This window comes from Dysgonomonas termitidis (assembly GCF_042654545.1).
Classification (GTDB): Bacteria; Bacteroidota; Bacteroidia; order Bacteroidales; family Dysgonomonadaceae; genus Dysgonomonas; species Dysgonomonas termitidis.
In genome coordinates this window covers 1-48,885 of the sequence record NZ_JBHSGN010000068.1, presented here as the reverse complement: position 1 = coordinate 48,885, position 48,885 = coordinate 1, and the positions used below count along the sequence as shown (strand labels likewise).

At 40.2% G+C, this 48,885-nt stretch carries 36 protein-coding genes; 27 read left to right on the top strand and 9 right to left on the bottom strand.

Annotated elements, in window-relative coordinates:
• Positions 1 to 589 precede the first annotated feature (589 nt).
• On the top strand, positions 590 to 1,609 hold the full coding sequence (gene pheS / locus ACFO6W_RS10845) for a phenylalanine--tRNA ligase subunit alpha (protein ID WP_379996255.1): 1,020 nt from the start codon (positions 590 to 592) through the stop codon (positions 1,607 to 1,609).
• A 64-nt stretch (positions 1,610 to 1,673) separates the two neighbouring features.
• Here the strand turns inward: pheS and ACFO6W_RS10840 are convergent, their stop codons facing one another.
• Entirely contained in the window at positions 1,674 to 3,572 is a 1,899-nt protein-coding gene (locus ACFO6W_RS10840) for a DUF4139 domain-containing protein (protein ID WP_379996253.1), read from the bottom strand.
• 1,109 nt (positions 3,573 to 4,681) lie between these two features.
• On the opposite strand from ACFO6W_RS10840, the gene nadA reads away from it, so the two are divergent.
• The 3 genes from nadA (at position 4,682) to nadC (ending at position 8,212) form a co-directional block, all read left to right on the top strand.
• Positions 4,682 to 5,686, top strand: coding sequence for a quinolinate synthase NadA (nadA, locus tag ACFO6W_RS10835; RefSeq protein WP_379996251.1), 1,005 nt, complete (start codon positions 4,682 to 4,684; stop codon positions 5,684 to 5,686).
• A gap of 88 nt (positions 5,687 to 5,774) precedes the next feature.
• Complete coding sequence (gene nadB, locus ACFO6W_RS10830) at positions 5,775 to 7,355, top strand: L-aspartate oxidase (RefSeq protein WP_379996249.1); 1,581 nt, start codon at positions 5,775 to 5,777, stop codon at positions 7,353 to 7,355.
• Positions 7,352 to 8,212: a carboxylating nicotinate-nucleotide diphosphorylase gene (gene nadC, locus ACFO6W_RS10825; RefSeq protein WP_379996247.1), complete on the top strand. Its 861-nt coding sequence runs from the start codon at positions 7,352 to 7,354 to the stop codon at positions 8,210 to 8,212. Before nadB ends, nadC begins: the two co-directional genes overlap by 4 nt.
• A 63-nt stretch (positions 8,213 to 8,275) precedes the next feature.
• Here the strand turns inward: nadC and ACFO6W_RS10820 are convergent, their stop codons facing one another.
• Both ACFO6W_RS10820 and ACFO6W_RS10815 read right to left on the bottom strand, forming a co-directional pair.
• Complete coding sequence (locus ACFO6W_RS10820; protein WP_379996245.1) at positions 8,276 to 9,898, bottom strand: M56 family metallopeptidase; 1,623 nt, start codon at positions 9,896 to 9,898, stop codon at positions 8,276 to 8,278.
• 2 nt (positions 9,899 to 9,900) lie between these two features.
• Positions 9,901 to 10,281 carry a BlaI/MecI/CopY family transcriptional regulator gene (locus ACFO6W_RS10815; protein WP_379996243.1) on the bottom strand — a complete coding sequence of 127 codons (381 nt, stop codon included), beginning with the start codon at positions 10,279 to 10,281 and terminating at the stop codon, positions 9,901 to 9,903.
• A gap of 271 nt (positions 10,282 to 10,552) precedes the next feature.
• On the opposite strand from ACFO6W_RS10815, the gene ACFO6W_RS10810 reads away from it, so the two are divergent.
• The 13 genes from ACFO6W_RS10810 (at position 10,553) to ACFO6W_RS10750 (ending at position 27,192) form a co-directional block, all read left to right on the top strand.
• A complete protein-coding gene (locus ACFO6W_RS10810) occupies positions 10,553 to 11,074 on the top strand; it encodes a shikimate kinase (RefSeq protein WP_379996241.1) in 522 nt (173 codons plus the stop codon).
• On the top strand, positions 11,071 to 12,900 hold the full coding sequence (locus ACFO6W_RS10805) for a trypsin-like serine peptidase (RefSeq protein WP_379996239.1): 1,830 nt from the start codon (positions 11,071 to 11,073) through the stop codon (positions 12,898 to 12,900). The genes ACFO6W_RS10810 and ACFO6W_RS10805 overlap by 4 nt, the downstream gene beginning before the upstream one ends.
• Complete coding sequence (gene radA / locus ACFO6W_RS10800) at positions 12,894 to 14,261, top strand: DNA repair protein RadA (protein WP_379996236.1); 1,368 nt, start codon at positions 12,894 to 12,896, stop codon at positions 14,259 to 14,261. Before ACFO6W_RS10805 ends, radA begins: the two co-directional genes overlap by 7 nt.
• A 26-nt stretch (positions 14,262 to 14,287) precedes the next feature.
• A complete protein-coding gene (locus tag ACFO6W_RS10795; protein ID WP_379996234.1) occupies positions 14,288 to 14,665 on the top strand; it encodes a DUF6713 family protein in 378 nt (125 codons plus the stop codon).
• A gap of 269 nt (positions 14,666 to 14,934) precedes the next feature.
• Entirely contained in the window at positions 14,935 to 15,567 is a 633-nt protein-coding gene (locus tag ACFO6W_RS10790) for a CatA-like O-acetyltransferase (RefSeq protein WP_379996232.1), read from the top strand.
• A gap of 22 nt (positions 15,568 to 15,589) precedes the next feature.
• Entirely contained in the window at positions 15,590 to 16,882 is a 1,293-nt protein-coding gene (locus ACFO6W_RS10785) for a bifunctional folylpolyglutamate synthase/dihydrofolate synthase (protein ID WP_379996229.1), read from the top strand.
• Positions 16,883 to 17,316: 434 nt separating this feature from the next.
• Complete coding sequence (cobT, locus tag ACFO6W_RS10780) at positions 17,317 to 18,354, top strand: nicotinate-nucleotide--dimethylbenzimidazole phosphoribosyltransferase (RefSeq protein ID WP_379996227.1); 1,038 nt, start codon at positions 17,317 to 17,319, stop codon at positions 18,352 to 18,354.
• A gap of 121 nt (positions 18,355 to 18,475) precedes the next feature.
• A complete protein-coding gene (gene cobS / locus ACFO6W_RS10775; protein ID WP_379996225.1) occupies positions 18,476 to 19,237 on the top strand; it encodes an adenosylcobinamide-GDP ribazoletransferase in 762 nt (253 codons plus the stop codon).
• A 40-nt stretch (positions 19,238 to 19,277) separates the two neighbouring features.
• Positions 19,278 to 19,796 (top strand): alpha-ribazole phosphatase, encoded by a 519-nt coding sequence (gene cobC, locus ACFO6W_RS10770; protein ID WP_379996223.1) that lies wholly within the window; start codon positions 19,278 to 19,280, stop codon positions 19,794 to 19,796.
• 144 nt (positions 19,797 to 19,940) lie between these two features.
• Positions 19,941 to 20,840 (top strand): SPFH domain-containing protein, encoded by a 900-nt coding sequence (locus ACFO6W_RS10765; RefSeq protein WP_379996221.1) that lies wholly within the window; start codon positions 19,941 to 19,943, stop codon positions 20,838 to 20,840.
• Between the two features lie 78 nt (positions 20,841 to 20,918).
• The gene (locus ACFO6W_RS10760; protein WP_379996219.1) at positions 20,919 to 21,116 is read left to right on the top strand and encodes a type II toxin-antitoxin system antitoxin; all 198 of its coding nucleotides are present in this window, start codon (positions 20,919 to 20,921) and stop codon (positions 21,114 to 21,116) included.
• Positions 21,117 to 21,412: 296 nt separating this feature from the next.
• Positions 21,413 to 26,023, top strand: coding sequence for a translocation/assembly module TamB domain-containing protein (locus tag ACFO6W_RS10755; protein WP_459952438.1), 4,611 nt, complete (start codon positions 21,413 to 21,415; stop codon positions 26,021 to 26,023).
• On the top strand, positions 26,020 to 27,192 hold the full coding sequence (locus ACFO6W_RS10750; RefSeq protein WP_379996215.1) for a THUMP-like domain-containing protein: 1,173 nt from the start codon (positions 26,020 to 26,022) through the stop codon (positions 27,190 to 27,192). The genes ACFO6W_RS10755 and ACFO6W_RS10750 overlap by 4 nt, the downstream gene beginning before the upstream one ends.
• Before the next feature lie 61 nt (positions 27,193 to 27,253).
• On the opposite strand, the gene ACFO6W_RS10745 is transcribed toward ACFO6W_RS10750, so the two are convergent.
• The 3 genes from ACFO6W_RS10745 to ACFO6W_RS10735 all read right to left on the bottom strand — a co-directional run bounded on the left by ACFO6W_RS10745 (position 27,254) and on the right by ACFO6W_RS10735 (position 30,601).
• Complete coding sequence (locus ACFO6W_RS10745) at positions 27,254 to 28,807, bottom strand: flotillin family protein (RefSeq protein WP_379996213.1); 1,554 nt, start codon at positions 28,805 to 28,807, stop codon at positions 27,254 to 27,256.
• A 41-nt stretch (positions 28,808 to 28,848) separates the two neighbouring features.
• Complete coding sequence (locus ACFO6W_RS10740; RefSeq protein ID WP_379996211.1) at positions 28,849 to 29,424, bottom strand: NfeD family protein; 576 nt, start codon at positions 29,422 to 29,424, stop codon at positions 28,849 to 28,851.
• A 331-nt stretch (positions 29,425 to 29,755) separates the two neighbouring features.
• Positions 29,756 to 30,601, bottom strand: a complete 846-nt coding sequence (locus ACFO6W_RS10735) for a bifunctional helix-turn-helix domain-containing protein/methylated-DNA--[protein]-cysteine S-methyltransferase (RefSeq protein WP_379996208.1) — start codon at positions 30,599 to 30,601, stop codon at positions 29,756 to 29,758.
• 595 nt (positions 30,602 to 31,196) lie between these two features.
• Here ACFO6W_RS10735 and pheT point away from each other — a divergent pair.
• Positions 31,197 to 33,662: a phenylalanine--tRNA ligase subunit beta gene (gene pheT / locus ACFO6W_RS10730; protein WP_379996206.1), complete on the top strand. Its 2,466-nt coding sequence runs from the start codon at positions 31,197 to 31,199 to the stop codon at positions 33,660 to 33,662.
• Between the two features lie 74 nt (positions 33,663 to 33,736).
• Here pheT and ACFO6W_RS10725 read toward each other — a convergent pair whose 3' ends face one another.
• Positions 33,737 to 34,012 carry a heavy-metal-associated domain-containing protein gene (locus ACFO6W_RS10725; protein WP_379996204.1) on the bottom strand — a complete coding sequence of 92 codons (276 nt, stop codon included), beginning with the start codon at positions 34,010 to 34,012 and terminating at the stop codon, positions 33,737 to 33,739.
• A 330-nt stretch (positions 34,013 to 34,342) separates the two neighbouring features.
• Between ACFO6W_RS10725 and ACFO6W_RS10720 the strand changes: the two genes are divergently transcribed.
• Positions 34,343 to 35,071 (top strand): YebC/PmpR family DNA-binding transcriptional regulator, encoded by a 729-nt coding sequence (locus tag ACFO6W_RS10720; protein WP_006801617.1) that lies wholly within the window; start codon positions 34,343 to 34,345, stop codon positions 35,069 to 35,071.
• 89 nt (positions 35,072 to 35,160) lie between these two features.
• Positions 35,161 to 36,417 (top strand): type IX secretion system plug protein, encoded by a 1,257-nt coding sequence (locus ACFO6W_RS10715; RefSeq protein WP_379996202.1) that lies wholly within the window; start codon positions 35,161 to 35,163, stop codon positions 36,415 to 36,417.
• Positions 36,418 to 36,428: 11 nt separating this feature from the next.
• Here ACFO6W_RS10715 and ACFO6W_RS10710 read toward each other — a convergent pair whose 3' ends face one another.
• Positions 36,429 to 38,762 (bottom strand): glycoside hydrolase family 20 protein, encoded by a 2,334-nt coding sequence (locus tag ACFO6W_RS10710; RefSeq protein ID WP_379996200.1) that lies wholly within the window; start codon positions 38,760 to 38,762, stop codon positions 36,429 to 36,431.
• A 151-nt stretch (positions 38,763 to 38,913) separates the two neighbouring features.
• Between ACFO6W_RS10710 and ACFO6W_RS10705 the strand changes: the two genes are divergently transcribed.
• The 3 genes from ACFO6W_RS10705 (at position 38,914) to ACFO6W_RS10695 (ending at position 42,657) form a co-directional block, all read left to right on the top strand.
• The gene (locus ACFO6W_RS10705; protein ID WP_379996198.1) at positions 38,914 to 40,227 is read left to right on the top strand and encodes an aspartate kinase; all 1,314 of its coding nucleotides are present in this window, start codon (positions 38,914 to 38,916) and stop codon (positions 40,225 to 40,227) included.
• A gap of 14 nt (positions 40,228 to 40,241) precedes the next feature.
• On the top strand, positions 40,242 to 41,399 hold the full coding sequence (lysA, locus tag ACFO6W_RS10700) for a diaminopimelate decarboxylase (protein ID WP_379996196.1): 1,158 nt from the start codon (positions 40,242 to 40,244) through the stop codon (positions 41,397 to 41,399).
• Positions 41,400 to 41,481: 82 nt separating this feature from the next.
• Complete coding sequence (locus tag ACFO6W_RS10695; RefSeq protein WP_379996194.1) at positions 41,482 to 42,657, top strand: glycosyltransferase; 1,176 nt, start codon at positions 41,482 to 41,484, stop codon at positions 42,655 to 42,657.
• Positions 42,658 to 42,679: 22 nt separating this feature from the next.
• On the opposite strand, the gene ACFO6W_RS10690 is transcribed toward ACFO6W_RS10695, so the two are convergent.
• Entirely contained in the window at positions 42,680 to 43,354 is a 675-nt protein-coding gene (locus tag ACFO6W_RS10690; RefSeq protein WP_379996192.1) for an archaeosortase/exosortase family protein, read from the bottom strand.
• Positions 43,355 to 43,789: 435 nt separating this feature from the next.
• Here ACFO6W_RS10690 and ACFO6W_RS10685 point away from each other — a divergent pair, with 435 nt between their 5' ends.
• From ACFO6W_RS10685 to nth, 4 genes are all read left to right on the top strand, one after another.
• On the top strand, positions 43,790 to 45,091 hold the full coding sequence (locus ACFO6W_RS10685) for an OmpP1/FadL family transporter (RefSeq protein ID WP_379996190.1): 1,302 nt from the start codon (positions 43,790 to 43,792) through the stop codon (positions 45,089 to 45,091).
• A 70-nt stretch (positions 45,092 to 45,161) separates the two neighbouring features.
• A complete protein-coding gene (locus ACFO6W_RS10680; RefSeq protein WP_379996188.1) occupies positions 45,162 to 45,785 on the top strand; it encodes an LPS export ABC transporter periplasmic protein LptC in 624 nt (207 codons plus the stop codon).
• A gap of 107 nt (positions 45,786 to 45,892) precedes the next feature.
• On the top strand, positions 45,893 to 48,001 hold the full coding sequence (locus tag ACFO6W_RS10675) for a SurA N-terminal domain-containing protein (protein WP_379996186.1): 2,109 nt from the start codon (positions 45,893 to 45,895) through the stop codon (positions 47,999 to 48,001).
• A gap of 83 nt (positions 48,002 to 48,084) precedes the next feature.
• The gene (gene nth, locus ACFO6W_RS10670; protein ID WP_379996183.1) at positions 48,085 to 48,720 is read left to right on the top strand and encodes an endonuclease III; all 636 of its coding nucleotides are present in this window, start codon (positions 48,085 to 48,087) and stop codon (positions 48,718 to 48,720) included.
• Positions 48,721 to 48,885 lie beyond the last annotated feature (165 nt).

The window sequence follows — 48,885 nt, the reverse complement described above, 5'->3', positions numbered from 1 at the left end:
CAAAGTTAAGGGATTGACCTTTTTTATTGGATAATTCTATAAATAGCAACTTGAATTAATAAGTAAAAAGTCGACAGGAGAAAAACAAGAAAAAGTCGTTAGTTTGTGTCAGGTTTGTCAGATTTTTATGTAGTGCCCTTTGTGTAAACCTTTGTGGTAAGGAGTTTTTAATCATTAAGTACACAAAAAGAAATCACAAAGGGCACAAAGGTGGAAAAATCCGTTACGTTTGTTACTTTTTTGAAATAGTTACGAGTTTGCCTCGCCTTCGCTTCGGCGAATGTTATTTCTGCGCCCTTCGGGCAGTTACAAGTTACGGGTTGATGACTGTTTACTACTGACTGTTCACTGAAAGGTGTCAGGTTTTAACCAAATACAGTCAACGAATGTGAATACGGTGATAAATCATGAATTGGACTTTGCGCCTTTGCATTTCTGCGTGAGAATACCGTTAACTGCTAAGCATTGATGTTACCTGAAACCTTGCCGATTTTCGTGCGTTTACCTTAAAAAGGTATTGCATCTATCGGATATAAAGAAAGAAAAATGTATTTTTGTACTCGTTTCTTAGAAAATACGAAAACAAGATATGATTGACAAGATTAACCAGTTGTTGTCCGAAATAGACAACCTGAAAGCCGCTAAAGCAGAAGAAATAGAAGCTCTGCGTATTAAATATCTGAGTAAGAAAGGTGAAGTTTCAATGTTGATGAACGACTTCCGCAATGTTGCTGCTGAACAAAAGCGCGAGGTAGGTATGAGACTAAATGAGCTAAAGGAAAAGGCTCAGGAGAAAATCAACCTTTTGAAAGAATCGTTAGAAAACTCACAGACAGGTGATTTATCTATCGATCTTACCCGCACAGCTGCACCGGTAGCATTAGGCACCCGTCATCCCTTATCAATCGTTAAGAAAGAGATCTGTGATATATTCCGCCGCCTTGGTTTCTCCATTGCCGAAGGGCCGGAGATAGAAGACGACTGGCACGTATTTTCATCGCTCAACTTTGCCGAAGACCACCCGGCACGTGATATGCAGGATACATTCTTCATAGCCCGCAGTCCCGAGATAGTGCTCCGCACACATACCTCATCCGTGCAAACCCGCGTGATGGAGAAACAACAACCTCCTATCCGCATCATCTGCCCGGGACGAGTTTACCGCAACGAGGCCATATCGTATCGCGCACACTGCTTTTTCCATCAGGTAGAAGCATTATATATAGATAAAAACGTTTCATTTGCCGATCTCAAGCAGGCGCTACTCTTCTTTGCCAAGGAAATGTTCGGTGCAGACACCAAAATCCGTTTGCGTCCGTCTTACTTCCCCTTCACTGAACCAAGTGCCGAAATGGATATATCGTGTAATATCTGTGGAGGCAAAGGCTGTCCTTTCTGTAAGCACACAGGCTGGGTAGAAATACTTGGTTGCGGCATGGTAGACCCGAATGTGCTGGAGAATTGCGGCATCGACAGTAAAGTATATACAGGCTATGCCCTTGGCATGGGAATAGAACGTATCACGAATCTCAAATACAGGGTAAAAGACCTGCGGATGTTCTCAGAAAACGACAAACGTTTCCTGGAGCAATTTGAGAGTGCACATTAATTAAAAAGCGAAAAGTGAAAAATAAGGTGGTAATTATCTTATTTTTCACTTTTCCCTTCTTTTCCTATTCTATTGTCAGGTTCCGGTCTTTCGGATACTTCACCTTATATCTGAGTTCCAATTCTTTCTTTGCCGACGGGTTCAATTCCATTTTCCATTTCACCTCCCCCGTATCGGTATTCAAATCTCCTCCCGATAGGTTCTCCGCATTCACCTCTATCTCGGTGGTAGTAGATACAGGTATCTGGTCGAGTACAACAAATTTGATCGGCTGGCTTTTGTTATTCCTCACACTAATTTTCCATGCCCGTGTATCTTCTTTCTTAGACCCTAAAAATTTCTTCGTATTAAAGTCCTTTACCTTATCGCGGCTGACCAGAATATTCTTATCGCGTCCAAGGGATATGCTTAAGGTATCTGAGACATAACGTGTATCAAGTATCGTTTTACCTATATATGTATTTTCAAAGAAAATATTTGCCTCACCCTCCAGCAAATTGTACTTTTCCCAGTCGGTAATATTTGCCAGAAGGAAAGCATCTTTATTAATTTTCGGGATCGCAAAATATTCATAATCGGCAGGCAGTTCGTAACGGTCTACCTCTACAATCGTATTTTTGTTATCAGACTTGACTGTATAAGGTATTTTAATTTCGAACTCCACCGCTGTCTGGTTTTCCACCTGAACTATAGGCATTGCGATATCTTTTCTTATAAATACCGGAGCAGGAGAAGCGGGCTTAGCTTCGGCTCGGACTCCGGCCACAGCACCTGTAAGTTCTTTCTTAACAGCACCATAACCGACTACCACTACCTCATCCAGCATTTTGGAATCTTCCTGCATATATACAGTCATATTAGAACCAGTGATGGGTAGAGTCTGCGACACCATGCCCACATACGAGAACACCAAATCTTTGCCGTTTTGAGGGATTACAAGCGAAAAACGGCCGTCGAGGTCTGTAACCGTGCCTATAGTCGTACCTTTCACTACTACAGATACTCCGATAAGCGGCTCGCCGGAGTTTTCAAGCACAACACCACTTACCTGATTATTATCTATACGGGTATCGTAACGCGGAGGAGCTGTATAATAATTCAGCAAATATGTTTTAAGCTTGGGCACTACGTTTCCCTGATTCGGGTCGGCCGACGATATTTTCAATTTCACATCCTTCCATTCTTCCTGTGTATTCTGATGGATATTGGCCTTATATACCAGCTGTACCGGTTTATCTATGCTGATAGCCCGCACGTCATATGCCGGATACCAGCCTGCATTTTTCACATAATACATAAGTTCCATATTGGCCCTGGTAGCTCTTTTGCAATCCACTTCCACCACGACTTCCCCTATCGGAGTACGTTTGGTTGTGTTTCCATCTTGCCTGCCCTCGCTGAGAATTGCTTTTTTTTCGGCTTCCAAAGCTTGGATACGATTCGATATTTCGAGGTCTTTTACTTTCAGGGCCGTCATACGTTCCCTATAGTAATTTGCTGTTTCTTTTAATGTCAGGAGGCTGACGCCTGTATTAGAACCGCCAATCTTCTTGTTTTCTTCCAAAAATTTCAGTTCATCCTGGATCACTGTTTTGGATATTTGTTCCGAAGCGAGTTTGTCACTTATATCTTTTACCTGCTGGTCGGCAGTTTTTGATACCACCGGTTTTTTCAGACTATCCAGAAAGCCCGACTGATGGTTTACGGAGACGACCATCACTTCCCCATCCATTTTTACCTGTACACTTTTAGCGTCAATATAGGGGGAAAGGTTTGTAAACCTTATTTTGGTCTTGCCCGGCAGCAGATCGACAGTCTTTTTTCTTAAAACCTGTGCGCCATTGATAAAAACCGTAACTTCGGATACATCCGTTTTTAAGACCAACTCCTTTTGCTCCTGTGCAGCAAGGGGTAAAATGGATAAAAGCAGTGTAAGGATCGATAAAAGTAAATGTTTCAGCATGATATATAGATTTAAATTAGTAATCTAATATAGAAGCAAGCACAAGCGAAAATAGGAAAAGATAAAGAATTGCTAAAATTTTTCCTGACTAAAATTTCCTGGAGGAAAACCTATCACGCACTACTATGTAATATAAAAACAGGATTCGGGCTTACCAAACGAATCCTGTCCTGCTATTGATAACTAATTATGCCAATCAGTAGCTGAAATTATTATTGCCGTATAAAATTGCTGGATTTTTTTCTAACGCGCCAGCCGGCTTATATTTGGCTCTGCCGATTTACGCTTCGCTCCAATTCATTTTGCCTTGATGCAAAACGAAACAAAAAATCAAGGCTGCATCCCCCGGCGACCCAAAACCGCAGCTTCGGTGGGGCAAAATGTTTGCTACGCAACACACAGACGGGACGTCTGCGCGAGCGGGCGCTTTACGGATTGGGTACCCCGCCTGCGGGACGAGGCCGGAATCGCGATGCGGCGACAAGACAGAGACTCTTCATGCTCTGGCCATATATGCATCAGCCGACTCGTAACTTGTAACTGCCCGCAGGGCGTAGTAACCTGTAACTAAAAACAGAACGTTAAAATCCAACTATTTAATCTCTTTAATAACCCGCAGAATGATTTATAATATTTCTTTTTGTTTATCTCTATACATAGAAGCTGTATACGGGAAGGTTCTTTGAAATGATTGTACTAAAATTTTATTGTGGTGTTTTGATAACCGAGAATGTAACAAATAGAAAAGTTAGAAAAAACTGTTACATCTGTTACTTTTTAACTATATAATGAAAATAAAGGTTAATTCAATGAGGGTTTCCATTGCTTTATAGTTAAACCCTTTTTGTATATATATTGGAGATGTTACTTTTTGCGAGTAATAGTAACATGAACTAATAGATAAGCCTTTCATTTATATATACCCGATTTTCGGAAAAATCAGTTTTTATAAGTATTTTTGCTTACGGAATTTAGAAACTAAGGTCACCGGCCTGGTTGTTATTTTGTAAGTGTAACAACAATAGTTGGTTATGGCTGAATAGCTTAATGATAAATATTTTACAATACTTATTTACTAAAAAAACGAGTAATTCTATTTCACGAAAGATATGACAACATTCGATAAAGCGGTTGAATTGCTACCTGCCAAAGGTTATCTGAATATGGAGATACCAAAAGGAATCGATCTGATAGAGGAGATCAACCGTATGCGGAAAGAGAAGAATGCTATTATTCTCGCGCACTACTATCAGACTGGCGATATTCAGGATATTGCCGACTTTTTAGGCGATAGCCTGCAACTGGCGCGTGCAGCCGAAAAAACGGATGCAGACATGATTGTATTTTGCGGTGTTCATTTTATGGCAGAAACTGCGAAAATTCTTAATCCAACCAAGAAAGTCGTATTACCCGATTTACTGGCTGGCTGTTCTTTGGCCGATTCCTGTTCGGGCGAAGGCTTGAGGGAGTTGAAAAAGAAGCATCCCGGAGCAATCGTGGTAAGCTATATTAACTGCGATTCGGGAGTAAAAGCCGAAAGCGACATTATAGTAACCTCATCCAATGCCGAGCATATAATAAATTCGTTACCTGAGGAACAAAAAATAATTTTTGCTCCTGATAAAAATCTCGGACGCTACATCAACCAGGTAACGGGCCGTGACATGATACTTTGGGATGGTGCCTGTATTGTGCATGAAGCATTTTCACTGGAACGGATAGCAGAGCAAATGCTCAATCATCCGAAAGCGAAGTTGATAGCGCACCCGGAAGCTCAGAAACCGGTATTGCAGGTTGCACACTATATTGGTTCTACCGCCAACCTGTTGAACTATGTCGTAAACGATGCGGCGGAAGAATTTATAGTAGCCACAGAAGAAGGTATATTGCATGAGATGCGTAAACGGGCGCCCGGAAAGAAACTTATTCCGGCACTTACTATCGATGATAAATGTAATTGCAGTGAATGCCATTTTATGAAACTGAATACAATGGAAAAATTGTATCTGTGTATGAAGTATGAGCTTCCTGAAATCCTGATGGATGAAGAAATTCGAATTAAAGCCCTGCGTCCGATAAATAAGATGCTGGAACTTTCGAAAGCAATTAAATAGATAATAGGAAATTAAGAATTAAGAATGAAAAATGGCACAGATGCTTAGTAATTCATAATTCTTCATTTATAATTTTTTAATTTATAGAATGATATATACAGATGTTCTGGTAATCGGCTCTGGCATATCCGGACTCTCTTATGCGATGAAAATAGCGCAGCAGAAGCCCGGAGCCAAAGTTGCGGTTATAACCAAATCGGATGATGAAGAGTCGAATACAAAGTATGCCCAGGGTGGTGTAGCTGTAGTAACAGACTTCACAAAAGACAGTTTCGAAAAACATATTGAAGATACCCTGCGTGCCGGAGACGGATTATGCAAGAGAGAAGCTGTGGAAGCAGTGGTAACAGAAGGCCCTGAGCGTATCCGCGAAATAGTGGAGTGGGGGGCTAACTTCGATAAAAATGAGTTTCAGACGTACGATCTGGGACGTGAGGGCGGCCATACGGAAAACCGTGTAGTGCATTATAAAGATATTACCGGAGCGGAAATAGAGAGGGCCCTATTGAAAGCTATCGAGCGGCTGCCGAATGTGGAACTGCTTAATCACCACTATGTGATAGACCTTATTACTGAACATCATATACCCGGTGAATCATTCGATAAATATAACCTGAATTGTTATGGGGCTTACGTTCTTGACCTGAAGACGCAACGCATAAAGAAGATGTCGGCCAAGATAACACTTATGGCGACGGGCGGTTGCGGGCATGTATATAAGAATACAACCAATCCGATAATTGCTACGGGTGATGGCATAGGTCTGGCGCACAGGGCAAAGGCAAGGATCAGCAATATGCAGTTCATCCAGTTTCATCCGACTGCGTTTTACAGTCTCACCACCGGACAATTGCCCTTGATTTCGGAAGCTGTGAGAGGATTCGGGGCAAAGTTGTGTACAGCATCCGGCGAACCCTTTATGCACAAATACGATGACCGGGAAGAGCTTGCCTCACGCGATATTGTAGCCCGTGCTATCGATAGCGAAATGAAGCTGAGGGGAGATGATTATGTATGCCTCGATTGCCGCCATCTCGATCAGCGTAAGTTTATGGAACATTTCCCCAATATTTACAAGCAGTGCAAAGATGCGGGACTGGATATGTTCAGGGATCTGATCCCGGTTGTTCCAGCCAGTCATTACCTGTGCGGAGGTATTGATGTAGACTTATTCGGACAAAGTACGATTAAAAATATGTTTGCCGTGGGCGAATGTTCCAATACGGGATTGCATGGAGCGAACCGCCTGGCATCAAATTCCCTGCTTGAAGCATTGGTATTCGGTCATCGTGCAGCCGTAAAAACGCTGGAACGACTCAGTGAAGACAATTTTAACTATGAACAACTTCTTAAAATTCCGGAATGGGATCAGGAAGGAATGAAAGTAAACGAAGAAATGGTCCTGCTGAATTATCTGCGCAAGGAATTGCAGACCCTGATGAGTGATCTGGTAGGTATTGTTCGCAGTAACAGACGCCTAAAGCTGGCAAAGCAAAAAGAAGAAGAGATATATAAGTCGGTGAAAGAAATATATAACTTTTCCATTTTGTCGCCACAGTTATCAGAATTGCGGAATCTGGTCAGTGTCGCATTCCTGATTATAGCCCAGAGTATGGAACAAACAGAAAACAGAGGTACATTTTATAATAAAGATTTGGATAAAAAATGAAAAGACCGTCTTATGTAACAGATGAAAGGCTATATCATTTTATAGATGAAGCCATAAAAGAAGATATAGGCGACGGCGACCACTCCACATTGGCCAGTGTTCCTGCCGATCTGCAGCGAAGAGCCCGTCTGCTTATCAAGCATGACTGTATTCTGGCAGGGGTGGACCTTGCACAGGAAATATTCCATTATTATGATAAGAGCCTGAAAATAGAAGTATATAAGAATGACGGAGATAGCGTAAAAGAAGGCGATATTGCTTTCATCGTATCCGGCTCGGCCCGTTCCATTCTTACAATGGAGCGATTGGTGCTGAATTGCATGCAACGGATGAGCGGTATAGCTACTTATACACACGAAATGGTGGAGCTATTGGCCGATACCAATACCCGCATACTCGATACCCGCAAAACATCCCCGATTTTTCGCATGTGCGAGAAATGGGCAGTGTATATCGGCGGGGGAAAGAATCACCGTTACGGGCTTTTTGATATGGTAATGCTGAAAGACAATCATAACGATTATGCCGGAAGTATTACCAACGCCGTGCAAGCTACAGTAAAATATCTGAAAGAGATAGGAAAAGATCTGCAAATAGAAGTGGAGACCCGTAACCTGAAAGAAGTGGAAGAAGCGTTGGCAACCAAAGCCGTGGATGTGATTATGCTCGACAATATGTCCATCTTTGAAATGGCTGCCGCCGTACAACTCATCAATGGCGCTGTTAAAGTAGAAGCATCAGGCGGAATTACGAAAGAATCTGTGCATGCAATAGCTGAAACGGGCGTGGATTACATTTCATCGGGGGCAATAATATATGCTGCTCCGAATATAGATTTGAGCCTGAAAGCTTTTTGATTGAATCTTGTAAAATGAAATAAGAAAGGAGAAGTTAGACCAACCTCTCCTTTTCACATCTTCTTATTTGGTTTTGTCTTGTTTCTTTGTGGTTATCAGTATCACACCGTTTTTCGCTGCGGGACCATATATAGATACGGTCGCGTCGTCTTTAAGTACGCTGATGCTTTCTATATCGTTGGGCTTCACATCCTGAATGCTCTTTACTTTCTTTCCATCAATGAAATAGATAGGTGTATTGTCACCTGATGAAAGGTCCAGTCCCCTTATATAAACAGGGTTTTGACTTCGGTTTATACTATCCTTCTTGACTGATTTATGTAATCTTCCTATAACGGCAGGTGCAGGGTTATTATCCCAGGTGATACTATCCTTTTTGATTGATTTTGCCGATACTATCTTTATATCCTGTATCGTCTTTGCTTCCTGTTCCGGATGTTTCTTCACATATTCCTTTGTTTTGATATGGATAACTCCTTGTTTTGTGTCTTCTCCATACATCTCTGCCGCGAGAGCATCTTTAAGTACCGAAACAGACTCTACATCAGCAGGATTAATGCTTTTTATCTTTGCTTTATCCGATTTTTTGCCATCAATAAAAATTACGGGATCTGCGTCTCCTCCGGTCATGGTATATACCCCTCTGACCTCTATTTTTGTATTGCCTTTATCCGTGCTGATAGAGTCATATCTCATCTTTACAATTCCCTTCCTGGTCGTTAATGTGGCAGAGTCGGTTCGCAGGATGTTTTCTTTTTTATCCAATATACCATATCCAAGAACGAGTATGGAATCATCAGGAACAGTATTGGGCACATATGTCTGGTCGAATACATAGCGGGGCTCTGACGACGCCCACAAGAATAATCCGAAGATAGGAATGATGGCTAAAACTATAGACCTCTTCCATGGCGAACTCTTAGCTTTTTTTATCATGGATAAACGATTTAAGGGTTTGGAATAATTGAATGAATTGGAAAACGAGAATACGGGCCCCTGAAACTTCTGGTTGATTAATACAGCCTGATAAAGGGCGGGGGAAACTCCTGAGTCTATCACAGCCTTGTCTGCAAGGAACTCATGGTTTTCTTTTAATAACTTTACATATATCCAGGCCAACGGATTGAACCATTGCAACAACAGGATACATTCGCCGCAAAGGAGGTCAACCCAATGCTTTTGGCTTATATGGGTTATTTCATGTTTGAGTATAAGGTCTTTTTCTATCAGGCTCAGATTATTTGTATTGACTAATATATAGTTCAATACGGTAAAAGGAGAATTTATATCAGTGCTTTCTATCACTTTAAAACCTTTGCTACTGGATTTTACACCGCTTTTAACCAGTTTCCGGAGTTTTACATACACATACATATTCCGCCCGATCAGTACCAATGTGCCGATCAGGTACAGAACCGATAATATGATCCAGATATTGATGTCCGGGGAAGGTGTCGCAGGCACAGTTTCTAAGGTCGTTTCTATACTTTGCACAACAGAGACGGGAATAACCACCTCATAGGTATATTTAATTGCCGGAATAATCAGCGATGCCACAAAGCCGGATAACAGAAACAGCCTGTTGAAACGGAAGAATGTAGCCGGCCGCAGAAAAAGAGAGTATATAATAAGGAATATACCGAGGCATATGCCGGTTTTTGCTATATAAATGATAAATGCTTCCATGACTACCTGGTTTTATCAGTTTCCTCTTCGAGTGCTTTGCGTGTTTCATCCAGTATTTCATCCATTTGTTCGATGGAGAGGTTGGTTTCTTTGGCAAAAAATGAAACCATAGATGAGAAGGAGCCGTTAAAATAGTCCTTTACAAATCCGAATAATTGTTTCTTGGAATAATTCTCTTTCGATACCAAAGCCCTATATATGTTCACACGTCCTTCACTGCGGTGCGATACAAAATCTTTACCCTCCAGAATAGTCAGCACTGTGGCTATTGTTGTCCTTGCCGGTTTATTTCCGGTAAATCCTTTCAGTATATCCTGCACTGTGCCTTCTTCCATTGTCCACAGTATCTGCATTATTTGTTCTTCAGCTTTAGTCAGTTGCATATTGTTTTTTGTTGTTATTGGACAAATGTATGTCTATTTTTTTAGACACGCAAGGCTTTTGGACTATTTTTTTAGACATAAATGTTTCTTTACTTCGAATAGAAGTTAATAATCAAATTATTAACTGTTTTTTACTGTTCTGGAGTATTGAAGTAAAGGATTTCAGTAAAGGATATTTATAGTCGTTAAAACATAATAATATTAAGAACTGTCATCTTCGTTAACTATTTTATTTCTATTTTTGTATGATTAGATATATCGGATAGTATAAATGAAGAGAATATTCCTTGTTGGGTATATGGGTGCCGGGAAAACCACTGCCGGAAAAGAACTAGCTAAAGTTCTGGAACTTGAATTTATAGATTTAGACCACTTTATACAAGCGCGGTATCAGAAAACTGTGAGCCAGTTGTTTCAGGATATTGGCGAAAGAGAATTCCGCAAGATAGAGAGCAGTGTACTGAAAGAAGTTGGCGAATTTGAAAATGTAGTTATTTCTACAGGAGGCGGTACTCCATGTTTCTTTGATAATATGGAGTATATGAATAAGGCCGGAACTACGGTATATCTGAATGCTGCGCCTGAGGCACTCGCTGTACGGTTAAACACATGTAAGGAAAAACGCCCTCTTATAAAGGATAAGAATGAAGAGGAACTTCTCGACTTTATAGTGCAAAGCCTAGAAAAAAGGAATCCGTATTACACTCAGGCTCAAATTATATTCGAAACGGAAGAACTTGTAAATCGTGAAGATGTTAATAAATATGTTCAGCTACTAATTAATAAATTATGAAATCCAATCTATCGAGGAAGTTTTTAACAGGCGTGATAATACTTGCGTCAGTTGTTTCTGTTGTTGCTCAGGATAAGCAATACACACTGAATGAAGATAAATCGCAGGTTTCATTGATTGTAGATTCGAAGCAGACCAAATATACAGTTGCCGATATCCAATACAATAAACGGGGAACAGCCCTGTTGGAAGCAAAATTGTACACACTCGGCATCAATATGGACACTATAGGCTCCTGGTCGGGCCTGTCTGACAAAGATAAGATATGGAAGTTAAACATAAGTGTGCCTCAGGCCAAAGGGTTTTTTGTCCGTTTCGATGACCTTTATTTACCCGAAGGAGCAAAGTTATATGTCTACAATAAGAACAATACGACAGATGCAGTAGTATATAATCATGGAGATAATCCTGATGGTGGCGCATACTCGATAGAAAACCTGAAGGGAGACAATGTCGTATTGGAATATGTTGCACCGGGAAGAGTAGTGGAAACACCCCGTATACTTTTATCCGATGTAGGATATAAATATACAAATGGCAATGGAGAACATGCCGATTTTGGTGAATCCGCGTCTTGTATGATTAATGTTAATTGCCCTGATGCTGAGAATTGGCAATACCAAAAGAAAGGCGTGGTCTTGTTAAGGATGGTTAAAAGCAGTAATACCTATTTATGCTCGGGAACACTTATTAATAATACCAACAATGATAAAACGCCGTATTTGCTTACAGCAGACCATTGTTTTGAAAATATGACTGTAGCCCAAATCCAGAGTAACACATCATTCATTTTTGAATATGAATATCCTACCTGTGAGATGGGAACAGACGCGCAGCCTCCAAAATATAAGTATCACAAGGGTTCGGAAGTAATGGTACTTAATCCGATAAGCGGAGGAAGCGACGGAGCATTGCTCAGGCTTACGGGAAATATACCCGACGATTGGGATGTATATTTCAATGGCTGGGACAGAGAAAATAAAGCGAGTAGTAGCGGTGCCATAATTCACCATCCGGAGGGAGATGTGAAGAAAATATCATTTTATGAAAAGGAATTGGCCACGGGTACATGGAATGGCTCAGCAACAAATGCGCATTGGGTGGTTACTTATGCAAAAGGGGCAACCCAGCGTGGTTCGTCGGGCAGTCCTGTTTTTAATTCGTCGGGGTTGATAATAGGCACGCTGACAGGAGGTGAAAACATCTCTTGTGATTTATCAAAGCCTGACCTTTATGGAAAGATGTGGTATCATTGGGATCAATATGCAGATGTAAACAAGCATATGAGTAAGTATTTAGACCCCACAAATAAAGGAGTAACCAAGCTTGCCGGACTGAACAACAATGATGGTATAGAAAAAAATATTGTATTGGATAATAATGATCTCTCTATGATTCTGAATGCAACGACTGAAGTAACAATTCTTGATGGAAATGGTGATTATACTGTTTCATCGTCTAACAGTAATATCGTGTCGGCAGAATTAAATAGTAATAAGGTTATAATTAAGGCTCTAAATTTTGGTTCTGCAACAGTTAATGTTACGGATAAGAAAAATAAGACAGCCAGAATAACAGTTTCAGTGGTAAGTACAGTGAAATACGCTATAACCGGGACAAAAACCCTTACAGTAACCCTTAATAAAGAGGACGATTCTATTAATCGGGTACGGATAATCAATCTGAACGGCGATACGGTCATTGATAAAAAAGGCCTTGATGCAAAAGAGGAGCCAATAGATATAAGTATTTTGCCAAGGGACACATATATCATACAAACTATAACCAAAAACGGGACAAAGAAAGCAGAGAAAATAACATGGTAAAGATAAAATCGGTATATGTTTGCAGCAATTGCGGCAATGATTCACCCAAATGGCTGGGTAAATGCCCTGTTTGCGGCGAATGGAATACTTATGTGGAAGAAATAATAAGTAAGGAGAAGTCTCCGGCAAAAAGCGGCTTACATATATTCGATACCACTAAGGCTAAGCCTTTACTTCTGAAAGATGTACAGACAGGTGAAGAACCACGTATAGACTTGCGCGACGGGGAACTCAACCGTGTACTCGGGGGAGGGCTTGTTCCCGGCTCGCTGGTATTGATAGGAGGGGAGCCCGGTATCGGAAAATCGACTTTAATATTGCAGACCGTATTAGGCCTGAACGAAATAAAAACGTTATACATCTCAGGTGAAGAAAGCGCTCGTCAGTTAAAACTTAGGGCCGACCGCATCAATTCCAATAGCGAGAATTGCTTTATTGTCTGCGAAACCAATCTGGAACAGATATTCGTACATATACAGAATCTGAATCCCGATTTCGTTATTATCGATTCCATTCAGACTGTTTTTACTGACTCAGTGGAATCATCGCCGGGTAGCGTATCGCAGGTACGCGAATGTTCCGCCGCGATACTTAAGTTTGCAAAAGAAACAAATACACCTGTGGTACTGATAGGGCATATCAATAAAGAAGGCAGTATAGCCGGACCAAAGGTATTGGAACATATCGTTGATACTGTACTCCAGTTCGAAGGTGACCAACACTATATGTACCGTATCCTGCGCAGTATTAAAAACCGTTTTGGCAGCACTGCCGAACTGGGTATTTATGAGATGCGTCAAAATGGATTGCGTGAAGTAAGTAATCCGTCAGAGCTATTGCTTACACAAAATCATGAAGGACTGAGTGGTGTATCCATTTCCGCGTCTATCGAAGGCATACGTCCGTTTCTGATAGAAACACAGGCACTGGTCAGCACGGCTGCATACGGTACGCCGCAACGCTCGGCTACCGGATTTGATCTCCGCCGGATGAACATGCTTCTTGCCGTGCTGGAAAAACGGGCGGGTTTCAAACTTATCCAGAAAGATGTTTTCCTGAATATTGCGGGCGGGCTGAAAGTGAATGATCCCGGCATGGACTTGTCTGTTATCAGCGCCGTATTATCATCCAGCCTGGATATTTCCATCGAGAAACATGTGTGTATGACGGGTGAAGTTGGTCTGTCCGGAGAAATCCGTCCGGTTAACCGTATAGAACAACGCATACTGGAAGCTGAAAAACTTGGCTTTTCGAAAATTCTTGTACCACAAAATAATCTGAAAGGATTTACATCGAGAGTCAATATCGAAATCATTCAGGTGAGAAAGGTCGAAGAGGCTTTCAGGCAGCTTTTCGGATAAAAGGTTTTAAATATAAATCAAATACGATGAAAGATATAATCATAATAGTTTCGGTACTGAATGTTATATTTTTCATTATGCACGAATTTGACGCTTTCTATCATAGGGAATGGATAATGTTTAAATTCCTCCGCCATTTGAAAGAAAATACGCAATTTTTGATTTTCTTATATCTTCATATTCCCTTATTATTGCTTATAGTTTATTATTTATGGAGTGTATACAATCTTGATAATATAATATTATGGATAGTCTGGAATATTCTGATGATTGCGCATCTTGTAATTCACCTGTTTGCCTTACGATGGAAAACGACTGTATTTAATTCGGTTCACTCCTTTATACTTATAGGAGCCGCAGCATCAACTGGACTCGTAAATTTATTGTTGGTAAATTATTATTAAAAGGGATACTGACTATTTCTTTTGCAATAATAAGTTTGCTTGGAGGATTTCTTATTATGTCTTTTCCCATAATACTGCAATTAATTAAGAAAAAAATGAATAATTCCCCTAAATAGTTAATATCTTTACAATCTAAAGACTGATTTTTATTAATACTTAAGTGCATTATTTTTTATAATGGATATACAGATAATAGCATTCGATGCAGATGATACATCTATCATGTTGTCTTATAAACTGATGTACCTTCCTACTATGCAGAATGCCGGATGAAAAAAAGAATCGATTTAAATACATGGAACCGGAAAGAGCATTACAATTTTTTCAGGTCGTTCGACGATCCCTTTTTCGGTATGACGGTCGATGTTGATTTTACTCCTGTTTATAATTATAGTAAAGATAGTAAGTCTTCGTTTTTCCTTCATTCGTTACACCGGATTATGCGGGCTGCCAATGCGGTAGAAGCGTTCCGTTACAGGATCGAGGGTGAAGAACTGGTCTGCTACGATACCATTCATCCCGAATCGACGGTAGGCCGTGATGACGGTACATTCAGTTTTTCTTTTTTCGAATATTTTCCCGATATAGAAGAATTTACGAACAATGCTTTATTGGTCATAGAGCGGGTGAAGGATACGACAGGGTTGGGACTGCAAGGCCTTCCCGGCAATAATAATGTTATTCATTATTCATCAGTTCCGTGGATACGGTTTACCGATATGAAGCATGCCGTTTCGTTCGGTAATAACGGGGCCATCCCTAAAATATCGACGGGAAAACTCTTTTCAAAAGAACAAAAATTGCTATTGCCTGTTTCTATAACTGTAAATCATGCTGTAATGGATGGCTTGCATGTAGCGCAATTTCTGGATAAGTTACACGAGTGTATTCATTCGCTCTAAAATATAAAAGATAATAAGGATAATGACCTATCAGGAAACCATAGAATATTTATATAACCAATTGCCAGTATATCAGAAGACAGGAGGAAGTGCCTATAAAGAAGGATTGGACAACAGCCTTGCCCTCGATACTTACTTCGCTCATCCCCACACTAAATATAAAACAATCCATATAGCCGGAACAAACGGCAAGGGCTCGACCTCACATTTGCTTGCAGCCATATTACAGGAAGCAGGGTACAAAGTCGGATTATATACTTCTCCGCATCTGATAGACTTTCGGGAGCGTATACGTGTCAACGGGGAAAAAATATCACAGCAGTATGTTGTGGATTTTGTAGAAAAGCACCGGGAATATTTCGAACCGGTAGAGCCTTCGTTTTTTGAACTGACAATGATGATGTCGTTCCTTTACTTTGCAGATATGCATGTGGATGTAGCTATCATTGAAGTAGGACTGGGCGGGCGGCTGGATAGTACCAATATTATCACACCGGACCTGAGTGTTATCACAAACATCAGTTTCGACCATATGCAGTTTCTTGGCAATACATTGGAAAAGATTGCTTCCGAAAAGGCCGGTATTATAAAGAAAGATATACCTGTAATCATAGGAGAAGCGGAAGGTGAGGTAAAGACTGTATTTGCCGACACAGCGGAAAGGGTAGGAGCGCCTATTCTCTTTGCCGAAGATGAACACATAATACAATCGAGTTTGAGGACTGCAAGCGGCTGGCTTTTCGATACGAAATATTATCTGCACCTGAAAGGCGAGCTGTCAGGATATGCGCAAATAAAGAATGCGACCACAGTATTATGTGCAGTCAAGGAATTGCAGAAAATAGGATATACTATTCCGTCCAAGGCTGTCTACAACGGTTTTGCTTATGTAACCAAACTGACAGGATTGATGGGGCGTTGGCAGATATTACAGGAGTCGCACCCTAAAATAGTATGCGATACAGGCCATAATGCCGCGGGGATAAAATATATAGCCGGGCAACTGGTAAATGAGAAATATGATACATTGCATATTGTGCTGGGAATGGTAAATGATAAGGATATTGCCTCTGTCCTCGAAATATTGCCCCGCAAAGCCATTTATTATTTTACCAAAGCATCTGTTCCCCGCGCCATGAATGAACGGGAACTGCAAATGCAGGCCCAGAAGAAAGGTTTGATGGGATATTCATATCCGACGGTGGCGGAAGCTGTTCGGGCGGCAAAAGACTGGGCGGCATCCAATGATTTCATATTCATCGGAGGTAGTAACTTTGTTGTAGCTGATGCTCTGAATACTTTCGGGTATAAATAGGATCGTTGCGGGTGATTCCGTAGGAGCAAAAAATTGCCCTAATTAATGGGTGAATGATTTTTCGCCCCTATAGACCCGAAAACTGTTACTTTTTTAATGTCATTTTATCTATACGGTACAGATAACAAGCGTGTTGTCGATAGAAAAGTAACAGTGTGAAAAATTTCGAAAGGTTGTTACCTTTGTTACTTTTTAACAGTTACAAGTTACTTCGCCCTACGGGCAGTTACGAGTTACAAGTAGACAAGACACGAGATACGAGCTGTTAACTGATGACTGTTCACTGATAACTGTAAAGGTTGTTACCTTTGTTACTTTTTAACAAAATATATACTGGCTATGAATGGTATAAAACTTTCGGATTGCAAATCCGGGAGGACAAAAGAGACTAATATAATCTGTCTGTATTCGCTGGCAGCATAAACTAAAATATAATGCAACAATTCAACATCGAAAAACCAAACGACGAAGTCCGTTCTTATTTACAGGAAAAAATTGATAATCTTACCAAACCGAAAGGTTCATTAGGCGTACTGGAAGACCTTGCCATGCAAATCGGCTGGGTGCAACAATCCCTCAGTCCTAAACTGACGAATCCCTGCCATATCGTATTTGCAGGCGATCACGGTATCGCGACCGAAGGTGTAAGCCCCTCTCCGCAGGAAGTAACATACCAGATGATACTTAATTTCTGGGCAGGAGGTGCAGGCATCAATTTTCTGTCCCGTCAGCATGGTTTCAAGCTTAAAGTAGTGGATTCCGGTGTTAATTTCGATTTCAAAGATGATGATCCTATCATAAATAAGAAGATCCGTAAAAGTACACGTAATTACCTCCACGAAGCAGCCATGACGCATGAAGAAATGGAACTGGCTATACAGCGCGGGGCAGAGTGTGCACAGGATTGCTATAATGAGGGGTGTAATGTTATAGGATTCGGTGAAATGGGGATAACCAATACTTCGTCTTCTTCCCTCTGGATGACCTATCTTACGGGTATCCCGTTAGATCAGTGCATTGGCGCCGGATGTGACCATACAGGTAAAATCATCAGTCACAAATACAATGTGCTGAAACAATCTATGGAAAATTACAAAGGAGATGCCTCTGCCGAGGATATTATGCGCTACTTTGGCGGTTATGAGATGGTGATGACTGTGGGTGCTATGCTCAAAGCTGCCGAACTGAAAATGATGATTCTGGTCGATGGTTTCATTATGACGAATTGCATGCTTGTAGCATCTAAGTTAAACGAAAATGTATTGCATTATGCTATTTTCGGGCATCAGGGTGATGAAGCAGGTCATAAACTTGTACTGGATTATCTGAAGGCAAAACCTATACTGAATCTTGGTCTCAGGTTGGGAGAGGGCACAGGTGCGTTATGTGCCTATCCTATTGTCGCTTCTGCCCTGCATATGATAAACGAGATGCATTCGTTTAAGGAGATAAAAGTGACAAAGTATTTTTAAATAGTTACAAGTTACTTCGCCCTGTAGGCAGTTACGAGTTACAAGTTTGCTAACACATCAAAAACAGGTTGGCGAATTATTGACTCGTAACATGTAACTTGTAACTCGTAACTGTTTTATAATGAAAAATATAGCTGCCGCCCTCGTTTTCTTTACCCGCTTACCGTTCTGGCGGTTGAGGGCCTTTAATGTACCTGCCCCGTATTATAAGCAGGTAATCAATTACTGGCCCGTTGCCGGATGGCTCACGGCAGCGGTGATGGCAGGGGTGCTTTGGGGCGCTGCACAAATTTTGCCTTATTCCATTGCTGTTATTCTGGCAATACTAAGCCGTTTGCTCGTTACCGGCGCATTGCACGAAGATGGTCTGGCCGATTTCTTCGATGGATTTGGGGGAGGGAATACACGCGAGCGGACGCTGGAGATAATGAAGGATTCGCACATAGGTACATATGGGGTTGTCAGCCTGATATTTTATTTTTCATTATTTTATTTGCTTCTGAGCAATCTTAGTCTCGAAATGGCTTGCCTTGTGATATTATCGGCAGATCCGTTATGTAAATTCATAGCATCACTCATAACTCTGTTCCTGCCATATGCCCGGAATGAGGAAACCAGCAAATCGAAGGTGGTTTATAACAAAATGTCAGCCAAAATGGGTATTATCTCCATTATATTTGGATTCCTTCCTTTTATTTTATTATTAAAAATTGACTTTTTGCCGGCTATAATATTTCCTATCTTTGTTTTCGCAGGATTAATTCTTCTGATGAAAAAGAAAATCGGGGGCTATACAGGTGATTGTTGCGGAGCTACATTCCTGATGTGTGAATTGTCTTTTTATCTGGGAATAGTGATAATATTGAATTGTTTAGCTGTTTAATAGGCTAATATTCAAATTGGCTAATTTACTAATTGATTTCATGAAAATATATATTGTACGACATACAGCAGTTGGCGTAAACGATGTTTGCTACGGACAAACTGATGTGCCATTAAAAGAAACCTTTGAAAGTGAGGCTGAAATAGTAAAGCAAAACCTGAAAGATATAGCTTTCGATGCTGTATTTTCCAGTCCGTTGAGCCGGGCAAAAAAACTTGCCGAGTATTGCGGATATGAAAATATACGTCTCAAGGACAGATTGAAAGAACTGAATTTCGGCGAATGGGAAATGCAGGAGTGGAACAAAATAGATATGACGGAATGGGAAAAAGACTGGATAAATACCCCTGCGCCCAACGGAGAATCCTTTGCACAAATGTATAAGCGTATAGCATCTTTTCTCGATGAGCTAAAAGGACAGGATCACTCTACTGTGGCAGTCTTTGCTCATGGCGGGGTAATAAACTGTTTTAAAGTGTATTTCGGTAAAACAGATTTGGCCGGGGCGTTCGATGATTTGTCGGAGTACGGGCAGATATCAGAATTCGAACTTATCTGAATAAAACATAATATTGTCCAGGTGTAGTTTCATAGTGTATATACTATGAAACCTATTTATATAAAATATATCCTGTTTCATTTGTATATAATAAAATTATTTATATCTTTATGATATCATTTTAATATCAAAAAAATAAATAATATGGAAACACAGGAGAAGAAGTTTGAAGGAGCTAAAATCTCAGGATTTGCAGCTATTGTAATTGGATTGATTTTGGTTGGTGCAAGTATTTTTGCTATAACAACAGAAACGATCGCAGGGGTGGCAGGAGGAATAGTCGGTTGTGTGTTGCTGATTCCTGCAATATTCTACGGGCTTATTATGATAGAACCGAACGAAACCCGTGTAATGATATTCTTTGGAAAATATAGAGGAACATTTACCGAAAATGGTTTTTTCTGGGTAAATCCTTTCTATTCTACACGCCGGATTCCTATTCGTGCACGAAATCTCGATATAGAGCCTGTAAAGGTAAATGACAAAGTGGGTAATCCTATAATGATTGGCGCAGTGTTGGTTTGGAAAGTAAAAGATACATATAAAGCATCTTTCGACATTGATGCAGCCGGAAGCAGTGTAATGACTGCAGCCGCCAACTTTGTGAAAATACAGAGTGATGCCGCTTTGCGTCAGGTAGCCGGTATGTATGCATATGATAATAACAATCATGAAGCGGATGCGATAACTCTTCGTTCCGACGGTGACGAGGTGAGTCAGAAGCTGGAAGATGAACTGAATAGCCGCTTGGCAATTGCTGGTATCGAAGTCATAGAAGCTCGCATCAATTACCTCGCATATGCAGCTGAAATAGCAAGCGTGATGCTCCGCCGGCAGCAGGCTGATGCGATTATCGCTGCCCGTGAGAAGATAGTGGAAGGCGCGGTAAGCATGGTGCAGTTGGCTTTGGATAAACTGCAAAAAGACCAGATAGTGGAACTTGACGAGGAGCGTAAAGCTGCCATGGTGAGTAATCTGCTTGTGGTACTTTGTGCTGATGAGGCGGCTCAACCGATTGTAAATGCGGGAACACTGCACCATTAATTCTATTTCAGATTTCAAGATTTCAATATTGAAAGAAATATCATTTTGAAATTTTGAAATCTTTAAATTAATATTATTGTGGCTAAAAAAGAAAAAGAATCTACTGTAAAAAGCTTCGTCCTGCGTATCGACCCCGAAATGATGGATGCAATTGAGAAATGGGCTGCTGATGAATTTCGCAGTACCAACGGGCAGATACAGTATATTCTCGATCAGGCGCTTCGTAAAGCGGGACGGATAAGGAAAGAGAAGGAACCCCGTACGGATAATGAATAACAGCTACTGACAGACAGACGGTTTACAGGCAGCTTTTCTTTTGTTGAAAAGGAATTTTCCATAAATAATCTTAACTTCATTCCTTTTGTTTAAGATAGCCGTATCGGGATAAGGAAAAATCTCATTTTTTTAATACTTTTGCATTATAAAAGGCTGTTTAAATTTTATAGCACATCTTTTTTATAGGTATTCCGAAAGGGAAAGGAGGAAATACGGTAAAAAGAGCATGAAAAAGCTGTTAAGGATTATATGTCAGGGGGTATAATAACTTTTTTGCTGAAATTTAAACCGTTCCTTTGCAGAAGAAAGTATTAATAATATGTCTTCGAGCGGTACTTACATTAGTTATTATACTTACCAAAGTAATAAATAGGTCTGCGGCCTTAAAGGAAAGAGTTATAAAACGGTTTAAGCAAATATTTCTCACTATTCTTGGGATAATTTTCGGTTTGGTTATCCTTTTGTTTGGCTTATTGAACACATCCGCTGTTCAGGAATATGCCAAAGACCTTATTGTGAAGGAACTGAAAGCTAAATTAGGCACAGAACTCGGCATAGGCCGTCTTCATTTCCAGCCGTTCAACACTATTGCTATCGACAGCCTGTATCTTTACGACCAGTCTAACGAAAGAGTCCTTATGGCTGATAAGGTTTCGGCAGGAGTCGATATACTTGCCCTCATAAACGGCAAGATAGTTATAACTTCCGCATGGCTTACCGATTTTGAAGTTCACTTATCAAAAGATAGTACAGACGCCCCTCTGAATATACAATATGTGATCGATGCTTTCAAATCGAAAAACGATAAACCGAAAGCTAAGCTGGATATTAAGCTGAATGCGATCAATCTGTCCAACGGCCGCTTTTCATATGATGTGAAAGACCGCCCTTTTAAGGAAGGGCAGTTTGATGCGAATCATATACAAGTATCCGCCATGGATGCAAAGTTTACTGTAAAGTCTGTACAGGAAGACTCTCTTAATATTCAGGTAAAAAAAATCAGTCTGAAGGAAAAAAGCGGACTGGAAATATCAAATCTTGTATTCAGGGTAATCAGTCAGGGCAAAAAAATATCGGTCAGGGGATTTGAGTTGAATCTGCCCTCTTCCTATCTGGTATTAGACAGGTGTGAAGTAGACCTGACTCCAACTGGTGATACAACTAAAATACTTGATTATGCTGTCCTCGATTGCCGCGTAGCGCCTTCGTACATAGCCCCCAAAGATATAGCCGCATTTGCTCCCATATTGCAGAATTTTAAGGATCTGGTTAATATACGTGCACATATCTCAGGTTCGTTGAATAATCTGACCCTTTCGGAATTATCTGTGAATTATGGGGAAAAGATGCATTTGATTGCTAATGCAGAAGTTAAAGATATCCGGGATTCTGAAAAGACGTATCTTTTGGGTAATGTAGATGAACTGACTATCGGGATTAACGAAGTGGAAAGTATTCTTAATAACTTCTCGAAAAACAAGACCCAATTGCCGCCGCAATTAAAAAAGTTAGGTACACTGTCGTTTATCGGTGATATTTCAGGTTATTTAAAGCAACTTACAGCCTTTGGCAGTCTGGATACAGATTTAGGTATTGTCAAAACGGATATGCTTTTCGGTTTGAATCCGAGAAAAGGGATAAGTTCCTTTGTACAAGGGAAAGTCTATACTTCTGACTTCGAACTGGGAAAACTTCTCGATAACAAAGACTTGAACAAGATATCATTGAATCTGGCCGTTGATTTGGAGAAGCCCGTATATGGCAAAATCAGGGGTACAGCAGACGGAGATATACATAATTTCGATTTCAAGGGATACACATATAAGGAAATATCGCTGGACGCTGCTTATGATGGCCTACGGGTAGATGGGCGACTGAATGTAAATGATGAGAACGGTATATTGAATGTTAACGGGTTGTTCGACCTGACAGATAAGGAAAATCCGGAATTGAATTTCAAAGCTAAGGTGAAGAATGTTCAGCTGGCTAATCTGCATTTAGCCGAAAAGATGCAGCATTCTTATCTTTCATTTGTCATAGATGCAGATTTTATAGGCCGCCATATCGATAATGCTGAGGGATATGTCAGGATAGATTCCATAGACTTTATCAGGGAAGATAAACTCTTCCAGATGGATAGCCTTGTCGCGAGGGTTGCCGGATTCCCTGACAACCGCAGGCTGAGTATAAGGTCTGATTTACTGAAAGGGGATATCAACGGTGTATATTCCATGTCATCGATGATAAATAGTGTGAAGCAGACATTGGGCATGTATTTGCCGGCCCTGATACAACCTGACAATAAAAAAAGGCCGGAAGAGAAACCGAATATACTTAATTTCGAGTTGCAGATCAACAACAGTGAATCGCTGAGCAGTATACTCAATTTGCCTGTTACAGTATTGAGCACTTCCAAAATAATAGGGTCTTATAACAATATAAACGACAGGTTTAATCTCGAAATATTTGCACCCTCGGTAAAAGTGGCAGGGATGAATATACAGTCGGGATATGTTGCAATACGCAATCCTCACGATACGATAGATGCTAAAATAAACGCATTGGTTGCAGGCAAGAAAAATACAATCAATGATGTTGCTATTAATTCTAAGATTAAAGATAATCTAATCAATACAAATATATCACTGATAAATACAGGTGCGCAGAAAGCCCGGGGGAATTTTTCGATAAGTACACTTCTTACTAAAAATGAAGCGGAGCCTTTCAGGGTGGACATAAATACATTACCCGGTGAACTGTTGCTGAATAATGCCGGTTGGAAGATGGACCAGTCTCATATAACCATACAGGATGGTTTGGTGTCCGTCGATAATTTCCGTATATATAACGAAGACGGTAGTCAGGAGGTAAAAGTAAACGGAAAATATACCCAAAAGGATTCCAATGATATATTAAAGGCTGAACTCAAAAATATTAATCTCGAATATGTTTTCCAGACTTTGGCTATAGACGCCCTCCAGTTTGGCGGAGCAGCCACAGGCAGCCTGTTCGTATCGAGTATAGAGAAGAAGCCGTATGCAAATACACGCCTCGAAGTGACCGACTTTAAATTTAACGGAACGGAATTAGGTAAATTGAATATATTCAGTGAACTGGATGATGAGACCAATCAGGTTATGCTCGACGGGCAGATCGTCAGCAAGGAAAATAAGCAGACGAAAGTAGATGGAATGTTAGATCCTGTAAATCAGAGATTATCGTTAAATTTCGATGCTGATAGTATCAATATAGGCTTTCTGAACAAATATGCCGAAACTATCTTTGACAATATAACGGGACGAGGCACAGGAAAAGTACATCTATATGGAGACTTTTCGAATGTAACAGTAGAAGGGAAGGCGTTTATCAACGACGGAAGCATGGGAATCCGCTTCCTGAATACCCGCTATTCATTTTCAGATACCATTTACCTGAAAAAAGACCTTATCTACTTTAATGATTTGATACTGACCGATCAGTTTAATAACAGGGCACATGCAAGTGGCAAGGTTGCTCATGATTTTTTCAGCAAATTTATGTATCTGGTCGAGCTGAAAGCTGATAATTTCCTTGTTTACAACGCTTCTCATTCGGTGAATCCATTGTTTTACGGAAAAGTATTCGGTAGTGGAAACGGGACTATAGGCGGTGACGAAAGTGCTGTGGATGTAAATATCAGGATGCGTACGGAAGCCAATACACTTGTACGCATGAACTTTATGGAAGATGTAGTCAATGAATATTCTTTCATAACCTATAAGAATAAACAGGAAGAAGATACGGTAAAACAGGTGAAATCATCGATGCTGGCTCCCCGCAATGATGGGGGAATGGATATTAATATGAATTTTTATGTAGACGTTACTCCCGATGCTACATTAGAACTGCTGATGGACCCTGTGGGCGGTGATATCCTGAGAGGAACCGGTAGTGGGGCCATGCGTTTCGAATGGAATCTGAAATCCTCGCCACGCCTCTATGGCACATATAATATCAACAGGGGAAGTTATAACTTTACTTTCCAGCGATTGATGGAGAGACGGTTCGATATACAGGATGGAAGTAATGTGCAATTCAGGGGTGATCCGTTCGATGCAACCCTGAGTGTGGATGCTATATACAAAGTAAATGCGAGTCTCAACGATTTGGATGATGATTTGGCTAGTAAGGTGGGGCAAACTACTATTCCGGTCAATTGTGTACTCAGCCTGACCGGTCCGCTCAAGCATCCCAATGTAGATCTGGATATAGCATTACCATCGACTGATGCGGAGGTAGAGCGGCAGGTGAAGAACCTGTTGAATACTCAGGACGAGATAAATAAACAGGTTGCATACCTGCTGATATTATCCAAGTTCAAGGCGCCTGGTTACGCGACGCCAGGTGCGCAAACATCAGATTTTGCCGCAGTGGCCTCCGCCACCTTATCCAATCAGTTGACAAAAATAGTAAGCAATATAGATGACAGGTGGCAACTGGGCACAAACATACGGTATAGTGATGCCGAATTAATGTATACGGAGGCTGAATTGTTATTGTCGAGCCAGCTATTAAACGACAGGCTTCTGATAAATGGAAACTTCGGTTACCGAAACGACATCAATTTGAAAAATGAAGCCATGATAACCGACATAGATATAGAATATCTGATTAATAACGCGGGTACATGGCGTATAAAGGCCTATAATCATTATAATGAGAAGTATTATATTCTGGGACAGGAACGTTCTACCCAGACACAGGGTGTCGGCATCATTTATAAGAAAGATTTTGACGGGTTGCGCGACTTGTTCAACTATCCGTGGATAAGACACAAAAAAGATACGGTGCCGCCCCCTCCGGTTGTACCTGATTCTACACAGAAGGGCAGTACACTGAGTCCTTTCATCAGAATGAAGAAAAAATGAACCTTAGCGACAGATTAAAGGCCTTTATACTTGCTCATGAGGCAGACGATGTGCATTCGCTCGCTTTACAGGTAAAGCAATATCCCGGTATAGATATACAAATGGCTATTCGTCAGATTACGGGACGCAGGATAGCTAAGGAGAAAATCCCTTCGTGGTATGCCAATGACAACATAGTTTATCCCAAGCATTTGTCGATGGAACAATGTTCGTCGGAACAGACAGCCTTATTTAAGGCTTTGCTGTGTGGTGGTGAATCCATGGCCGATCTTACTGGTGGCCTGGGGGTAGATTGTTCTTTTCTCGCTCATGGTTTCGCTCATGCTGTTTATGTAGAGCAACAACCCGAACTGGCCGGAATAGCTGCTCATAACTTTAAAATACTGGAACAGGATATAAAGGTGGTAAATGAAGATGCAGTAAGCTACTTGTCTTCTATGCCTCCTGTCAACCTGATTTATATAGATCCTGCACGCAGAGATAATACAGGCCGTAAAACAGTGCTGATAGAAGATTGTACCCCGAATATTCTCGATATAGAATCATTGCTGGAAGAAAAATCGGAGCAGGTAATGATAAAACTGTCGCCGATGTTGGATATTACTCTTGCCGTAAAATCGGTGAAATCCGTGTCGGATGTATATATCATCAGTGTGAATAATGAATGCAAAGAGTTGCTCTTTATCAAAAAAGGAAATACGGGTAAAATACTCTACCATTGCGTGAATATACAAAACAGGAGTACAGATACTTATACTTTCTATAAAGAAGATGAAGATACTATCTCTTTGGATTATACATCTAAAACAGCAAAGTATCTGTACGAACCCAATGCGTCGATATTGAAAGCCGGTGCATATAAAAGCATAGCGAGAGCTTATTCTCTGGATAAGCTGCATCCCAGCAGCCACCTGTATATGTCGGATGTATTGTCGGGGGATTTTCCGGGACGAAAGTTTGTTGTGGATAATATCTGCTCTCTGAATAAGAAAGATATGAAGGAATACCTGTCGGATATTAAGCAGGCAAATATTACTACCCGAAATTTCCCTTTGTCTGTCCAGGAAATAAGAAAAAAAACAGGGCTGAAGGATGGGGGAGATATATACATATTTGCCACCACATTAGCCGATGACAGGAAGGTCTTATTGATTTGCCATAAAGCCTGAATATAAAAAAAAGCCTCGCACGATATTTCATGCAAGGCTTTTCTTCAATTATTTACTGATATTATTTCTTCTTTTTTTCATCTTCAGCAGGTGTAGGAGCCAGTGGAATTATTACCTCTTTATCCTTTTCCGCCTGTCCTTTCAAATAAGACGGAAGATTCATTCCTGCCATTCCGAACAAGTCGTTTAACGGAGGTACGGATTTCATCAGGCCCGATATAAAGTTGGCAGTAGATGTCCTGCCATCGTCACCCGCACCGTTTCCTGTGTCCCAGACAGTAACTTTGTCAATTTTGATATTCTTAACGGCTTCAACCTGAGTTTTAACCAGTTCGGGCAGTTTCTCTATCAACAATAGCTGGTAAGCTGCCACAGGATCGCCTTTTGCAGCATTTACCACATCCCTGTATCCTTCCGCCTGTTTGGTCAGTATTTCATACAAACCGCGCGCTTCCGCATCCATTTTGGCGAAGATAGCGTCTGCATCTCCTTTAGCCTGTTCACGTACACGTTCGGCGGCAGCCTGTGCTTCAATGATAATTTTTTGCTTTTCTATTTCGGCAGGAACCACAACGTTGGCTATCTGTGTGGAACGCTCTCTTTCCGAACGAGCCAACTCGGCTTTTTGTTCAGCCATATATGCTTCTTCGAGAGCCTTGGCCTGCTGTACTTTTTCGGCAGCAACAGCCAGACGTGCAGCTTCCGCTTCTTTCTCGCGGCGTTGGGCATCCGAACCTGCAATTTCTATTTTTGCGGTATTTTCACCCTTTACAGCAATAGCATTGGCTTCGGCGGTCTTCACACGGGTATCCCTGTCTGCTTCAGCCTTACCGATAGATTCGTCTCTTGCAGCACCCGCAATGCTTACTTCTCTGTCCTTCTGAGCCACAGCGATGGATACGTCCCTGTCTCTGTGAGTTTCGGCAATTTGTACATCGCGCATTCTGTCGGCGACAGCCTTACCTGTTTCCCCGATTTTCTCCTGTTCAGCCACGCTTATTTTAGCTTCATTGATGGCTTTTGCAGCGGCTTCCTTACCTAATGCCTCTATGTAGCCAGATTCATCATTGATGTCGGTAACGTTTACATTTATCAGTTTCAGGCCAATTTTGCGAAGTTCAGTATCCACGTTTTTAGCAATGTTGTCAAGGAACTTGTCCCGGTCGGAGTTGATCTCCTCGATCATCATGGTAGCGATAACCAGACGCAATTGTCCGAACAGGATATCTTTAGCCAATTCCTGTATTTGAGAAGTAGTCAGCCCAAGAAGCCTTTCAGCGGCATTGTTCATATTTTCCTTTTCGGTGGAAATGGCAATAGTAAAGCGACACGGAACATCTACACGGATATTCTGTTTACTCAGCGCGCTGGTGAGGTTAGCTTCGATGGATATCGGTTTCAGATCCAGATAAGCAAAATCCTGGATAACAGGAATAATGAATGCACCGCCACCATGAATACATTTGGCCGATGCACCGCCTGTTTTTCCATATACTACCAGGATTTTATCGGACGGACATCGTTTGTATCTCGACACCATGGCCGAAATAAATACAAACAGGGCAATGACACCTACGACTATAATAATCGCAACATCAGGTATACCATCAATCATAATTAATAAATGTTTTTAAATTAGTTTATAATAGAGTTACTTTAATTAGCCATGGGCGAAACCAGAAGGATACCTCCTTCTATGGCCTCTACTTTCACGAGTGAACCGCTTTTTATATCCATATCACAGGATGTGATAGCCGGCAATTCGTGTGTAGAACCATTGATACTTATAAATATTTTACCTTTTCCGCTTTTTGCGGCAGGGATATTCATATATACATCAGCTGTTTTCCCTATTGTATCTTCTATTTTGAATGTATTGTCTTCTGACAATTTCATCAGTCCTTTCATAACAAGGAAAAAGAGAATGATAAATAGTGAACCTACAAGGAATGCGATTATGCCTACTACAATCTTACTTTCGAACGAACCGTACAATACTGCTCCTGTCCATCCGAATCCAAGCAGGAAGTTAATCAGATTCCTTAGCGAAAATAATTGAAAAGGAGAATCGGCTCCATCCAGATTACCATCGAAATCAGCATCTATACCTGTATCGGTATCGGCCCCTATAAAAGTCATAATGGTCTGGATTATAAATATAACACTTGCTCCGATAGCCACATACCAATAAAACTGTTGTGTAGCATCCATACTTGAAAAAAACTCTTTCATGGCAGTTCTTTGTTAATAGTTTATTTGCGCTTTTTTTGCTTAATACAAAAATAAGATTTTTTCCGAAATATACAATAGTTTTGAAAGGTAATGAAATAAAAATATTTCAGAAAGTTTGCTTTTTTAGATATTAATGCGAATTAGTGGTTGGAATTTATTGTTCAATTTTTTATGCTCCACTTTGTTCCGCTTAAATGTTCATTTTGGCATTGCCCAAAACGAACACAAGCAATCTTTGATTGCGCGTAGTAGAAAAAATCCAACGTTAAAACTCAACTACTGATCCGCATTATTAATAAAGAAATCCCTCGCAAAGATGTGAAGGCACTTTTCAATGATTATGTATGTTTATATTTTCCCATCCTATTATTGCAGCCTTACGGCCGCTGTCCCAGTGATACTGTCCGAATGAACCCGAAGATAGTATTACACGGTGGCAGGGAATAAGGTATGCAACAGGGTTGTCGCCCACGGCAGAACCTACGGCCCTGCTTGCCTTGGGGTTGCCTGTTTGTCTGGCAATGTCGCTATAAGTTAAGAGTCTACCCATGGGTATTTTCAGGAGGGACTCCCATACTTTAAGCTGAAAATCTGTGCCTTTCACATGCAGTTTTATTTGTTCCGGTCGTTGCCAGTCTTGTTTGAATATATAGAGTGCGTTTTGTTGGTTGTTGTCTGTCAGTTGTTTATAGTCTGCGTTCGGGAATAGTTTTTGAAGTTCTTCCAAAGCGGTTGTTTCATTATTAGCGAAAGCCATATAGCAGATACCTTTCATAGTAGATGCTATCAGGATCTCGCCGAAGGGTGTTTCTGCAAAGCTGTAATTGATAGTCAGGTTTTCTCCTCCGTTTTTATATTCTCCGGGTGTCATCCCTTCTATTTTTACAAACAGGTCATGTAGGCGTCCTGTGCCCGATAATCCGACCTCAAAAGCAGCATCAAAAAGTGTGGCACGGCTCTCTTTGAGTATCTTCTTGGCATTTTCGATACTGATGTACTGGAGAAATTTTTTAGGGCTTACTCCCGCCCACTCGGTAAACATACGTTGAAGATGGTAAGGGCTAAGCGCAACATGGGCAGCAACATCGTCCAAACCGGGCTGGAATTTATAATTATTTATTATATATCCAATAGCATCTTTTATGCGGTCGAAGTCTATATTGTTTTGCTGGTTCATAAGAAACAAATTTAAATATTATAAAGCGAAGTTAGGGTAGGGGAATTAGAAAATAAACCCGATTCTTGCGGAAAAAGTTTATCTATATATGTAATAATAGCTTTTAGCTTTTAGCCGTTAGCTGATAGCTATCAGCTTTTGAAAGAATGATATGAGGATTTAAAGATTCAAGGTTTAATGACTTAAAAAAATGTAACCTTTGTAACCTTTTAACAAGTAGTAAGTTTTAAGTAGTAAGTCAAGTTTTTTAATAATGAGTTACTTCGCCCTAGGGCAGTTACAAGTACGAGTTGGCAGACTGTTTACTGCTTACAGAAAAGGTGTAACCTTTGTTACTTTTTAATAGTACGGGTTACGAATAGACGGGATACGGGTTGTTTTCTGCTAACTGATATATGTGTTACTTTTGTTACCTTTTATATCTTATGTCTATTGTTTGCTTATTTCTGATTACTGTTTACTAAAATATATTTTGTATTTTTGACGGACTTTTTTTGAACGTTTCAAAAAGCAAGAGCAGAAGCAAAATTTATTTTGATTGTGTTGAGTGCCGGGAAACCGGCAAATGAAATGAAAAAATATAAACTATCATATAATGAATATTTCGTACAATTGGTTGAAAGATTACCTTGATTTCGATTTGACTCCGGAGGAAACATCCGCTGCCCTTACATCTTTGGGTTTGGAAACAGGCGGTGTGGAAGAAGTAGAAACTATCAAAGGCGGGCTGGAAGGCCTTGTTATCGGAGAAGTGCTAACGTGTGCAGATCATCCCGATTCCGACCACCTGCATGTAACCACCGTTAACGTGGGACAGGAGGAGCCGTTGCAGATTGTTTGCGGCGCGCCGAATGTGGCTGCCGGACAGAAAGTAGTGGTTGCTCTTGTGGGTACTAAACTGTATCAGGGAGAAGAATCGTTTACAATCAAGAAATCCAAAATCAGGGGAACGGAATCTTTCGGGATGATATGTGCCGAAGATGAAATCGGTATCGGTACCAGCCATGCGGGGATCATTGTGCTGCCAGCCGATGCGAAGGTAGGAATGCCGGCCAAAGAATATTACAATATCAAAAGCGATTATATCCTCGAAGTAGATATTACACCTAATCGTATAGACGGAGCGTCGCATTACGGTGTAGCCCGCGATCTGGAAGCCTATTTGCGTCAGAATAAACTGAAAGGGGCACTCACATTGCCATCTGTGGATGACTTCAAGATAGATGAACCGACGGGTGCAATTACTGTAAGGGTAGAAAACACAGAGGCTTGCCCGCGTTATGCAGGACTTACGATCCGGGGTGTGAAAGTAACCGAAAGTCCCGGCTGGCTGAAAGAAAAGCTTACACTTATCGGCCAGCGTCCTATTAATAGTGTGGTGGATATCACCAACTATGTGTTGCACAGCATGGGACATCCCCTTCATGCTTTCGATGTGGCCCATATCACAGGCGGAGAAGTAATTGTGAGGACATTACCCGAAGGCACTAAATTTGTTACACTGGATGAAGTGGAGCGTACCCTTAGCGACAGAGACCTGATGATATGCAACGATAAGGAGGGCATGTGTATCGGGGGGGTATTCGGCGGAATGAAGTCGGGTGTGACCGAGAGTACAACAGAGGTGTTTCTTGAATCGGCATACTTCAACCCTACGTGGATACGCAAAACAGCACGCCGCCACGGACTGAATACAGATGCGTCTTTCCATTTTGAGCGCGGCTGCGATCCGAATGATACCATTTATGTACTGAAATATGCCGCAATGCTGATAAAGGAAATTGCAGGAGGAAAGATTACAGGAGATATCCAGGATGTATATCCTAATCCTGTAGCGAAGCCGATTGTAAAATTATCATACGAAAAGGTAAACTCGCTTATAGGTAAGATTATAGATAAGCAAACGGTGAGGTCTATCCTGAATAATCTGGAGATGGTCATCACTGAAGAAATCGATGATATGCTGACTATCGAAATACCGACATACCGTGTAGATGTATTGCGTGACGTGGACGTGATAGAAGATATACTGCGTGTATATGGCTACAATAATATAGAAATAGGCGACAACCTGAAATCGAACCTGTCATACGAAACACCTACCGATAAGGGGTATGATCTCCAGAATCTGGTCTCGGAACAACTGACAGGAAGCGGGTTCAATGAGATAATGAACAACTCGCTTACGAAAGAGGCTTACTATAGCGATTCTCAAGTATATCCCGCTTCTAAGTGTGTGTATCTGCTCAATCCTTTGAGTACCGACCTGAATGTTATGCGTCAGACGCTTATTTACGGGGGGCTGGAGAGTATCGCTTATAACCGCAACCGGCAGAATCCCGATATCCGTTTCTATGAATTCGGGAATTGTTATTTCTACGATGCCGAAAAGAAAACGGAAGGTGAAACACTGAAGGAATACAGTGAGGAATACCATTTAGGTATGTGGCTCAGCGGAAGCAGTATCGATAATAGCTGGACGTCGGCTAATGAGAAATCGTCTGTTTTCCAGTTGAAAGCCTATGTGGAAAATATACTTGCCCGTTTGGGCATACCTGCCTCTAAATACGATTATGGGCAGTTTTCGAATGAGATATTCAGCACGGCTGTAGATATCCAGGCAAAGGGTAAAGGAAAGTCGCTGGGTGTACTGGGAATAGTAAATAAAAAGCTGCTTAAGGCACAGGATATAAGTGTCGAAGTATATTTTGCGGAGCTCAACTGGGATGCGCTGATGAAAGAGATAAGGAAGAATACGATCACTTATTCTGAAATATCAAAATTCCCGGCTGTGAAACGGGATTTGGCTTTGTTGCTGGATGAGGCTGTATTGTTCGACCAGATAGAGAAAATAGCATACAGGACGGAACGCAAATTACTGAAAGAGGTAAGGCTATTCGATGTATATGAAGGCAAGAATCTGCCTGAAGGCAAGAAGTCATATGCTGTGAAGTTTGTATTGCAGGACGATGAAAAGACGCTTAATGACAAGCAGATAGATGCCATTATGCAGAAGATACAGAAATCGTTGGAGAGTGAACTTGGTGCACAATTGAGATAAGGCCTGCAAAAAGGATATACATAAAAAAAGCGGTAAGAGCCAATATCTTATCGCTTTCTATATTGATTTAGAACTCATTTACAACAGTCGGACAGTTCATCATGTTTTACCTTGTCGGCTTTGTTCTTATCGGTGTCGTGGCCTACTTTTGCGATAGCTTTACTGATCTCTTCGAGATTTGTTTTCTCAGGGTTAAAGCCTATCTGGAGTTTGCCATTCTGTATATTCCATGTCGCGGAAAATACGCCGTCTACTGATAAAGCTGCGTTTTCTATCCGTTGCTTGCATATCTCACAATTGCCTTGAACTGTAAGGGTCGCATATTTGAGGTTATTGTATATAATATCCATATCCGTAGACTTTTAAAGGTTGATAATAATATGGGGATATAGATTTATGAACTCTATATATCCTAAAACAAAGATGGTACATATTAGTTTTGATATAGGGTTGTTTTTAATAATGATTATACAAACCGGATAATTACTGTGATTTTTTGTGATGAAATTATCGGGGACTGGGACTGATTGTTAATTATAGAGCTGATAACTATCAGGAATAAAAAAGGAACAGGAGAAAATTCTTGTTCGTGACAACGAATAAATAGTCCTTATTCCAAATCTCCAATATTTTTTATACTTTTGCCTACCAAAAGAATAAACGATTGATATTATAATATTATGGGAAGAGCGTTCGAATACCGCAAAGCGACAAAGATGAAACGTTGGGGCAATATGGCCCGCGTGTTCACTAAACTGGGGAGACAAATAACAATAGCAGTGAAAGAGGGTGGCCCGGAGCCCGATACTAATCCCCGTCTTCGCGTGTTGATGCAGCAAGTGAAGAAGGAGAATATGCCGAAGGAAAATGTAGAACGTGCCATAAAAAAAGCAATATCGAAAGACGAGGCTGATTATAAGGAGGTTGTATATGAAGGATACGGACCGTTTGGTATTGCTATCGTGGTGGAGACTGCAACCGATAATCCGACACGTACTGTTGCGAATGTACGCAGCTACTTTAATAAGCATAATGGTTCACTGGGGACTTCGGGTAGCCTTGAATTTCTTTTCGACCACAAATGTGTGTTTAAAATCGGAGCAAAGGAAGGTGTCTCACTTGAAGATCTGGAACTGGAATTAATTGACTACGGTGTTGACGAAGTAGAGCATGACGGTGATGATATAATACTCTACGGAGAGTTTAAATCTTACTCCGAAATACAGAAATATCTCGAAGAAAACGGATTTGAAATACACAGTGCCGAGTTTGAACGCATTCCGAATGACCTGAAGGAACTGACAAAAGAACAGCAGGAACAAATACAAAAGCTACTTGATAAATTCGAAGATGATGACGATGTTCAGAATGTATTCCACAATATGAAGGAAGATTTCGAGGAAGAGTAACCCTGCTTTGATGATATCTTATAAAAGACTGTAAGACACCACTCTTGCAGTTTTTTTTATTACATTTGCCAATAAAGAAAAATGAAGCGATGATGAGATACAAACTTATAGTGATACTTCTGTTCGTTTACAGCATACTTTCGGCCCAGGCATACCGTACACAAGCTCTTTCGGCCGAAATATATACAATACAGGTAAATCTGAACGAAATTCCGAATCAGAATCCGGTGGCTAGATTGAATAGTGATGATAATATCAATATCAGTTTTGACCGCTTGTCGGATAATTCCTTTAACCGCCTCCGGTATCGTATCATACATTGCGATGCTTATTGGTTAAAAAGTAAAGGTGTCTCCGAGATCGATTACCTGAACGGATTTAATGATAATCCTATAGATGATTATGCTCCATCGGTCAATACTACAGTCGAATATACACATTTTAATCTGGGGATACCAAACAGGGATGTGAACCTGAAAATATCCGGGAATTATGTTGTAGAAGTTTATGAGGATGGAGAACCCGATGTAGTGTTGCTTACAGCCTGCTTCTCTCTGTTAGAGCCTGCTGTAAGTATAGCGGCTACAGCCTCATCCAATACCGACATAGACTTTAATAAAAGTCATCAGCAGGTATCTTTTACCATCCTTCATCAGGGTATGAATATCAGGGATCCCTATACTGAAATCATGGTATTTGTACAGCAAAACAACAGGTTGGATAATGAAAAGCGTAAACTAAAACCTACATATGTGAATCCCGGGAAACTGATATATGAACATAATAGAGACCTGATATTCGAAGCCGGGAACGAATATCGCCGCTTTGAGACATCGAGCCACAGGTATAGTGGTATGAATGTAGCCCGTATCAAATATGTCCGTCCTGGTTATGAGATGGATATTGAAGCGGATAAGGTACGTGCAGGACGTTCTTATAGTTACGATCAGGATCAGAATGGCCGTTTCTTTATTCGGAGTAATGATACAGAATATGCTGAAACGGAGGCTGATTATTTTACGACCAATTTTACATTGGCTATGGGCGATCCTTTGTTGGAAAGTATATATATAAACGGAAATTTCACAAATAATACCTTCACGGACAAATACAAGATGAAATATGATTACAATGAGAAGGTATACCGCCTTTCCTTGTTGCTGAAACAGGGTATGTATAATTATCTCTATCTTACAAAGGATGGAAACAATTTTGTTACAGCCAATGTGGAAGGTAATTATTTCGAAACGGAAAATGAATATTCTGTCTATGTTTACTACCGCCCCACAGGCCAGCGTTACGATAGCCTGATAGGTGTGCAGAATATACAGTCGCGGGCGAAGTAGGAGGTATGAGTTTAATAAACTCTTACTTCATCTATCATCAGGTAAGCCTTGTCCCCTTTCTTTTCGTGCCAGTCGGGCAATTCCTTTATTGATTCGGCAATTACTTTTACGTACCGGGCTTTCACTGTTTCGTCCAGATTAGCCGATAAAGTAATCACCACAGGGCTTATATGCTCTGTACGTTCTTCGTATGTCTCCTTAAATACTTCCTTATATGTATTACCATCTGCAGATACTAATAAAGCAAGGCTTTTCGGTGCAAATAATCCCCCTCTGGTATTTACATATGAATTCAAATCCAAAGATGAAATGTCGGTCTGCTCTTTCATATCTATGTCTGCTTCAAAATCGGTGCCGGCAAAACCCAGCCACATGCCTGTACGGTAACTGGCATTCGAACCTAATTGTCCATTAACCAGTGTTGTCGCGCCACTGAAAATATAGCGTTTATCCGGATCATATTTTAATGTTATGGGTTTGGCACAAGCCTTATGAAAAATGAAGTCTTTCGAATAAACCTTGCCTCTTACATTTTTCCGATATGCAACAGCCTTGAATATAGTATTGCCTTTTATGGTTATCGGGCTGCCATATATGTAAGGTACAGATTCGGCTGTCGGCTCTTTATTGCCCAGTGTATAATAAATAGGGCTGTTGTCAAATGTCGACATATAAAGGTTTATCTCATTCTTAATTGTATCCACGACTATAGAATCCTGTATTCCGTAAGCCTGTTTACAATTTTCATATCCCAGTTTGTCGAAGTGTCCGGATAGCCGATATAAACGTGAAACAAAATCGTCATAATCTTTCCTCTCCGGATTTGTCCATACAGTTTCTGCGAGAGCGCATATACGGGGAAGCAACATATATTCAACATTTTGTCCCGAAGGCATATATTCTGTCCATATATTAACTTGTGCTCCCAGGATATATTTCTGCCTGCCCTCTTCTAAGCCGGCAGGCATTGGATTAAATGAATATGTTTTTTTCAGCTCTGTCAGCCAGCCGAATGTGAAAGGTTCGTCATCCACATCGGGAGATTGATAATAATCCAGATATACATATTGTTCAGGAGTCATAATTACATTGTGACCTTTGTTCGCAGCATAGACACCACCTTCAGTACCACGCCACGACATTATAGCCGCATTAGGAGCGATGCCACCCTCCAGTATTTCGTCCCAGCCGATAATTTTTTTGCCTTTAGTGTTTATCATTTTTTCGACTCTGGCTATGAAATAGCTCTGTAATTGTTCTCCGGGAGAATGTTCCGGTGATTCTTTCAGCCCCAAATGTCTCATTCTTGCCTGGCATTTAGGGCACGCCATCCATCTGTTTTTAAGGCACTCATCACCCCCTATATGGATATATTGGGCCGGAAACAGGGGAAGCACCTCAGTCATCACATCATCGAGAAATGTAAACACTTCATCATTGCCTGCGCAAAGCACGTCTTCATAGATACCCCATTCGGTTCCTACCTGATAGGGTCCTCCCGTACAACCCAAATAAGGGTATGAAGCCAGGGCAGCTAATGTATGCCCCGGAATATCTATTTCCGGAATGATGGTTATAAAACGCTCTTCGGCGTATTTTACGATGTCTTTTATCTCTTCTTGTGTATAGAATCCGCTTACCGGTTTATTGTCGAATTCACCTGTATGACGTCCTGTGATTGTCTGTTCGCGTCGGGAGCCGATTTCGGTGAGTTTCGGATATTTCTTTATCTCTATACGCCATCCCTGATCATCGGTCAGATGCCAGTGAAAGACATTGATATTGAACATGGCCAGTATATCAATATATTTTTTTACAAAATCAACAGGGAAAAAATGTCGTGATACATCCAAAGAAGCTCCCCTGTGAGCGTAATCGGGATAATCTGTAATTTCGACGCCTGGAAATTCTATTTCGGTATCTGCATCTGCCGGAATTGATTTCCGGATAGTTTGGATTCCATAAAAAGCCCCAGCCTCAGTAGATCCGTTTATTGTAATATGCGAGGAATTTATATTTATGATATATGCCTCCGGATTATCGCTCGAATAGTCGGTGGTAAGCCTTATGGTATTCTTAATATCCTGTTTGTCTGTTATTTCAGGTCTAAAACCTGTTATTTGTGCTATGTATTCGGATAATAGTGCGGCTGACCGGGCTAACTTGCTATTTGAAGCAGGAAATGATATCTTTGTAGTTTTACTTAATATGAATGGTTTACCACCTGTTGTTTTTATTTCCTGCACCATGGGTACTATGTCATAACTGGCTATGGTAGCAGTTTTTTCGGAAGTACAGGCAATGAAAAACAAAAGAACGGACAGATGGAGGAAATTTCTAAACATAAACGAATGATTTTGTGTTTTATATGATAAAAAGTTAAACAAATTTCAAATATATAGTTTATTCTGAAATTTTTGCCACAAAAAATTTATATTTTTGCACCTTGATTGTATAGTCGTAATGCAATTAATAGTTTAAATTAAAATGTAGAAGATGAAAGTCCTGAAATTTGGTAGTGCGTCTATTGCTACAGCAGACAAGATGAAAAATGTAGCAAATATTGTTGCCCAAAGCGGCAATAATATCATTGTGTTGTCATCGATGCGGGGAACAGCGGAGGCATTAATGGAAGTCTCGGACTATTTATATAAGAAGAACCAGGAAGGAGCCGTTGAAATAATAAACAGGTTAGAGAAGCAATACTACGATTTTGTTTCCCGCCTTTTTAGCGAAGAATGTTTCAGATTGAAAGCGGAAGAAATAATCGCGGCAAAGTTTAATTATATCCGTACCTTCACCAAAGACTTGTTTACTCTTTTTGAAGAACGGGTGGTAATGGCTCAAAGCGAATTACTCAGTTCGGAATTGTTTCATTTGTATCTTACCGAAAAGAAGATAAATGCAGTTTTGGTGCCTGCCCTTGAATTTATGCGTACCGATAAGAATTCAGCACCTGACCCTGTATATATAAAGGAGAAGCTCACAGCTTTACTTGATGCGGCCAAAGGAGCGGATATGTTTATCACACAAGGATATATTTGCCGCAATGCATATGGCGAGATCGACGATTTGCGTAAAGGAGGAAGCGACTACACGGCATCGCTTATTGGTGCCGCCGTTGGTGCCGATGAAATCCAGATTTGGGCTGATGTGCATGCGATGCAAAACAATGACCCCCGTTATGTAAAAGGGACTACGCCTATCCGTCACATGAATTTTGATGAAGCAGCCGAGCTGGCGTATTTTGGTATAAAAATACTTCACCCGTCGAGCATACTTCCGGCCAAATTAGCAGATATACCCGTATGCCTTAAAAATACGGAACATCCCGAAGCCTCAGGAACGCTTATCTCCAACGAAACGGAAGCTCGGGCCATAAAGGCAGTGGCCGCTAAGGAGAATATTACTGCAATAAAAATAAAATCGGGCAGGATGTTGCTTGCGCATGGTTTTCTACGTCGTGTTACCGAAGTATTTGAAAACTACCAGACATCTATTGATATGCTGGCTACATCCGAAATAGGAGTTTCACTGACTATAGATGATGACAAAAATATACAACTTATTCTTGATGAATTGAAGAAATATGGTACGGTATCTGTTGATTCCGATATGGTAATTATTTCGGTAATTGGAAATCTGGAATCGGAAGATGCCAGTTTTGCCTCTACGATATTAAATGCCGTACAGGGAGTCTCTATCCGTATGATTTCATATGGCGGCAGCAAATACAACTTTTCTTTTCTGATAGAAAATAAAGATAAAGAGACGACACTTCAAATATTGAATGACAAATTGTTTAATTAATTCTTAAATTCCAAATGACAAAAGGAAATTTTCCTGTTGATAAGCTAAAAGGTATCGAAACGCCTTTTTATTATTACGATATGGATTTGTTGAAAAGGACATTGAAAATTGTAAAAGAAGAGACAAAAAAATACGGATTTGTTCAGCATTATGCAGTAAAAGCCAATGCAAACCGCAGGATTCTTGAACTCATTGCTTCGGAAGGTTTCGGTGCCGACTGTGTAAGCGGGAATGAGGTGAAAGCAGCTGTAAATGCAGGTTTTCCGGCATCGAAGATTGTTTTTGCAGGAGTAGGTAAGACCGATAAGGAAATAAATCTGGCTCTCGACCTTAATATTTTTTGCTTCAATGTAGAGTCTTTTCCCGAATTGGAAGTAATCAATGAACTTGCAACCAAGAAAGGCAAGCTGGCTCAGGTAGCTTTGCGTATCAATCCGAATGTGGATGCTCATACACACGAATATATAACAACAGGCCTGAATGAAAATAAGTTTGGTTTTGCTATGGCGCATCTCGATGCGGTAATAGAAAGGCTGAAAGTCCTGAAAGCGATCAAACTCATTGGGATACATTTTCATATAGGTTCTCAGATAGAAGAAGCAGAGACTTTTGAACCTTTATGCGAACGCGTAAATGAATTACAAACATATTTCGAAGGTAAAGAAATAAAACTGGAACATATCAATCTTGGCGGAGGTTTGGGGATAGACTATGAGAATCCTGATGCTCACCCTATTTCAGATTTTGCCGGATACTTTGCCCTGTTCAATAAAAGCCTGAAACTGAGAGACGGACAAATCGCCCATTTCGAATTAGGACGTTCCATCGTAGCTCAGTGCGGCGCACTCGTAACACGTACGACATACGTGAAGCATGGCGAAAACAAAGTATTTGTAATAGTGGACGCAGGTATGACGGACCTTATTCGCCCGGCCCTGTATCAGGCATACCATCAAATTGAGAATATTTCGTCCAATCTTCCGGTTAAAAAATATGACGTGGTAGGCCCTATATGCGAATCTTCCGACGTATTTGCGAAGGATTGTGAGTTGAACGAAACCCAGAGAGGCGACATGCTGGTACTTCGTTCGGCCGGTGCGTATGGCGAAATAATGGCTTCGCAGTATAACTGCCGCGAATTGCCTAAACCATATTACTCGGATAAAATATAAATCGTACAACAATGTAAGTCAGGAGTCGTATGAATATATGGCTCTTGTCTTTTTATGAAGATATCTTTTTATAATACAGGCAATGGTTGAGCAAATCTTACATTACTTCATGTTTAACGAACTGGAAATTGCAGGGATAGTGTTTTACCTCCTGCTGTTCCTTATTCAGATCTTTTTTTATTTCAATTATTACAGGAAACCCTATTCTGTCGTTTGCAAGAGGGACAAAGATAATCACAAACCTGTTTGTCCGAAGCCCAAAGTATCCGTTATTATAGCTTCGGAGAATGCTGCCGATGAACTGGCTGAAAATCTTCCTGCTATCCTGACACAAGATTATTCCGATTATGAAGTTATCGTTGTTAATAACGGCTCTACAGATGAAAGTGAGACTCTATTGCAATCTTTGCAACTAAAATATCCTCATTTATACATAACCTATCTGCCATATTCAAATGATATCACATTTGGTCGCCGTAAATTAGCGCTCACCATAGGCATCAAAGCCGCTAAAGGAGAAGTTCTGCTATTTACGGAACCTTATTCCAGGCCTGTATCGGATCAATGGATATCTTCAATGGTGGAAGAATTATCGGACGAAAAAGATATTGTTTTAGGATATTCCTATTATAGTAGGACAAAGACGTTTTTTAACCGTATAGCGCGTTTCGATAATCATTTGTTTTCCATGCAGTATATTTCCATGGCTCTCAAGAACAAGCCGTTTACCGGAATAAACCGTAATCTCGCTTTCCGCAGGCACCTCTTTTTCGATAATAAAGGCTTTGCTGCATTCCTTAATCTGGAGAACGGCGAAGATGTATTTATCAACCAGATAATTACTGATAGCAATACATCTGTGGCGTTGTCCCCGGATAGTTTTGTAGAGTCATCCAATGACCGCTATTCATTGTGGAAGCAAGTAAAGAAATCCTATTCAATTACGAAGAAACATTTTAAGGATAAAACGCCTATTAATTTATTTGGTTTAGAAACGGCTACCCGCTACCTGTTTTATCTGGTACTGATTACCCTTCTGGTATATTCGGCCGCATCTTTTCACTGGGCCTTATTGGGTATTGCGGTATTTTTCTTTGTATTGAGATTAGTGATACAGTCAATAATAATAAATAAGGCTGCCAGATACTTTCAATCCGGAAAATTCCACTTTTCACTGATTTTGATGGATCTTCTGCAGCCCTTTTATAACTTCAAATTCAGGACTAACCATAAAAACAGGGCTACAGGCCGGCGTTAACCGATAATGAGAATTTAGATACTTATTTAATTTCCTGCCCTTTTTTTGTTACAGAAGTTTTTCTCGTCAGCTTCAGGTAAGGTTTATGGATTCTCTCTTCCCATATCAGCCATAAGACAAAAATTACACCGTCGTAATATATCCAGACAAACACATCGCGATGAAAAACATTAAACCAGTCCTCGTAAAATTTCAGGTAGCACTCCTTGGTATTCACCCATTGACAGTTGTTGTACCATTCATTTACAGATATAAACCATTCAGGAAACGGATTTCGTATGATAATGAGTATTATTGCCAATCTGAGTATATTTATTAAGAGGAGTATGGCCAGCGACATGGGAATATACCATAATTTTTTCTTCGCAGGGCCAAAATAAAAACTAAGGATAAAGGTAAACATAAACAATTGTTTCAAACCTGTACAACCCCATATTATATCTACCGGAATAGAGTTCTCAAAATAAAGTGTGTATCCGTTGATGATTTTAAAATCCTGATATCCGAACAAGTCATGTACCAGCCAATAAACGGCATCTGCGGTCCACCGGTTCATCCCTTCGGTATATGAAGTCAAATCTCTTCCCAGCACAATGAGTATTCTTTCGTCCTCACCCTGATGTACGCAGAGTTTCCAGATAAATTCAAATATAAGGAATAAGCACAGAAACCATATAATATCTTTAAATGGTTTCAATTTGCTTATGAATATATTAATATAGTTTATGCTCTGGTTCCTCATTCTGCTTAAATTCGCATACAAAGGTACTAAAATAAGGATAATTAACCTTTTTAAGGCAAAAAAAATATGACATTTTATTTAAATTGTCGGTTAACTGATTTTTTTTAATTTACTTTGCACAAATTTCATCTGTTTTTAAGTGAATTTAGTAGTAAATAAGAGGTATTCGTGATTAAACAGGCTGTTTATTAATTAGATAAGTCGCACGAGAAATACCAGTGTTAGCAGAGCTTTTCAATGATGATTCAGCTTTCTTTCGAAGTTTTACATTATCTGAATAATAATTTGCTCAAAAAATTGTTTATAGAGGAGAATACGAAATGGCTGAAAGCATAGGTACTTTCATCCAGAATTGAGATTTACAGGATTAAAACCGTATATTGAATTATAATGCTAAAGAGTAAAAATCTTCTTTTAATAGCCTTTTTGGCTTGTATTGTAGGCTCGCTCAGAGCACAAACCGATTCTCCGTATAGCAGATATGGCTACGGAGTACTGAAGGATCAGGCCGTGGGTCCATCAAAGGCAATGGGAGGTATAGGTTACGGGCTTCGCAATAGCCAGAGTGCAAATCCGCTGAATCCGGCATCATATTCGAGAGTAGACTCGCTTACTTTTCTTTTTGATATCGGCATAAACTTTAACAGCGGAAAACTGAGCGACGGAGTAAATTCTGATAAAAAATACAGCGGAGGACTGGAATATATAACGATCCTGGTACCTTTAAAGAAAGGTCTCGGACTCAGTTTTGGTATCATTCCGTTTTCTTCGGTAGGCTATAAATTCGGATCAACAGAAACAAATGGCTCGGTAGCATATACCAAATCATTTTCCGGAAGCGGAGGTTTAAGCCAGATATATGGAGGATTGGGTTATTCATCTCCAATAAAAGGATTATCACTGGGTGCCAATATTTCATATCTTTTTGGTACATTAGATCATACTCGCAGTTTACCTGCATTAACAGGAAGTAATTCATATACATCCAGGGATATTACAGAATTATCTGTAAAGGCTGCGAAATTCGATATAGGTCTCCAATACGAGATGCCGATAGCTAAGAATAAAATGCTGACAATAGGTGCCGTATATTCACCCAAAATAAACTCCTCTGCCGATTATGATAATAAGCGTTATGTAATATCCTCATCCAATACGCTTATTAACGGAGATACTACAATTTATAATGGGGTCGATGCTGGAATTCCGGAAACATACGGATTGGGATTTACAGTTAACAGCAACAATAAACTTGTTTTTGGAGCCGATGCTACTTATCAACGTTGGAGCAAGGCGAAATATACTTCATATATGAATGATGGATTAAGCGATGCCGATCGTTTCAATGACAGGTGGAAATACAGCGTTGGAGCTGAATATATGATAGACCCATACGACAGAAGCTTCTTTAAGAAAATACGCTTCAGAGGAGGTGTTAACTATGCTAACTCATATCTGAATGTAATGGATGCATCCGGAAGAGTAGACGGATATAAAGAATACGGAGCGACATTAGGTTTCGGTTTACCTATCCGGGATAATATCGGCCAGCGGATGTCGTATATCAATATTAATTTCGAATATAAAAAACTAAAGCCGAAGCTTAGTAATATGATAAGTGAAGAATACTTCGGTGTATCGCTGAACGTCAATATCAATGAACTTTGGTTCTTCCGCCGTAAAGTTGAATAAAAAATACAGAATCAGGATAAACAGCCTCAATTACAGATTGAGGCTAATTCTTTTTAAGTATATTAGCCTAATGAAGTTAATGCAAAAACAAGGACTGTGGATGGTAGCTGTAATTTCAATATTTACTGCACCTTTCTTTTTTGCATCCTGTAAGAAAGAAGTCAGTTCTGCCGTAAATTTCAAATATGACAAAGAACTTGTTCCATCCATGCATACAGACAGCGTACGGGTGCTTATTTCCGATTCGGGGCTTATCAAATATAAAATGATAACCAAGACCTGGGATGTTTTCGATGAAGCAAAAGATCCTTACTGGTTCTTCCCGAAAGGGCTTTATCTGGAACGGTTCGACACTGCATTTACTGTCGTATTTACAATTAAGGCAGATACAGTGTGGAACTATACCAGGCGCAAACTTTGGCGGCTTAAAGGAAATGTTTTTGCAAGGAACATTGTCGGGGAAACATTCACCGGAGATGAATTTTTTTGGAATCAGCAGGAACAGAAAATATATTCGGACAAACTGGTAGAAGTGACCAGGCCGGAGAAGGGGATATTGGTTGCCCGAAATGGTATGGTGGCTAACCAGCAAATGACAGCCTACGAATTTATGGAAGTAGGAGAGAATGCCGGGAAAAAAACTCTGATTTATGTAAATGAAGATGAAGAAAACAAAGAAGAAAAAGCAGAATAGTTTTTCAAATATGAATGAAATTCAATCTCAATTTATTATCTTCGCACGCTGAAAACTGTATCTTTGAGAATTTAAAATAAACAATATAAAAAGTAATTATTATTTAAATGGCTGCATTACAGAAAATTAGGAGCAAATCAAGCCTGCTTGTCGGTATAATCGCGGTAGGTTTATTAGCATTTGTATTTCCGTGGGGTGAAGTTACAACCTTTGTTAATAAAATGAGAGACAAAGCATTTGTTGTGGATGGAAAGGTGATTACAACAAAAGAATATTCTGAAAAAATCGCTCAATGGGAAAACTTTCAGAAGATTATGTCGAATCAATCCTCATTGGATGAGTTTACTAACTCTCAAATCCGGGAAATGGCTTACCAGCAAATGGTCAAAGAAATAATATTGGATGAAGAAGCAGGCAGATTAGGATTAGCTGTTACACCTGAAGAGTTGAATGATATGGTTTACGGACCTGTTGTAGCTCCTATATTATATCAAATACCATTTTTCGCAAATCCTCAGACTGGCCAGTTTGACAAGGCCTATCTGATGCAATTCCTTTCCGATATTAATCAGGATCCGGCAGCTATGCAGGAACCTCATAGATCTGAGATTATGGCCAGAAGGGAAATCTGGGCTTTCATACAGAATATGATGAAATATCAACGTCTTGAAGAAAAATATGCATCTTTAGTTGCCGGCTCTGTTTTAGTTAGCGATACTGAGGCTAAAGCAGCCTATGCCGATTCTAAGAATGTAGCAGATATAGCATATGTTGTTCAGAGATATTCAGCCCTGGCAGATTCTGCCGTTCAGGTTTCAGACAAAGAAATAAAAGCACTTTACGATTTGCGTAAAAATAACTATAAACTGGATACCGAGCTTCGCAAAATTTCATACTTCATCAAGGATGTTGTTCCCAGCGATGAAGACTATGCTGCCATAGAGCAAGAAATGAATGCCGCGTATGAAAAATTGAAAATGACAGACAATCCTGCTATTGTTCTAAGTGAATATTCATCTACATATCAGGATATTTTTATGGCAGTTTCATCATTGCCGGCCGATGCCAAAACATTTGTGGAATCTGCATCAGTAGGTGATATTTTTGGACCGGTTCGCGAGAATCAGACATATCTGATGTATAAATTAATAGACCGGACAAATGCCGCCGATTCTATTAAACTGCAAATAATACCGTTGCCACAAGGTCTTGATGAAAAAACATCAGCCCATATTGTTGATAGTATCCAAAGCGTTCTTAAAGGTGGCAAGGATTTCGGGGCCGTAGCTGACGAATTATTCCCTAATTCTAACGGAGGTGATTTGGGTTGGACTAACGAAGCGATGTTGGCAAGTGCAGGAATTGCAAAGGAATGTTTTGCCGCTGCAAAAGGTGAAATTCTGAAATTGAAAGTGGGAGGGCAGGATCAGTTGATTCGTATAGCCGATAAAACTAATCCGGTACCAAAAGTGAAGTTAGCAGTAATACAGTTACCTGTTATAATCAGTGATAAAACACAGAATGCTATAGATAACGAATTGAACCAGTTCGTGAGCGAAAACGGAAACCTCGAAAATTTTGATAAAGCCGCTCAGGCTAAAGGTTACAGCCTGATTCAAAATTCAATTATATCGCCATCCGAAATAGCATTGGGGCAAGCTACAGGAACCCGTCAGGTTATACACTGGGCTTTCAATGAAAAGGCCGGTTCGGTGAAGAAATTTGATATGTCAGACAAGCGTGTCGTTGCAATCGTGAAAAATGAAATAACCGGAGAATATATGCCGGTATCTGAAGTGGCAACAGCGTTAAAATCAGAGCTGATAAATGATAAAAAAGCAGAGAAAATCATTGCGGATCTGAAAGCTAAGAATTTGACATCTCTGGATGCTTATGCACAAGCTGTATCAGGAAAAGTGGATACAGTAAACTTTGTTACATTCCAGACTAACAATCTATCGGGGATTGGTTTTGAACCATTAATGAACGTATATTCGAAATTAGGCCAGGTCAATAAACTGGAAGCTCCTATGAAAGGAAAATCCGGAGTATATGTATTGAATGTGACAAACAAAACTGAAGATACAAAAGAATTCAATGCCGAACAGACAAAACAGTCGTTGAAGCAAGCCAATTATTATCAGATGATGTCACAAGCCGTCTCTATATTGAAAAATAAGATGAAAGTAGAAGATAACAGGGTGAAATTCTGGTAAAATTCTTTAAAGAAAAATTTAATCACTATATTTAAGGTCCCTTGTAGCCAGAGCTATGAGGGGCTTTTTTAATTAAAGAGAATATGACAAAAAAAGAACGTTATGCCGGGGTTATTAGTTGGTTTGACAAAAATATGCCTGTAGCAGACACAGAATTGCATTATGACAATCCATTTCATCTATTGATTGCTGTTATTCTATCCGCGCAGTGTACCGATAAGCGGGTCAATATGGTAACACCGCCATTATTTGAAGCATATCCCACACCTGAAGTGATGGCGGTTTCTACTACAGATGCCATTTATCATTACATAAAAAGTGTATCTTACCCCAATAATAAAGCGAAAAATCTGTTAGGAATGGCTAAGAAACTCGTAGATGACTTCGGAGGGAAGGTTCCTGATACTATGGAAGAATTGGAGACTATACCCGGAGTAGGTCGTAAAACAGCAAATGTAATGCTTATTGTGGCTTTTAATAAGCCGGCGATGCCAGTAGATACACATGTTTTTCGGGTTTCAAATAGAATTGGATTAACCGAAAATTCGAAAAATCCCGAGCAAACAGAAAAAGAATTGATAAAATATATACCGGCGAAATATTTATCAAAGGCACATCATTGGTTAATTTTGCATGGCAGATATGTCTGTATTGCGCGGAAACCAAAATGTGAAGAATGTGGATTAACCCCGTATTGTAAATTTTTCTCAAAAAAATGAACTAAAATGAGGTTTTAGTAATGACTTGGCTATTAATGTATTGTAAAAACGGTTGAAAATAGTTTAAAAATACCTCTTAAAATATTTGGAGTTATACTGATTATTTACATATCTTTGCACCCGCTTTACCACTAAAAGGCTCTTCGGCAGCGGGGAGTTTATGGG

Excerpts from the sequence above, each read along its gene's own strand:
- pheS (WP_379996255.1), top strand. The coding sequence starts at position 590 with ATGATTGACAAGATTAACCAGTTGTTGTCCGAAATAGACAACCTGAAA.
- ACFO6W_RS10840 (WP_379996253.1), bottom strand. The coding sequence starts at position 3,572 with ATGCTGAAACATTTACTTTTATCGATCCTTACACTGCTTTTATCCATT.
- nadA (WP_379996251.1), top strand. The coding sequence starts at position 4,682 with ATGACAACATTCGATAAAGCGGTTGAATTGCTACCTGCCAAAGGTTAT.
- nadB (WP_379996249.1), top strand. The coding sequence starts at position 5,775 with ATGATATATACAGATGTTCTGGTAATCGGCTCTGGCATATCCGGACTC.
- nadC (WP_379996247.1), top strand. The coding sequence starts at position 7,352 with ATGAAAAGACCGTCTTATGTAACAGATGAAAGGCTATATCATTTTATA.
- ACFO6W_RS10820 (WP_379996245.1), bottom strand. The coding sequence starts at position 9,898 with ATGGAAGCATTTATCATTTATATAGCAAAAACCGGCATATGCCTCGGT.
- ACFO6W_RS10815 (WP_379996243.1), bottom strand. The coding sequence starts at position 10,281 with ATGCAACTGACTAAAGCTGAAGAACAAATAATGCAGATACTGTGGACA.
- ACFO6W_RS10810 (WP_379996241.1), top strand. The coding sequence starts at position 10,553 with ATGAAGAGAATATTCCTTGTTGGGTATATGGGTGCCGGGAAAACCACT.
- ACFO6W_RS10805 (WP_379996239.1), top strand. The coding sequence starts at position 11,071 with ATGAAATCCAATCTATCGAGGAAGTTTTTAACAGGCGTGATAATACTT.
- radA (WP_379996236.1), top strand. The coding sequence starts at position 12,894 with ATGGTAAAGATAAAATCGGTATATGTTTGCAGCAATTGCGGCAATGAT.
- ACFO6W_RS10795 (WP_379996234.1), top strand. The coding sequence starts at position 14,288 with ATGAAAGATATAATCATAATAGTTTCGGTACTGAATGTTATATTTTTC.
- ACFO6W_RS10790 (WP_379996232.1), top strand. The coding sequence starts at position 14,935 with ATGAAAAAAAGAATCGATTTAAATACATGGAACCGGAAAGAGCATTAC.
- ACFO6W_RS10785 (WP_379996229.1), top strand. The coding sequence starts at position 15,590 with ATGACCTATCAGGAAACCATAGAATATTTATATAACCAATTGCCAGTA.
- cobT (WP_379996227.1), top strand. The coding sequence starts at position 17,317 with ATGCAACAATTCAACATCGAAAAACCAAACGACGAAGTCCGTTCTTAT.
- cobS (WP_379996225.1), top strand. The coding sequence starts at position 18,476 with ATGAAAAATATAGCTGCCGCCCTCGTTTTCTTTACCCGCTTACCGTTC.
- cobC (WP_379996223.1), top strand. The coding sequence starts at position 19,278 with ATGAAAATATATATTGTACGACATACAGCAGTTGGCGTAAACGATGTT.
- ACFO6W_RS10765 (WP_379996221.1), top strand. The coding sequence starts at position 19,941 with ATGGAAACACAGGAGAAGAAGTTTGAAGGAGCTAAAATCTCAGGATTT.
- ACFO6W_RS10750 (WP_379996215.1), top strand. The coding sequence starts at position 26,020 with ATGAACCTTAGCGACAGATTAAAGGCCTTTATACTTGCTCATGAGGCA.
- ACFO6W_RS10745 (WP_379996213.1), bottom strand. The coding sequence starts at position 28,807 with ATGATTGATGGTATACCTGATGTTGCGATTATTATAGTCGTAGGTGTC.
- ACFO6W_RS10740 (WP_379996211.1), bottom strand. The coding sequence starts at position 29,424 with ATGAAAGAGTTTTTTTCAAGTATGGATGCTACACAACAGTTTTATTGG.
- ACFO6W_RS10735 (WP_379996208.1), bottom strand. The coding sequence starts at position 30,601 with ATGAACCAGCAAAACAATATAGACTTCGACCGCATAAAAGATGCTATT.
- pheT (WP_379996206.1), top strand. The coding sequence starts at position 31,197 with ATGAATATTTCGTACAATTGGTTGAAAGATTACCTTGATTTCGATTTG.
- ACFO6W_RS10725 (WP_379996204.1), bottom strand. The coding sequence starts at position 34,012 with ATGGATATTATATACAATAACCTCAAATATGCGACCCTTACAGTTCAA.
- ACFO6W_RS10720 (WP_006801617.1), top strand. The coding sequence starts at position 34,343 with ATGGGAAGAGCGTTCGAATACCGCAAAGCGACAAAGATGAAACGTTGG.
- ACFO6W_RS10715 (WP_379996202.1), top strand. The coding sequence starts at position 35,161 with ATGATGAGATACAAACTTATAGTGATACTTCTGTTCGTTTACAGCATA.
- ACFO6W_RS10710 (WP_379996200.1), bottom strand. The coding sequence starts at position 38,762 with ATGTTTAGAAATTTCCTCCATCTGTCCGTTCTTTTGTTTTTCATTGCC.
- ACFO6W_RS10705 (WP_379996198.1), top strand. The coding sequence starts at position 38,914 with ATGAAAGTCCTGAAATTTGGTAGTGCGTCTATTGCTACAGCAGACAAG.
- lysA (WP_379996196.1), top strand. The coding sequence starts at position 40,242 with ATGACAAAAGGAAATTTTCCTGTTGATAAGCTAAAAGGTATCGAAACG.
- ACFO6W_RS10695 (WP_379996194.1), top strand. The coding sequence starts at position 41,482 with ATGGTTGAGCAAATCTTACATTACTTCATGTTTAACGAACTGGAAATT.
- ACFO6W_RS10685 (WP_379996190.1), top strand. The coding sequence starts at position 43,790 with ATGCTAAAGAGTAAAAATCTTCTTTTAATAGCCTTTTTGGCTTGTATT.
- ACFO6W_RS10680 (WP_379996188.1), top strand. The coding sequence starts at position 45,162 with ATGAAGTTAATGCAAAAACAAGGACTGTGGATGGTAGCTGTAATTTCA.
- ACFO6W_RS10675 (WP_379996186.1), top strand. The coding sequence starts at position 45,893 with ATGGCTGCATTACAGAAAATTAGGAGCAAATCAAGCCTGCTTGTCGGT.
- nth (WP_379996183.1), top strand. The coding sequence starts at position 48,085 with ATGACAAAAAAAGAACGTTATGCCGGGGTTATTAGTTGGTTTGACAAA.